We start from the raw sequence: 47,318 nt of genomic DNA on the forward strand, positions 1-47,318 counted from the left end.
ATGCGGCGTGCGCGTCCCTGGCGCGAGTGCCGCCACCCCACAGCGCCGGTGCCGCGGGCTGCAGCAGGCCGTCGCGCATGGCCACGCCGCCGGCGTGGTCGTCTTTCAGCCACAGCGGCCCGTCGAGGTCGACGAATTCGGCGTGGCGCGCGATGTGCCACGCCGGCGCGATCGCAAGCGAGGAGCTGATCATGCAGCCGACCATGATCTCGAAGCCCTGCACGCGCGCCGCGTCCAGGAGTTCCAGCGCGCCGGTGAGGCCGCCGGTCTTGTCGAGCTTGATGTTGACCACCTGGTAGCGCCCGCGCAGGCGCGCCAGGTCGTCGGCGGTGTGGCAGGACTCGTCGGCGCACAGGCGCGTGACCGGTACGAATCCGAGCAGGGCGTCGTCCTCGCCGGCAGGGAGCGGCTGCTCGACCAGGTCGATGCGGGCCTCCGCAAGCACCGCCTGCATCGCCTGCAGCAGTTCGAAGGACCAGCTTTCGTTGGGATCGACGATCAGGCGCGCACCGGGCAGCACGTCGCGCACGGCGCGGATCTGTGCGGCGGGATCGGTGGCATCGACCTTGATCTTCACCAGGTCGAGGTGGGCGAGCGCGCGCGCCGCCTCGGCCATGCGTTCCGGCGTGTCGAGGCCCACGGTCTGCGCGCAGACCAGGGGCGGGACATCGGGCTGGCCCAGCAGCGACGCGACCGCGGCCGCCTGCTGCTGCGACTCGAGGTCCCAGAGCGCGCAGTCCAGGGCATTGCGCGCTGCGCCCGGGGACAGCAGTTCGCACAGTCCGCGCCGGTCCAGGCCGCCGGCGATAGCCGGGGCCAGCAGCGAGGCCTGGTCGATCACCGAGGCCACGCTTTCGCCGTAGCGCGCGTAGGGCATCGACTCCCCGCGGCCGGTGCATCCGCCGCGGCTGACCGTCGCCACCACCACTTCGGCCGAGGTGCGCGTGCCGCGCGAGATCCGGAAGGGCGTTGCCAGCATGTGGCTGGCATGCGCCAGGCTCAGCACGGCACCGATTCCAGCAGCCGGTCGACGATCCGCGCCACGCCGCCGCGCATCGGGTCCTGTGCCGGCAGTCCAAGCAGGTCCTCGGCCTCGCGGCAGGCGCGCTCGGCACCGGCCGGGTCGAGCTTCGAGGTGTTGAGTGCCAGGCCGACCGCGACCACGCCGGGACTGGTCAGCCGCGCCGCGGCGAGGTTTGCTTCCAGCGTGGCGGCCAGGCCGGGCAGCGGGTAGTGGCGGAGGCCGCGCATGTGCGGGCGGCCGGGTTCGTGGCACAGCACCAGTGCGTCGGGCTGGGCGCCGTGCAGGAGGCCCAGCGACACACCCGCGTACGAGGGATGGAACAGCGACCCCTGGCCTTCGATCAGGTCCCAGCCGCCATCGTGGCGCTCGGGCGACAGCCATTCGATGCCACCTGAAATGAAGTCGGCGACCACCGCGTCGATCGGGATCCCGCGCCCGGCCACGAAGATGCCGGTCTGGCCGGTGGCGCGGAAGTCGGCGGCCAGGCCGCGGCCGCGCATCTCGGTTTCCAGCGCCAGCGTGGTGTACATCTTGCCGGTGGAACAGTCGGTGCCGACGGTCAGCAGCCGGCGCCCGGCGCGCTTCGCGCCGTTGCCGACGGGCGTGGCCGGCGGGGTGCGGGCGTCGAACAGGTGGCGCCCGTTGCGGCGCGCGGCCTCGACGATCTCCGGGTGCGAGACCAGCCGTTCGTGCAGGCCCGAGGCGACGTTCATGCCGGCATCCAGCGCCGCGATGATGTCCGCGACCGAGTCCGCGCCCAGCCGCCCGCCGGCATTGGCCACGCCAACGATCATGGTGTTGGCGCCGGCGGCGCGGGCCTGGGCGAAGTCCATGTCCGGCACGTGCACGCTGGTCCTGCATTCCGGCCCGCGGAACTGGCCCACGCACCACTCGGGCCGGAACTGCACCAGCCCGCGCGCGGTTTTGGCGGCAAGGTCGTCCGCCGCGTTGCCCAGGTACAGCAGGAACGGCGGCGGCCAGTGCGATGCGTCCGTGGCGGCGGTGGATGAGGCGGAAACGGTGGCGGGCATGGCCTGGTGCGTCCTGTGCGGCCCGGCTGGGCAGGGGGAGTTCCATCTTCGGTCCTGGGCATATGTCCCGCCATTGAAAAGATGCCGGCCGCGCATAACCCGGGGTTATGGCATCGCCGGGCCGCACCGGCCCGGGGAGCTAGAATGGACGGCCCGCCAGGACCGCAGCCACGCCATGACCGAACAGCCGCCCGCCAGCCCGTCGTCCAGCGAAGAATTCAAGCAGGCGGCGCTCGACTACCACCGGGTCGCTCCGCACGGCAAGATCAAGGTGGTCCCGACCAAGGCCCTGGTGACCCAGCGCGAACTGGCCCTGGCGTATTCGCCGGGCGTGGCCTACGCCTGCGAGGCGATCGTGGCCGAGCCCGACGAGGCCAGCACGCTCACCGCCCGCGGCAACCTGGTGGCGGTGATCACCAACGGCACCGCGGTACTGGGCCTGGGCGACATCGGCCCGCTGGCCAGCAAGCCGGTGATGGAAGGCAAGGGCGTGCTGTTCCAGAAGTTCGCCGGCATCGACGTGTTCGACATTGAAGTCGACGAGCGCGATCCCGACAAGCTGGTCGACATCATCGCCAGCCTCGAGCCGACGTTCGGCGGCATCAACCTCGAGGACATCAAGGCGCCGGAATGCTTCATCGTCGAGCGCAAGCTGCGCGAGCGGATGAAGATCCCGGTGTTCCACGACGACCAGCACGGCACCGCGATCATCGTCGGCGCCGCGCTGATCAACGCGCTGGAGATCGCCGGCAAGCGCATCGACGAAGTGAAGATCGCGCATTCCGGCGCCGGCGCGGCCGGCATCGCCTGCCTGGACATGCTGGTGGCGCTGGGCGCGACGCCCGCGAACATCCTCGCCGCCGACCGCGACGGCGTGATCCACACCGGGCGCGAAGGCATGGACCCGGATCGCGCGCGCTACGCCCGCGACACCGCCAAGCGCAGCCTGGCGGAGATCGTGGCGGGTGCCGACGTGTTCCTGGGCTTGTCCGCCGGCGGCGTGCTGACGCCGGACATGGTCAAGACCATGGCCGCGCGGCCGGTGATCCTGGCGTTGGCCAATCCCCACCCCGAGATCCTGCCCGATGTCGCGCGCGCCGCGCGCCCGGACAGCATCATCGCCACCGGCCGCTCCGACTACCCGAACCAGGTCAACAACGTCCTCTGCTTTCCGTACATTTTCCGCGGCGCGCTCGACGTCGGCGCGACCGAAATCAACGAGCGCATGAAGCTCGCCTGCGTGCACGCGATCGCGGACCTGGCCAAGCGGGAATCGTCCGACCTCGGCGCCGCGTACGGCGGCGACGTGCTGTCCTTCGGCCCGGACTACTTCATCCCCCGGCCCTTCGACCCGCGCCTGCTGATGACGCTGGCGCCCGCGGTCGCGGAGGCGGCCATGGAGTCGGGCGTGGCGCGCCGGCCGCTGGCCGACGTCGATGCCTATCGCGAGAAGCTGGGCCAGTTCGTGCACCGCACCGGCCTGGTCATGAAACCGGTCTACGAGCGCGCGCGCGCCGACGTGAAGCGCATCGTCTACGCGGAGGGCGAAGAGGAAACGGTGCTGCGCGCGGTGCAGTCGGTGGCCGACGAGCAGCTGGCGCGGCCGATCCTGATCGGCCGGCCCGAGGTCATCGCACAGCGCATCGAGCGCCTGGGCCTGCGGCTGGAGGAAGGCCGCGACTTCGACCTCACCAACATCCACGACGACCCGCGCTTCGGCGACTACTGGCGCCAGTACCACGCGCTGACCGAACGCCGCGGCGTGACCCCGGACGCGGCCAAGAACCTGGTGCGCTCGCGCGCCACCCTGATCGCGGCGCTGATGGTCCAGCGCGGCGAGGCCGACGGCATGATCTGCGGCCTGGTGGGCCGCTACCACAAGAAGCTCGGCTACCTGCGCACCGTGTTCGGGCTCGACCGCGGGGTGGCCGGCACCTCGGCCATGACCGGCGTGATCAACGACCGCGGCGTGTGGTTCTTCCTCGACACCCACGTGCAGGTCGATCCCACGGCCGAACAGATCGCCGAGGCCACGCTGCAGGGCGCCTACCGGCTCAAGCTGTTCGGCATCGAGCCGCGGGTGGCGCTGCTGTCGCATTCGAACTTCGGCAGCCACGACAACCCGAGCGCGGCGAAGATGCGTCGGGTGCGCGAGATCCTGGTGAAGCGCGCGCCGCGCCTGGACATGGACGGCGAGATGCAGGGCGACACCGCCTGGGACGCGGTGCTGCGCGAGCGCATGTGTCCGAACACCACCCTCACCGGCCGCGCCAACATGTACGTGCTGCCCAACATCGACTCGGCCAACATCGCCTACAACCTTGTGCGGGTGATGACCGACGGCGTGGCGCTCGGACCGATCCTGATGGGCGTCGACCATCCTGCGCACGTGCTGACCGCGGGCAGCACGCCGCGGCGCGTGGTCAACATGACCGCGATCACCGCGGTGGAAGCGCAGATCCGCGCCGCGCGTCGCAGCAGCAGCGGCGCCGGGTCCGCGGAAGCGGACGGCGTCTAGGCGCGAACGAGTCCGCGCGCCAGTTCGACCAGGCGCGCGGGGTCGTCCTTCAGCACCACCGCGTGGGCGTCGGGCAGGTCGCCGGCGCCCTGCGGCGGCTCGGCACCGGTCAGGATCACGTAGCAGGCCTCCGGCGCATGCCGCCGGGCCGCCGCCAGGGCCTCCGCGCAGGACCAGCCGGGGAGGTTGAGGTCGCAGAGCACCAGATCCGGGACGAAGCCATCGCAGGCCGCGGGCAGCGCGCTTTCGCGCTGGACGCTGCGGCATTCGATCACGATCCGGGCCTCGCGCAGCGCGAATTCCGTCAGCTCGGCGTCGTCGCGCGAATCATCCACGATCAGCACGCGGAGCACGGCGACGTCAGCCTTCGCCCGGGGACTCGTTGAGCACCGCCCAGAACTTGCCCAGCGTGCGCACGGCCTCGAAGAACTGGTCGACATCGACCGGCTTCACCACGTAGGCATTGACGCCGAGGTCCCAGCTGCGCGCAAGGTCGTTCTCTTCGCGCGAGGACGACAGGATCACCACCGGCATGCGCTTGAGGCTCTCGTGCTTGCGCAGCTCGGTGAGGACCTCCAGGCCGTCCATGCGCGGCATCTTGATGTCGAGCAGCAGCACGGCCGGGTCGCCCTCGGGACGGTCGGCGAACTTGCCGCGGCGGAACAGGTAGTCGAGCGCCTCCACGCCGTCCTCGACGTGGACGATCGGGTTGGCGAGGTGGGCGTCCCTCAAAGCGTCGACGGCCATCTCGGCGTCGTGCGGGCTGTCCTCGGCGAGGAGGATCGTGCGGATGGCGGTCATGCGGTCTGACTCCGTTGGCTCAGGTCGAGGTTGGCTGGGAGAGTGAAATGGAAAGTAGCGCCCTTGCCGGGCTCGGCTTCGGCCCAGATGCGGCCATTGTGCCGGGTGACCACGCGCTTTGCGCTGGCCAGGCCGATGCCGGTGCCGCTGAATTCGCTGGGGGCATGCAGGCGCTGGAACACGCCGAACAGCTTTCCGGCGTAGGCCATGTCAAAGCCGGCGCCGTTGTCGCGGACGCTGAAGACGTGCTCGCCGTCGGCGCCCAGGGCGTGCTCGACGGTGACGGTGGCCGGTTCGCTCTGCATGCTGTACTTGACCGCGTTGCCCATCAGGTTGCCCCAGAGCTGGCGCAGCATGTTCTCGTCGGCCACCAGCACCGGCATCGGCCCGATGTGCCACTGCACGTGGTGGTCCGGGGCCTCGGTCGCGACGTTGCTGTCGAGCATCGCCCGGGTTTCCTCGACCAGCGACTGGATGTCCACCGCCTGCAGGCGCAGCGCGCTGCGGCCCAGGCGCGAGTAGACCAGCAGGTCGTCGATCAGCTCCGACATGCGCTTTGCCGAGCCGCCGATCACGCCGAGGTAGTGGGCGCCCTTTTCATCGATGCCTTCGCCCAGGTGGCGGCGCAGCTTGTCGGCAAAGCCGGCGATGTGGCGCAGCGGCGCGCGCAGGTCGTGCGAGACCGAATAACTGAAGGCCTCGAGCTCGCGGTTGACGTCGGACACCTGCTCGACCTTGCCTTCCAGCTGGCGGTTCAGGTCGCGGATGTGCTCTTCGCTGGCCTTCTGCAGGCTGATGTCGCTGGCGGTCACCAGGGCGACGGTGTCGTCAATGTCGGGAAGCTCCATCAGGCGCGCGTTGACCAGCATCACGCGCTGCATGGAATCCGCGGTGCGCTGCGTGAGCTCGTAATCCCAGAGTTCACGGTCGCGGCCGCAGACGTCGCGCAGCCGGCGCAGCGTTTCCTCGTCGTTCCAGGCGCCGGAGCCAACCTCGGACAGCAGCTGCCCGCGGCCATCCTCCTGGAGCCCGAACAGCTCGCTGAAGGCGGCGTTGTGCATCACGATGCGCAGCGACTTGTCGAGCAGCACGATCGGCTCGCGCACGGTGTCCAGCACGGCCGCGGCGCGCAGGTTGGCGCGCTGCGAGGCGATTTCTGCGAGGCCGCGCCGGTCGGAGTCGCGGGCGGCCAGCGTGGCCAGGCCGACCAGCAGCAGGATCTGCGCGAACAGGGTGCCGCCGGACAGCCACGATGCCTGGCTGCGCGCACGTTCCGCGATCGCGGTGCGTTCGGCGAGCAGCATGCGCTCGGCATTCACCATTTCCGCGATCGGCGCCTGCACCGGGAACTGCTCCGCCAGCCGCTGCAGCTCCGCGTGGTCGACTCCTCCGCCGGGCGCGACCAGGCGCTCGATCTGGTCCAGGCGCTGGCTGATGCTCTGGCGCAGACGGCCGATGCGCACCTGCTGCTCGGCCGAGTCGCGGGTGAGCTCCTCGATGGTGTCCAGCGTCGGCCCGATCACCGTGAGGCTGTAGTCCATGCGCTCCTCGAGAATCGGCGCGTCGGCGCCGAGCAGGCGTTCGAGGGTGACCGCCTCGATGTTGCGCACCGCGGCGCTGGCGATCTGCAGGGCGGCCTCGACCTGCAGCGTGTGCGCCACCATGGTCTCGGCGTCGCGGTTGCGCTCCTCGGCCATGCGCAGCAGCAGGAACGGCGCGACCACGATCACGAGCACGGCCAGGACCAGCAGCGGGATGCGCCAGCGGGAGGCGACCAGTGGCGTGGCGGCGGAGGGCATCGGCGACGGGTTCCCCTGGGTGGTTCGGTGCGCTGGCGCGCAGGAGCGCCGGCCAGCCGCAGGATCATCGTCCAAGCGGGTGCCATCAGGCAAACGCGCTGGCCGGCCCCGACGGCGGCGCTGGTAGAATCGGGGGTCCCAAGACCCACGACAGACGCGGCCGGTGTGCCGTTGCGGAGCAGAGCATGAACAGCTGGCTGAACGACGTCCTCGAGAACGATCCGGATCCGACCGAGTCCCGCGAGTGGCTGGAGTCCCTGAAGGCGGTCATCGATGCCGAAGGCACCGGGCGCGCCCACCAGCTGCTGGAAGGCATGGTCGAGCTGACCCGCCGCGCCGGCGCCCACCTGCCGTTCGCACCGACCACCGAGTACATCAACACCATTCCGCCGCACCTGGAGCCGAAGATCCCCGGCGACCAGACCATGGAATGGCGCATCCGCTCGATCATCCGCTGGAACGCGATGGCGATGGTGGTGCGCGCCAACCGCAAGCCCGGCGACCTCGGCGGCCACATCGCGAGCTTCGCCTCCAGCGCGACGCTGTACGACGTCGGCTTCAACCACTTCTGGCGCGCGCCCTCGGAAGACCACCCCGGCGACCTGCTTTATATCCAGGGACATTCCTCGCCGGGCATCTATGCGCGCTCCTTCCTCGAGGGCCGCATCAGCGAGTCGCAGATCGACCACCTTCGCATGGAGGTGGACGGCCGCGGTATCCCGTCCTACCCGCATCCCTGGCTGATGCCGGACTACTGGCAGACGCCCACGGTGTCGATGGGCCTGGGCCCGATCGCCGCCATCTACCAGGCGCGCAACTGGAAGTACCTGGAGGCCCGCGGCCTGATGCCGAAGTCCGACCGCAAGGTCTGGTGCTTCCTCGGCGACGGCGAGACCGACGAGCCGGAGAGCCTGGGCGCGATCTCGATCGCCGGCCGCGAGGGCCTGGACAACCTGGTCTTCGTCATCAACTGCAACCTGCAGCGCCTGGACGGCCCGGTGCGCGGCAACGGCAAGATCATCCAGGAGCTGGAAGGCAACTTCCGCGGCGCCGGCTGGAACGTCCTCAAGACCATCTGGGGCAGCTACTGGGATCCGCTCCTGGCCCGCGACAAGGACGGCATCCTGCGCAAGCTGATGATGGAAACCGTCGACGGCGAGTACCAGAACTGCAAGGCCTTTGGCGGCAAGTACACGCGCGACAATTTCTTCGGCAAGTATCCCGAGACCGCGGCGATGGTCGCCAACCTGTCCGACGACGACATCTGGCGCCTCAACCGAGGCGGCCACGACCCGCACAAGGTGTACGCGGCGTACCGGAGCGCGGTCGAGACCAGGGGCCAGCCCACGGTGATCCTGGCCAAGACGGTCAAGGGCTACGGCATGGGCTCGTCCGGCGAGGCGCTGAACCCGACCCACCAGACCAAGAAGCTCGATGACGAGGCCGTGCGCGCGTTCCGCGACCGCTTCAAGATCCAGCTCGACGACGAGCAGCTGAAGGACGGCGCGGTGCCGTTCTTCCACCCCGGCGAGAAGTCCGAGGAAATCGAGTACATGAAGGAGCGCCGCGCCGCGCTCGGCGGCTACCTGCCGCAGCGGCGCCGCAAGAGCACCGAAACGCTCGCCGCGCCGAAGCTGGAGGTGTACGAACGCCTGCTCAAGGACACCGGCGAGCGAGAGATCAGCACCACGATGGCCTTCGTGCAGTCGCTCGGCATCACCCTGCGCGACAAGAAGGTGGGCCCGCGCGTGGTCCCGATCGTCTGCGACGAAGCGCGCACCTTCGGCATGGAAGGCCTGTTCCGCCAGATCGGCATCTACGCCCCGGACGGCCAGAAGTACAAGCCGGTCGACCGCGACCAGCTGATGTACTACCGCGAGGACGCCACCGGCCAGGTGTTGCAGGAAGGCATCTCCGAGGCCGGCGCGTTCGCCTCCTGGATGGCGGCCGCGACCAGCTACAGCAGCAACGACCTGCCGATGCTGCCGTTTTACATCTACTACTCGATGTTCGGCTTCCAGCGCGTCGGCGACGCCGCCTGGCAGGCAGCCGACATGCGCGCGCGCGGTTTCCTGCTGGGCGCCACCGCCGGTCGCACCACGCTCAACGGCGAGGGCCTGCAGCACGAGGACGGCCACAGCCACCTGCTGGCCGGTGCGATCCCCAACTGCCGCGCCTACGATCCGACCTTCGCCGGCGAGGTGGCGGTGATCCTGCAGGAGGGCATGCGCCGCATGCTTGATGAACAGCAGGACGAGTACTGGTATCTCACGCTGATGAACGAGAACTACGTCCACCCGGCGCTGCCCGAGGGCGCGGCCGAGGGCGTGATCCGCGGCATGTACCTGCTCAAGGACGCCGGCAAGCCGAAGAAGGGCGAGCTGCGCGTGCAGCTGATGGGCTCGGGCACGATCCTGCGCGAGGCGATCGCCGCGGCGGAGCTGCTGGACAAGGACTTCGGCGTCACCGCCGACATCTGGTCCTGCCCCAGCTTCACCGAACTCAGCCGCGACGGCTTCGATGTCGAGCGTTGGAATCGCCACAACCCGGAAGCGAAAAAGCCGCGCAAGGCCTACATCACCGGGCTGCTTGAAGGCCGCCAGGGCCCGGCGATTGCCGCCACCGATTACGTTCGCGCCTTCGCCGACCAGGTCCGCGCCTTCGTGCCGATGCACTACACGGTGCTGGGTACCGACGGCTTCGGCCGTTCGGACACCCGTGCGAACCTGCGCCGCCATTTCGAGGTCGACCGCTTCCACATCGCCCACGCCGCGATCGCCGCGCTGGCGAAGGACGGCACCATGACCGCGAAGGACGCGGCGCGCGCGCTGAAGCTTTACAGGATCGATACGGATCGGCCGAACCCGCTGCACGCGTAAGGGTTCGGATACGCGGCGGCGGAGAGTGTGCAGGCACTCCGCCGGCGTCGCGGTGGAGCTGCTCCTTATTGCCGGCGGAGTACCCACCGCCCGCCGCCTGCGCGCCTTCGAGCGGGATCTTCGGCAGGTTGCTGTTGCAGTTGCAGTTGCAGGGACTAAACGACCTCCACCCGCATGTCCCCGGTCTCGATCAGCCGCTGGTGCCATGACAGCGCCTCGCCCAGCAGGTGCGGCGTGTGCTTGCCGTAACCGTCGCGGCAGGCGCGGTCGAAGTAGTCCTGCAGCATCGGCCGGAAGTCGGGGTGCGCGCAGTGGGCGATGACCTGCTTCGCGCGCTGCGTGGGTGAGAGTCCGCGCAGGTCGGCCAGGCCCTGTTCGGTCACCAGCACCATGGTGTCGTGCTCGGTGTGGTCGACGTGGCTGGCCATCGGCACGATGCCGGAAACCTTGCCGTCCTTGGCCGTGCTGGGGGACATGAACACCGACAGGTAGCCGTTGCGCGCGAAGTCACCCGAGCCGCCGATGCCGTTCATGATCCGGCTGCCGGCGATATGGGTCGAGTTGACGTTGCCGTAGATGTCGGCCTCGATCATGCCGTTCATCGCGATGCAGCCCAGGCGACGGATGATTTCTGGATGGTTGGAGATCTCCTGCGGCCGCAGCAGGATGCGCTTGCTGTAGAAATCCACGTTGGCGGTGAATTCCTCGATGCCCGCGGGGCTCAGCGAGAACGAGGTCGCCGATGCCATGCGCAAGGTACCGTCCTTGAGCAAGCCCAGCATGCCGTCCTGGATCACTTCGGTGTAGGCGGTCAATCCGCGGAAGCCGCTGCTGGCGAGGCCGGCGAGCACGGCGTTGGCGATGTTGCCCACGCCCGATTGCAGCGGGAGCAGCTGCTCCGTCAGGCGGCCACGCCGGATTTCATGGCGCAGGAATTCGATCAGGTGGCCGGCAATCTGCTTCGAGGCCTCGTCAGGCGGATTGAACGGAGAGTTGCGGTCGGGAGCATGGGTTTCGACCACCGCCACGACCTTGTCGGGATCCACGCGCAGCCAGGGTTCGCCGATGCGGTCGTCCGGATGTTCAAGCAGGATCGGCTTGCGGTGCGGCGGCAATGCGGTGCCGTGATACACGTCATGCATGCCATCGAGCGCGGCTGGCTGCCAGCTGTTCACCTCGAGGATGACCTTGTCGGCCTGTTCGAGCCAGGTCTTGTTGTTGCCGACCGACGACGAGGGGATGAGGCTGCCGTCTTCGCGGATCCCGGAGACTTCGACAATCGCGACGTCGATGTCACCGAAGAAGCCGAACCAGGTGTGCTGGGCGACGTGGCTCAGGTGGATGTCGATGTAATCCAGGCTGCCGGCGTTGATGCGTTCGCGCACGGCGGGATCGGACTGATAGGGCAGGCGCAGCTCCATGCCTTCGACGTTGGCCAGCGCGCCATCAAGCTCGGGTGCGGTCGAGGCGCCGGTCAGCACCTTGATGCGAAAGCGCTCGCCAGCCGCGTTGGCCCGCTCCATTCGCGCTGCAAGCGCCTGCGGCACCGCCTTGGGATAGCCCGCGCCGGTGAAACCGCTCATGGCTACCGTCATGCCTGGCTCGATGACGGATGCGGCGGCATCGGCGGAAACCAGGCGGTCACGGAACAGGGGGTGCTTGATGCGTTCGGTCACGAAGGGCTCTGCGGATGATTCGAACGTTGATTTTAAGGCCTGCACAGACGCGCCCGGGCCGCCGACGGGAATGCAGCGTTGCAATGCAGAGGCCCCCGCAAGCGGGGGCCTCGTGGTCATGCTGTACATGGCCGGCTGTCGCAGCCGGCTGTTGCAGCCGGTGGATCAGCGACCGTCGCGGTCGGCATCGCCGGGCATGCGTTCCTCGACGCGGTGCCAGGCGTCCTTGACCGCGGCCTTGGCGTCCTGCCAGCCCAGGCGCGACTCGCCCTTGGCCTGCTCCCAGCCGCGCTCGAGTTCGGACTCGGTCTGCGGAGACCACGACGCCTGCGGACGCGAGGTGCGCGCCTGGGTGCCGTAGCGGTAGGCCGAGCGGTAATCGTCAAAACCGAAGCCGTCGCTGTAGTAGTCGGTCTTGTCGTACTGCTTCGAGTAGTGCTGGTCCGTATCCTCATAGGCGCTGTAGGTGCGGTCCGTGCGGGTATACGCATCCTGCACCGCGGGCCGCGCCGTGTCCCAGTCCAGGCTCGATTCGCCTCGGGCCTCGTTCCAGCGCTGCTGCAGCTGCGGCTCGGCTTCGTTCCATTCGCGCCGGCCGGACTCGTTGCGGTACTCGGTGCCCATGCGGTAGGCGGGCGCGTAATCGCGGTCGAAGTCGCGGTTGGCCTGGTAGTACTCGCGGTTGCCGGCATCCTGTCGCCAGTATTCGACTTCGGCCGTCGGGTCGACGCGTTCTGCAAGCGACTTGCCGCCAGCGGCGCCGCCCACGGCACCGATGCCACCTCCGACCAGGGTGCCGATGGGGCCGAAGAGGCTGCCGACGGCAGCACCGGCCAGCGCGCCGGCCGTGCCTCCGGCGGCCACGCCGACGGGATGCGAACCCGGGGCGCCACTGATCGGATCGCGGTTTGCGTCGCGGGAATCGTCTCGATTGTTCATCTGTGCATTTCCTGCCGTGTCGGGGGAATATCGACTATGGCGCGCGACCGGTTGCGGCGGCGTGGAGGCTGCGCGATGCGCGCATAACATTTGCCTGCATGCAAGCCATTCAGGCAAAGAAGGTTCTTCGCCCACCTGAGGCAGGAGCACGGATGGAGTGCCGCAGCGCCGCCAGGCAGCTTCCCGCCCCCGCTCCTGGCTTCACGACATGCGATTGCGTACTTGGTCGAAGAACCCGAAAAAAAGACACCGGCGCGTGGCCGGTGTCCTTCGGGTGCCGCGGTCGGCCCGGACTTATTCGGTCGGGTCGACCCGCATGCCGGTGGTATCGACATCGGTCACGCCCTCAATCCCGGACGCGATGCGAAGGGCCTCGTCGATCTGCGCCTGGCTGTCGACATCACCGCTCAGGGTGACCACGCCGTTGACCGTCTCGACCTCGACCTGCAACCCGGCGACATCTTCGTCTGCGAGCAGGCTGGCCTTGACCTTGGTGGTGATCCAGGTGTCATCGACAGGCTGGTCCGAATCCCCCTTGTCGCGGTCGGTCTGCGGGTCGTTGTCATTGGCAACGGCGTTGCCGCCGGCAACGAGCAGTGCCAGAGCGGCTGCGATAAGACCGGTGTGCTGGATGCGCGTATTCATGTTCGATGCTCCGCTGTGGTCGTGGGGCGCCGATCTTCCAGCGGCCTGCATCGACGTGGCGTGAGCGGCGAAACCGCGGATGAACGCGTTCATCCGCATTTCGCGCCGGGTCGCAAACACTGCCTCCACCCCCACATGGAGATGCTCGATGAAACACGTAAACAGCCTGGCCATCGGCCTTTCGCTCGCACTGTGCGTCGCCGGCACCGCCGTCGCCCAGGATGCGCGCACGTCCGCCGACGCCATGACCGCCCCCCAGGTCCGGGCGACGCTGGAAGCCGAGGGCTATACGAAGATCAACGACGTCGAATTCGAAGACGGCGTCTGGAAGGCCGATGCGCGCAGCGCCGATGGCCAGCGCGTGGAGCTGCGCATCGATCCGGCCAACGGCACCGTCTATCCCGAAGACAAGGTCGCGGGGTTGAGCGAAGCCGATGTGCGCGCGAAGCTCTCGGCGGCCGGGTACGGCAATGTGCATGACGTCGATTTCGACGATGGCATGTGGACCGCCGAAGCCGAGGATGCCAACGGCAAGGACGTCGAGCTCACGCTCGATCCCGACACCGGCAAGGTGGTCGGCAAGGTCCGCGACTGAGCACGCCGACAGCTGCGGTCAGGCCGTGCATGGGCGGGACGCCTCCGGGCGCCCCGCTTTTTTATCCAGGGTCGCCCGGCCCGGCGGACCGGGCAGGGTCACGCTTCAGTCGGAGTCGACTGCGTCGGGCGCGTCGCGGAAATAGGGTTCGACGCGACCGTTGATCTTCATCGTCATCGGATTGCCGCGACGGTCGAGCGCGCGGCCCACGGCCACGCGGATCCAGCCTTCGCTGATGCAGTATTCCTCGACGTTGGTGCGCTCGTCGCCGTTGAAGCGGATGCCGATGCCGCGCTGCATGGCCTCCTCGTCGTAGTGGGGGCTGCGCGGGTCGTTGCTGAGCCGGTCGGGCGGGGTCGTCTGGGTCATCGTGTATTCCGAGTTGGAGGCGCGATCCGGGCCGGAGGGCGCGCGGCGCAAGAGGATACGCGGCCGCGGCGCGTGCCGTTCAGCCGAGCGGCCGGCCTTCGGGCGCGCCGCGGCCCAGCAGGTCCGGCAGGGGATCGCCGTCGGCGGTGAAGCCCAGGGACACCGAGTTCAGGCAGTGGCGCTCGCCGGTGGGCGGCGGGCCATCGGGGAAGACGTGGCCGAGGTGGCTGCCGCAGCGCGCGCAGACCTCCTCCACGCGCACCATGCCGTGGCTCATATCGCGCACATAGCGGATGTGCGCCGGCTCGAAGGGCGCCGTGAAGCTGGGCCAGCCTGTGCCGGAATCGAACTTCGCGCTGGCGCGGAACAGCGGCAGGCCGCAGAAGCCGCAGGTGTAGGTGCCCTCGCGCTTGTTGTCCAGGAACGCGCCGCAGAACGGGGCTTCGGTGCCGTGCGCGAGCAGCACGCGGCGGGCGTCGTCGTCCAGCGCATCGCTCAGGGCGCGGCGGCTGGCGTCGTCCGGTGGGGTCAGGTCGAAGGCGGACATGCTGGGCTCCTGCAGGCGATCGAGGCCGCCATTATCGCCTGCGGGCGCGTTGCGTCGCCCCTGGCGGCGTGCGTTGGCGATCACGGCGCGCATCTGCGCGCGATCGCGATGCCGCGAGATCGGCACCGCGCCGAGCGCGATCGCACGCACGCGCAGTTCGGCGGTGACGTCGTAATGCGCGCCGCTGGTCCTGTCCTGGAACGCGTGGCGCGGCATGCCCAGGGCACCCGCGAAGGCGTGCAGCTCGTCCAGTGTGTCGGCCATCAGGTGCGCCCAACGGCGGCCGCGCCACAGGGTCACGGCATCATCCACGTAGACCGCCATCGGGCCGTCAGTCGTTCCCGCGCGCGAGGTCGTTGCGGACCCAGTCGTCGACCAGGCGCTTTTCGTGGCGCAGCAGGTCGCCGCTCGCGACCGTGCCCCCGGCGCGATGCAGGAAGCCCAGGTCGGTGAGCTCGCGCGTGCCGCTGTCGACGACCGTGCCCGCGGCGTCGAAGCGCGTGTACGAAAGCGCGATGCTGGGGGGGTAGATGTCGCGGACGATGCGCACGTGGTCGCTGCGGCCGGCGGCGGGTTCGAAGTCGCCGGCGCGCTTGATGTCGGTGATCTCGACGTCCAGGCGTTCGCCGGGCGCCAGCACGCCGGCGGCGCGCTTCGCCAGGTGCCTGGCGATCTGGCGGACCCAGTCGCCCTGCCTGGCCTCGAAGCGGTTGCGGCTGAAGCGGAGTTCGCTGAATCCGGCCGGATCCGACCACGACACGGCAACCGGGCCCTCCTGGTCCAGGCTGCGCGGGTAGTCCGCGTCGGTGACGCTGATGGCGGCGGCCGGCCCCGCCAGCGACAGCGCGGCGGTGAGCACGGCGGCGGCGATGGAGGCTCGAATGCGTCGTGCGCGAATCATGGCGGCGCTCCTTGCGGCGGGAAAATCCAGTCTGCTACCCGGGGCCGCGGGCTGCAATCAATGCGCGACCGCCGGACAAGCAGTGTTCAGAAGCGGCAGCAGCGCCTCCCATGCGTGCGCGGCGATCGCCGGCTGCGCGGCCGCGGTGGGGTGCAGGTTGTCGTCCTGGAAGCTGGCGCGGTCGTGGGCGACGGGTTCCAGCAGGAAGGGCAGCAGCGGGACGTCGAAGAACCGCGCCAGCAGCCGGTAGGTCCGCTCGAAGCCCTGCGCGTATTCGGGACCGAGGTTGGGCGGCATGCGCATGCCGACCAGGAGCACGTCCGCGCCCACGTGCTGCGATGCACCGATCATCCGCGCCAGGTTGCGATGCAGCTCCGGGAGGGGCAGGCCGCGCAGCGCGTCGTTGGCACCCAGCGCGATCACCACCACCGCCGGATGGTGGTGCAGGACCTCCCCGACCACGCGAGCCGAACCGCCGGCGCTGGTCTCGCCGCTGATGCTCGCGTTGGCGATGCGACAGCCCGGATGCTCGCGTGCGATGCGCCCCTCCAGCAGCGAGACCCAGCCTTCCCCGGCCGACAGGCCGTAACCCGCGGAAAGCGAATCGCCCATCACCAGCACGGTGCGCCGGGCGTCGTCGCCGGCAGCGGCCTGGCGCGCGGACGCGGGCGCCGCGGCACCCAGGGCGAACGCGGCCAGGACCGGTAGCAGAAGGGCCGGCAGGCCCGACGCCAGGCGCCGGCGGGCGGGCAGGGTTCGTCGCAACATCAACGTTCTCGCTGTCGTGCGCCGGGTCCCGACGCCAGGACACATGATGCCCGAGTGCCTGTCGGGCTTCCGTCGCGGTCGCCTGCATGCCTGCCGACCAGTGGCGCCCGTGCTTCGGGCCTGAACGCTCCCGGGGCTGGAGAAGGATCTTTCACGTCGCATGGTCCGCGGCTCGCGCAGCATCGCCGGCATCCGCAGCCCGAGGAGTGCCGAATGACGCCTGCCAAGCCGCTTGCCCTGATGCTCTGCGCCATCATCGGGACCGCCCTGCCCGCAGCGCACGCGCGCCAGGAGGCGCCGTCGCCGCCTGAGGCCGAAGCGCCGGCGAGTGCCCCCGGGCACCCCGCGAATGATCCCGCCAACGCCACCGGCGAGCACGCCATGCTGCGCGCTCAGGTGCTGCTGGACCGTGCGCACTTCTCGCCGGGCGAGATCGACGGCCGCGGCGGTGGCAACACGCAGCGTGCGATCGCCGCATTCCAGGAAAGCCACGGGCTTGACGCCAGCGGCGAGCTCGACGATCCCACCCGGAAGGCGCTGGACGCCGACGCGGCACCGGTCCTGGTCGAATACGTGATTGCCGCCGCCGATGTGGCCGGCCCGTTCAACGCCCTGCCCGGCGACATGATGGAACAGTCCCGCCTGGAGTCCCTCGGCTTCGAGAGCGCCGCGGAAGCCCTGGGCGAGAAGTTCCACGCCAGCCCGGGCCTGTTGCAGCGCCTGAACCCCGACAAGGACCTCGCGGCCGCGGGGACGCGCATCCTGGTCCCGGCGGTGGAGTCTGGCGCTCCGCTGCCGGAGGTCGCGAAGGTGGTCGTCGACAGGTCCGACTCCGTGGTGCGGCTGCTGTCCGCGGCGGGCGAAGTCGTCGCCCAGTACCCGGCGTCCACGGGCAGCGAACACGATCCGCTGCCGATCGGCGAATGGACGATCAAGGGCGTCGCCAGCGATCCATCCTTCCACTACAACCCCGAGCTGTTCTGGGACGCCGACCCCGCCCACGCCAAGGCCACGCTGGCGCCGGGGCCCAACAATCCGGTCGGCGTGGCCTGGGTGGACCTGTCCAAGGAGCACTACGGGATTCACGGCACGCCGGCGCCGGCGCACGTCGGCAAGACCGACTCCCATGGCTGCATCCGGCTGACCAACTGGAACGTGCGCGCGCTCGCGGCCGCGGTTGCGCCCGGCATGCCGGCGGTACTGCAGGAATAGCCGGTGAAATACCTGGCCTGGGTGTTCGCCGGACTGCTGCTGGCCGCCGCCGTGCACATCGCGACGATGGCGCCTGCGGAGCGCGCCCGCATCCTGCGGATCGCGCCCGCGTCGCAGGTACCGTCGACCGGCGGCGCGTCGAACGTCGCGAGCGCAGGCGCGGGCGATGCTCGACCTGGTGAGGCCGGGATGGCCGATGCGCCGGACACGGGCACGCACACGCGCTCGCGCGCTGCGTCGCCCGCTGAACCCGGAGGCATGCCGGCGGCTCCAGGCACTGCCGCTCGGGCGCAGCACGATCCAGCGCCGTCCGAGGGACTGTTGCTGCCGGTGCAGGGCGTCGAGCCGTCCGCGCTGTCGCCGACGTACGACGACGCCCGTGGCGAAGGCCGGGTGCACGAGGCGCTGGACATCATGGCGCCGACCGGCACGCCGGTGCTGGCGGTGGCCGACGGCCACGTGGAGAAGCTGTTCGACAGCCGGCAGGGCGGGCTGACCATCTACCAGTTCGATCCCGACGCACGCTTCGCCTACTACTACGCGCACCTGGACAGCTACGCGCCGGGCCTGGCGGAGCAACAGCAGGTCAGCCGCGGCCAGGTGATCGGCCATGTCGGCAGCAGCGGCAATGCCGATCCAGCCGCGCCACACCTGCATTTCGCCATCTTCGTGCTGGGACCCGAAAAGCAGTGGTGGAAGGGCAGGCCGATCGATCCCTACCCGCTGTTCGCGACGCCGCGCTGAGCCTTGCCGACGGCCGGTCGAGCGGCCAGGCGGGTGGCCGCCAACCGATGGCACGCCTGCGCGGGGCCCGGGCCCGATATCCTTGCCGGCCCACGCACCAGGAAGCTTCCATGGCCGGACAGGCATCGTCGGACACCGCATGCATGCCAGCGCCTGCACTCGCCGCGCAGTCACTGGGCAAGCGCGTGCAGCTGCCGGGCGGCGAACTGGTGATCCTGGACGGCGTCGGTTTCAGCATCGCCCGCGGTGAAAGCGTGGCGGTGGTCGGCCCGTCGGGGTCCGGCAAGAGCACGCTGCTGTCGCTGCTCGCGGGCCTGGATGCGCCCAGCTCCGGCACGGTGTCGATCGACGGCGCGGCGCTGTCCACGCTCGACGAGGACGGCCGCGCGAAGGTGCGCGGCGACAAGGTCGGCTTCGTGTTCCAGAACTTCCAGCTGTTGCCCTCGCTGACGGCGCTGGAGAACGTGATGCTGCCGCTGGAGCTGCGCGGCGAAGCCGATGCCGGATCGCCGGCGCGCGCGATCCTGGACCGCGTTGGCCTGGGCGAGCGCCTGGGCCACTACCCGCGGCAGCTCTCTGGCGGCGAGCAGCAGCGCGTGGCGGTGGCGCGCGCCTTCGTCACCGGGCCCTCGCTGCTGTTCGCCGATGAGCCGACCGGCAACCTCGACACCACCACCGGCCAGGCCATCATCGAGCTGCTGTTTGCGCTCAACCAGGACGCCGGCACGACCCTGGTGCTGGTGACGCACGACGAACACCTTGCCGCGCGCTGCGGGCGCACGCTCCGCATCGAGGGCGGGCGCCTGGTGGCCGACAGCGGCCCGGCGGCATGAAGGTCGCCCGTCTTGCCTGGCGCCAGCTGAGGCGGGACCTGGCCTCGGGCGACGTGCGCATCCTGCTGGCGGCGCTGGTGCTGGCGGTGGTGGCGGTGACCGCGGTCGGCTTCGTCACCGACCGCGCCGCGCGTGCCCTGGCGATCGAAGCCAACCGCCTGCTTGGCGGCGACGCGGTGCTGCGCGCTGACGCGCCGATCGAGGGCCCGGTGCGGTTGGCGGCGGAGGCTCCGGGCCTGCGGCACGCCGACACCGTGGAACTCGACACCATGGTGCGCGTAGGGCGCGGCGCCGATGCGCAGCTCAAGCTGGGCGAGCTGCGCGCGCTGGGCGAGGGCTTCCCGCTGCGCGGCGAGTACCGCATCGCCGCGGCCGACGGCGTCGAGCACGTGGCCGACGGCGTGCCCGCCCCGGGCACGCTGTGGATGAGCCGCGGCGGCGCCGAGACTTTGGGCGCCCGCATCGGCGACAGCATCGGCATCGGCACGCTGGAGCTGCGGCTGGAGGCCCTGGTGCTGCAGGAGCCCGATGCCGCGCTCGACTACTTCAACGTCGCGCCCAAGGTCTTCATCCATCCCGGCGATCTCGCCGCCACCGGCCTGGTCCAGGAGGGCAGCCGCATCCGCTACCGCCTGGTGGTCGCGGGCGATGCCGGCGCCGTGGAGCGCTTCACCGCCGTTGCCCGCGACGGCCTTGCGCGCGGCCAGCGCCTGGAAACGGCCGCCGACGCGCGTCCCGAAGTGCGCTCGGCGCTCGACCGCGCCGGGCGCTTCCTGGGCCTGGCGGCCCTGGTCTCGGTGGTCCTGGCCGCGGTGGCGGTGGCCATGGCTGCACGCCGCCACAGCGCGCGCCATCTGCAGGGCGCCGCGGTCATGCGCTGCCTGGGCGCAAGCCAGGCGACGCTCGCGGGGATCCACGTCGGCGAGCTGCTGCTGCTCGGGCTGATGGCCTGCAGCGCGGGGGTGGCCATCGCCTGGGGGCTGCAGTGGGTGATCGGCGGCTGGCTGGCCGGCATGCTCGGCATCGACATCCCGCCCGCCGGCCCGCTGCCGGCCTTGGGCGGCTACGGCGTGGGCATGGTGGTGTTGCTGGCCTTCGCCGTGCCGCCGGTGCTTGCACTGCGCCGGGTGCCTGCGCTGAGCGTGCTGCGCCGCGACCTGGATCCCACCGAGCCCGCGGCGCTTGTCGTGCTGGCCGCCGGCGTGGCCGGCATCGGCGCACTGCTGTGGTGGCAGGCGGGATCGGCGACGCTTGCGATCGCGATGCTGGCCGGCATCGCGGCCACCCTGGGCGCGCTGGCGCTGCTGGCCTGGCTGATGATCCTGGCCGTGCGCCGGCTGCGCACGCGCCTGCGCGGGGCCGCGCGCTACGGCCTGGCCAACGTCAGCCGCCGCGCGGGTACCAGCATCGCCCAGGTTTCGGCGCTGGGCCTCGGCCTGATGGCCCTGCTGCTGCTGATCTTCGTGCGCACGGACCTGGTCGGGCGCTGGCAGCTGGCGCTGGCCGAAGAGGCCCCCAACCGCTTCATCGTCAACGTCCAGCAGGACCAGCTCGACGGCCTCGCCGCGATCGCCACCGCGCAGGGCCTGTCCGAGCCGGTCCTGTATCCGATGGTGCGCGGGCGCCTGGCGACGCACAACGGAGCCGTGGTCAGCGGCAGCGACTTCGCCGGTGACGGTGGCGGCGGGGACTCACGCCGTGCGCAGCGCCGCGCCGACCGCGAATTCAACCTGTCCACGGCCACGGCCCTGCGTGACGACAACCGCGTCACCGCAGGCGCGTTCTGGGGACCGGAAGGCGGCGAGGGGACGGAGCTGTCTGTCGAGGCCGGCTTCGCCGAATCGCTGGGCTGGGCGCTGGGCGACCGGATTGCCTTCGACATCGCCGGGCGCCGCCTCGAAGGCCGGGTCACCAGCCTGCGCGAGGTCGAGTGGGAGAGCTTCCGGCCGAACTTCTTCGTGCTGTTCTCGCCCGGCGCGCTGGATGCCTACCCGGCCAGCTGGATCACGGCGGTCAGCGTGCCGCAGGGCGATACCGCGTTCACCCGCGCGCTGGTGCAGCGCTACCCGAATGTTTCGGTGATCGACATTGACGCCCTGCTGGAGCAGGTGCGCAACACCGCGGACCAGGTGTCGACCGTGGTTGAAGTGGTGTTCTGGTTCGCGCTGGCCGCCGGCCTGCTGGTGCTGCTGGCGGCGATCAGCGCCAGCCAGGACGAGCGCCTGCTGGAAGGCGGGGTGATGCGCGTGCTCGGTGCCAGCCGGCGCCAGCTGCGGCTTGCGCAGGCCTCGGAGTTCGCGGCCATCGGCCTCCTTTCGGGGCTGGTCGCAGCGGTCGCGGCATCCGTGCTGGCCGGCGTGGTGGCCAGGGAAGTGTTCGACCTGCCGTGGAAGCCGGACATCGCGATGGCGGCCCTGGGTAGCCTCGCCGGCATGGGCGCGGCGCTCCTCGCGGGGCTGTGGGCCACGCGCCGCGTGCTGGATGCGCCGCCCGCGGTCACGCTGCGCGAGTTGCAGGGCTGACAGCCGCGAGGCTTGAGATTCAGCCCGTGACGGGCTCGGCCTCGGCCTCGAAGCGCCGCGCGTAACTGCGCTCTTCGGCGACCGCGGCCACCTCGTCATCGGCACTCTCGGGCGCGCCGTAGACCGCATAGGCGATCTCGTCGCCCTTGCGACCGATCTGGCGAAGCCGGTAGCGCGGCTGCCCGCCGCCGGTGTCCGGCGGGTAGTGCGTGGGCGGCGCATCGGCATCGATGTCCAGCTCGCTGTTGTCGATGGGGCCGCCGACGAAAAGTGCGCGCATGCGTGGTTCCTTGGTGTCCTTGGTTGGCCCGATGCTGGCAAAACCCGCATTCGCAGCGGATGAAGCATGTGTTCGCGGACCGTGGAGGGACGCATGCCGCACTACAATCGCGGGCCCCGGAGAAGCGAGCCCCGATTCCCATGACCAGCCACGGCGATGCCGCCCTCGACGCGCTGCTCCTGTCTTTCGCCGATGGCAGCCTGCCCCGCGAGGCGGGTGCGCTGTTCCTGCGCGCCCGCGCCGGCGGCACGCTGGATCCACGGGACTGGCCCGGGCTTGCCTGCGAGACCGTGTTCAAGCCCGACGCCGAAGCCCTGCTGCAGGCCGGGTTCACGGTGACCGACGGACTCGGCGAGGGGTCCGCAGACGGCACCACCGCCGATGACGGCACCCGGCCGCTGGTCCTGCTGCTTCCGCCGCGCCAGCGCGACGAGGCGCGCGCGCTGTTCGCCGAGGCCCTGGCACGGGCCGCTCGCGGCGCATGGGTGGTCGCGAGCGTGGCCAACGATGCCGGCGCGAAGTCCGCCGAGGCCGATTTCGCGCGCATCGCCGGCCCGGTCGGCACGCGCAGCAAGCACAAGTGCCGCGTGTTCCGGGCGCGCGCCGGGCAGGCCGGCGCGGATCCGGCGCTGGCGACGCAGTGGCGCGCGCTCGACGCGCCGCGTCCGGTCGCGGGCGGCCGCTTCCTCAGTCGCCCGGGCGTCTTCGCCTGGGATCGCATCGATCCGGCCTCGGCGCTGCTCGCGCGGCACCTCCCGGCCGGGCTCGCCGGCCGCGCCGCCGACCTGGGCGCGGGCTACGGCTACCTGTCGGCCGAGCTGCTCGAACGCTGCCCCGGCATCACCGTGCTGGACGCCTTCGAAGCCGATGCCCGCGCGCTTGCGCTGGCGCGGCACAACCTCGCCGGCCACGCATCGCGCGCGGCCGTCGGGTTCCACTGGCACGACGTCACCGCGGGCATTCCCGCGGGCTACGACGTGCTGGTCAGCAACCCGCCCTTCCACGTGCCCGACGGGCGCGAGCGCCCCGACGTGGGCCGCGCCTTCATCTCCGCGGCGGCGCGGGCGCTGCGTCCCGGCGGCAGCCTGTGGCTGGTCGCGAACCGCCACTTGCCCTACGAGGAGGCCCTGGGCACCGGCTTTGGGGAAGTCCGCCTGGTGGCGCAGGAGGGCGGCTTCAAGGTGGTGGAGGCGGTGAAATCCACCGACGCGCGCCCGCCGCGTCCGGCGCGCGAGCCACGCGAACCCTGGGATGCGCGCGAAGCGCGGACGCGGCGATGAAACTGGTCAAGACGCTGGCCAACCTGGGCCATGGCAGCCGCAAGCAGGTGGCGATGATGTTCCGCGAAGGCCGGGTAACCGATGCCGCGGGCGAGGTCCTGTACGCGGACGACCAGCCCGACCGGGCCGACGTGCGCGTGGACGGCGAGCCGCTGGACCCGCCGCCCGGCCTGCTGCTGATGCTGCACAAGCCGGCCGGTTACACCTGTTCGACGAAGGACCGCGGCCGTCTGGTCTACGACCTGCTGCCGGAGCGCTTCGCGCTGCGTTCGCCGACGCTGTCGACGGTCGGGCGCCTGGACCGCGAAACCAGCGGCCTGCTGCTGATGACCGACGACGGCCAGCTGCTGCACCGGATCATCTCGCCGAAGTCGCAGCTCGCGAAGGTGTACGAGGCGACGCTGGCGGAGCCGCTGCGCGGCGACGAGGTGGCGGCATTCGCCAGCGGCACGCTGATGCTCGAGTCCGACGACACGCCGCTGCTGCCGGCGGAACTCGAGGTCCTGTCGCCCATCCGCGCGCGACTGACCCTGCACGAGGGCCGCTACCACCAGGTACGGCGGATGTTCGCGGCGGTCGGCAACCATGTCGATGCACTGCATCGCAGCCACGTGGGCGGGCTGTCTCTCGGCGACCTGCCGGAAGGGCAGTGGCGCATGCTCGACGAAGCCGGCCGCGAGAAGATCTTCAGCTCCGGTCGCTGACGGACGGCCGACGGTCCCCGCAGCCTTTCCGCGGAAGTGGCTATCGCCGCGAACAGGGTTCCGGAAGTGCCACGATCATGGCCGTGGCGCATAGCCACGAGTGCGGGCGCGCGCCGCGGGAGCCGGCTGGCGGGGGGAGTGCTCCGCCCCGCCGCCAGCCATCCATGGCTGGAAGCGGGGGCGTGGGCCATCCATGGCCCACTCTCCGAACTCCCCCCGCCATCCGGCTCCTGCACCCACCGAAGCCGCAATTACCGGATTCGCGAAAGCGGGACTCTCCAAGCGGGGACATGGACAACGCACATGGATGTGCGCGGTAGGCGAATCAGCCATGGACGGCTGCTTCGCCGGTCCATGTCCCCGCTTGGAGAGGCACGCTCCCTCCCGAAGCCCGAAGCCCGCAGACCCCAGCTCCTGGCTCCCCGCCTTGATCCTGATCCCGCCTCTCGCCCTGCCGCAGCCCCGATGACCGCCTAGAACAGGTCTCGCCAGCCGGCATGGCCCAGCTTCTGCAGCGTCTCGACGTTGCGCTCGACGATCTCGTCGGGATCGGGAAACGCCTCGACCGCGCGCGACACGCTGTCCTCGCGCAGCAGATGCAGGGTCGGCCAGGGCGAGCGGTTGGTGTAGTTGGCGATGTCGTCGGGTTGGCTGTCGGCGAACTGGTACTGCGGATGGAAGCTCGCGACCTGGAGCACGCCTTCCAGGTCGAGTTCCGACACCAGGGCGTCGGCGGATTCGAGGAAGTCGTTGTAGTCGAGGAAATCGCCCAGCACCTGCGGATGCACGATCAGCGTGGTGTCGATGTCGGCCGCGGGGGTGTCGCGCAGGCGCAGCAGCTCCGCGCCCAGTTCTTCCAGCAGCGCCGCCTCATCGCGCGCCTCGCTCAGGACCATCCGCACCTGGCCCTTGTTCACCACCGCCTTGGCGAAGGGGCAGAGATTGAGGCCGATGACCGCGCGTTCGAGCCAGCGGCGGGTGTCTTCGAGCGGATCCATCAGTCGCGGAAGTTGTCGAACTGCAGCGGCTGCTCGAACTCCTTGCCGCGCAGCAGCGCCATGACCTCCTGCAGGTCGTCGCGCTTCTTTCCGGTCACGCGCAGCTTGTCGCCGTTGATCTGGGTGTCGACCTTGAGCTTGGCGGCCTTGATCTCGGCGCCGATCTTCTTCGCCAGGTCGCGCTCGATGCCCTGCTTGACGGTGACCTTCTGGCGCGCGCCGGCGAGGTTGGTCTCCACGTCGCCGAATTCCAGGCAGCGGGTGTCGATTTTCCGCGCCGCCAGGCGGGCACGCAGGATGTCGGTCATCTGCTGGAGCTGGAACTCGCTGGGCGCGCGCTGGGAGATCACCGCGTCCTCGCGCTCGAAGGCTGCATCCACGCCCTTGAAATCGAAGCGCGTGGTCAGCTCGCGGTTGGCCTGGTCGACGGCGTTGGTCAGCTCGTGGGTGTCGACTTCGGAGATGATGTCGAAGGACGGCATGGCGCGTTAACCACCTTGGAATGAAGGGCCCTCAGGGTACCGCAACGCGATCGGCGCGGGCCTCGTGCATCATGTGCGCCTTGCGCCCCCCGGGGCGTTCCCGGAGCGCCCCGTGCACGACCCCGCCGCCGACGCCGTGGCCGCGCGCGACCACCGCCGCGCCATCGCCGCGATGCTGATCGCGGTCGCCGTGCTGTGCGTGATGGATGCCTGCATGAAGCAACTGGCGGGGGGCTATCCGGCGATGCAGGTCGCCGCGCTGCGCGGGCTGGTGGGCCTGCCGCTGGTGCTGGCCTGGGCCGCCGCGACCACCGGCCTGCGTCCGCTGTTCCGCATCCACTGGCCGCTGCACCTGCTGCGGGGCGTGCTCGGCGTGGCCTTCCTGTCGTGTTTCGTCGCCGGCTTGCGCGACCTGCCGATGTCGACCGCCTACGCGATCACCTTCGTCGGGCCCCTGCTGGTCACCGCGCTGGCCGTGCCGCTGCTGCGGGAACACGTCGGGCCGCGGCGCTGGACGGCGATCGTGGTCGGCATCGTCGGCGTGCTGGTGGTGCTGCGGCCGGGCGGGGAGGGCGTGCTCACGCACGCGGGCCTGCTGGTGCTGTTCGCCACGGTCTGCTACGCAGCATCGGTCGTGATCGTGCGCATGCTGGCGCAGCGTGACAGCGCGCAGTCATTGGTGTTCTGGTTCCTGGCGATGGTCGCGATCGGCGCCGGGCTGCTGGCCTGGCCGCAGTGGGTGCCCTTGCGCATGGCCGATGCCTGGCTGCTGGCCGGCGTCGCGGTGTCCGGCACCCTGGGGCAGGTCGCGCTGACCCACGCGTTCCGCCTCGGCCAGGCCTCGCTGATCGCGCCGCTGGAATACACCGCGCTGCTGTGGGTGGTGTTGCTTGACCTGGTGCTGTGGCAGGCGCTGCCCGACGGCATGACCTGGCTGGGCGCAGCGATCATCGTCGTCAGCGGGCTCTACATGATGCGGCGGGAGCGGGTGGTCAAGGAAGCGGCGCGGCATTGACCACCGGCCGGCAGGCGGCGCCGGAAACGGGAAAGCGGAAAGGAAATGGAAACGGAAACGGGCCCCGCAGGGCCCGCCTCCATCCGTTGCGGGGGGCCAGCGTCAGAAGCGCGCGCCGATGCCCACGCCCACGACCACCGGGTCGAGCTTGGCCTCGCCGGCGTTGACGTCGTTGATCTTCACGTCCGAATCGGACTGGAAATAGCGCGCATCGGCACGTGCGAACCAGGTCGGCGTGATGTTCACGTCCATGCCCACCGTGGCCACGGCGCCCTTGGCCGTCTCCACGCCGACGCGGTCGCCGGTGGGCGTGGCGCTCTCGTTGTCGTAGTTGGTCTCGTGGTAGCCGAGGCCGACGAACGGGCGCACGGTGCTGTCGGGGGTGCCGAAACGGTACTGGCCGCTCAGCGAGTACGGCTGCGCATCGACGCTGCCGACCTTGCCGCCGCCGGCGTTCACGCGCTGGCCGTAGCTGTCGGCGGCCCAGGCTTCAACGCCCCAGTTGTCTGTGATGTGGTACGTCACGCCAAGCGTCGGCGTGCCTTCGCCCTCGAATTCTGTACGGGTACCGGCGATCTCGGGGTTGCGGGTCGGTTCCACCATCGAATAGCCGGCGACGACGGAGACGCGCTTGTCGGCGCTGCTACCGGCATCCTGGGCGAAAGCGGCGGGGGTGGCGGCCATGGCCAGTGCGGCCGGAATCAGGAACTTCATGGGGGACATGGGGGAGTCTCCTCGTTACGAACATATGGTCCCGGGATGGGACGGCGCCACCCTATCGATGCGCGCATGAATCCCGCTTGTCGCGGCGGCGGGATAACGGGAACTTCCACACATGCGGTTCATCCGCTGCACCACGCGTCCACGCCGGTGAATCGCGGATGAGCGCGGGCGCGGGGGCGGCGCGCTTGGCGCGTGCAGCGGGCGGGGCCACAATAGCGACCCGACCGATCGCCCCGTGGAGACCCCGATGGCCAGCCCCCAGGAAGCACGCGTACCGGACATCGGAGGATTCGACGACGTACCGGTGATCGAAGTGCTGGTCGCCGCCGGCGATGTGGTCGAGAAGGACCAGAGCCTCATCACCCTCGAGTCCGACAAGGCCACGATGGAGGTGCCGGCACCCTTCGCGGGCACCGTGCGCGAGGTCAGGGTAAAGGTCGGCGACACGCTGTCCGAAGGTGGCGTGGTAGCACTGATCGAGCCGGCGGAGGCTGGCGTCGACACAGACGCAACGGGGAATGCCGGTTCCGCAGGCGCTGCGACCGCGACCGGTGGCAACGCTGGCGGTGCGGAGCGCGCCCAACCCGAAGCGGACGCGAAGACCGCGCCCGCCGCCGAGACCGGGACCCGGGTCGAACCCGTTGCCGTGCCCGAGGAGGCAGACAACATCGCGCAGGCCTCGATCGACCACCAGGCGGGCGTGGCGTCGGCCGAGGACACGGCGCCGCCGCGGCGCTTCGACGCCGACGCCCTGATGCCGGACAAGGTGCCCTATGCCAGCCCCGCGGTGCGGCTGTTCGCGCGCGAGCTCGGCGTCGACCTGCTGCAGGTCAGGGGCAGCGCGCGCAACGGGCGCATCACGCGCGAGGACGTGCAGAAGTTCGTCAAGGGCGCGCTTCAGGGCGGCGCCCCGGGGGGCGGTGCGGTCGCCGGTGGCGCGGGCCTGTCGCTGCTGCCATGGCCGAAGGTCGACTTCTCGAAGTTCGGCGAGGTCGAGGAGCAGCCACTGACCCGGATCCAGAAGATCAGCGGCGCCAACCTCGCGCGCAACTGGGCAATGATCCCGCACGTCACCCAGCACGACAGTGCCGACGTGACCGATCTCGAAGCGCTGCGCGTTGCGTTGAACAAGGAAAACGAACGGGCCGCCGCCAAGGGCGAAGGCGTCAAGCTGACCATGCTCGCCTTCATCATGAAGGCCAGCGTCGTGGCGCTGCAGAAGTTCCCGGAGTTCAACGCCTCGCTCGATGCCAGCGGTGAAACGCTGACCCTGAAGAAGTATTTCAACATCGGCTTCGCCGCCGACACGCCCAAGGGACTGGTGGTGCCGGTGGTGCGCGACTGCGACCGCAAGGGCATTAACGAGATCGCGCAGGAGACCTCTGCGCTGGCGAAGAAGGCGCGCGACGGCAAGATCGGCCCGGCGGACATGTCCGGCGGCTGCTTCTCGATCAGCTCGCTTGGAGGCATCGGCGGCACGTCGTTCACCCCGATCATCAACGCCCCCGAGGTCGCGATCCTGGGCGTGTCCAGGTCGGCGATGCAGCCGGTCTGGAACGGCGAAAAGTTCAAGCCGCGGTTGATGCTGCCGCTGTCGCTCTCCTACGACCACCGGGTGATCGACGGTGCCGCGGCGGCGCGCTTCACCGCCTATCTCGCACAGCTGCTCGGCGACATGCGCCGGGCGATGCTCTGAGGGCGCGGACATGGCGAACACGATCGAAGTGAAGGTTCCCGACATCGGCGGCCTGGACGGCGTGCCGGTGATCGAAGTGCTGGTGGCGGTCGGCGACACCGTCGCCGTCGACCAGGGGCTGGCAACGCTGGAGTCGGACAAGGCGACGATGGAAGTGCCCTCGTCGTCCGCCGGCGTGGTCCGCGAGGTCAAGGTCAAGGTCGGCGATACCGTGGCCGAGGGCAGCGTGGTGGTGGTGCTGGAAGCCGAGGCGTCCGCGGACGCTGCGGACAAGCCTGGCCACTCCGGTGATGTGACGGACAAGGCAGGAGACAAGGCCGCGGGCGACGCGGCTGGCAAGGCAAAGGGTGAAGACGCCGGCAAGTCCGGCGCAGCGGCAAAAAGGCCCGCTCCCGCCGATGACGCCGGTCCCGGCAAGCCACCGGTGGCCCGCTCGCATCGCGCGCCCGCCGAGCCGGAAGCGCCCGCGCCAGCCACGCCCAGTGGCCGCAAGGCCGACATCGAGTGCGCCCTGGTCGTGCTGGGCGCAGGCCCCGGCGGCTACACCGCCGCCTTCCGCGCCGCCGACCTCGGCATGGACGTGGTCCTGGTCGAGCGTTACGGACAACTCGGCGGCGTCTGCCTCAACGTCGGCTGCATTCCGTCCAAGGCGCTGCTGCACGCCGCCGGGGTGATCGACGAGGCCGCGCACGCCGCCGACTACGGCATCAGCTTCGGCAAGCCGAAGATCGACATCGACGCCCTTCGCGGCCACAAGGAGGGCGTGGTCGGCCAGTTCAACAAGGGCCTCGCCGGGATGGCGAAGCAGCGCAAGGTGCGCGTGGTCACCGGCACCGGCAGCTTCGCATCGACCAACGAGCTCGAGGTCACCGGCAGCGACGGCAAGGTCCAGCTGCTGCGCTTCGAGCAGTGCATCATCGCCGCCGGTTCGCAGGCGCTGGAGCTGCCGGGCTTCCCCTGGGACGACCCGCGGGTGATGGACTCCACCGACGCGCTTGAGCTCGCTGAAGTTCCGAAGAAGATGCTGGTCGTTGGCGGCGGCATCATCGGCCTGGAGATGGCGACGGTGTACCGCGCGCTGGGCAGCGAGATCACCGTGGTCGAACTGGCCGACCAGTTGATGCCGGGCGCCGACAAGGACCTGGTCAAGCCGCTGGCCGACCGGTTGAAGAAGCAGGGCGTGGCGATCCACCTGAAGACGAAGGTGGTCGAGGCCAAGGCGCAGAAGAGCGGCATCAGCTGCAGCTTCGAAGGCGACAGCATCCCCGACGGCAAACTCTACGACCGCGTGCTGGTGGCCGTGGGCCGCGTCCCGAACGGTGGCCGCATCGGCGCCGAAAAGGCCGGAATCACCGTGGGCGAGCGCGGCTTCATCGAGGTCGACGCGCAGATGCGCACCAACGTGCGCCACATTTTCGCCATCGGCGACCTGGTCGGCCAGCCGATGCTGGCCCACAAGGCGACGCACGAGGGCAAGCTCGCGGCCGAAGTGGCCGCCGGCGAGAAGCGTGAGTGGGTCGCGCGCGTGATCCCCTCGGTGGCCTACACCGATCCCGAGATCGCCTGGGTCGGCCTCACCGAGACCGAGGCCAAGGCCAAGGGCATCAAGCCGGGCGTGGCGAAGTTCCCGTGGGCGGCGAGCGCGCGCGCGGTGGGCATCGGCCGCGGCGAGGGCTTCACCAAGCTCCTGTTCGACGAGGGGACGAAGCGGGTCATCGGCGGCGCCATCGTCGGCGTGCACGCCGGCGAGCTGATCGCCGAGGTGGCGCTTGCGATCGAGATGGGCGCCGAAGCCGCCGACTTCGGCCATACCATCCATCCGCACCCGACGCTCTCGGAGTCGGTGGCGATGGCGGCCGAGGCCTTCGAGGGCACCATCACCGACCTGTACATGCCCAAGAAGCGCGGCTGAGGCCGGGCGACCCGCGTGAAATCGTGATCCCGTCCGCGCTTTCCGCGGACGGGTTTCGCCTTTCCGGCCGATCTAGGGCCGGCCCCATCTGTCGCCATCTCCTGCCGGGCCGCCAACTCGCGTGACGGGCCATCGACGCCCGTTCCGGGCGCTTTGGGATGCCTGGATTCCGCGCGCAAGCGCAACCAGGAGGGGTGAGATGACATCTGCAAACAGGAAGTTGTTGGGCGTGGCTGTGGCCGTCGCCTGCATCGGCACGGTGGGCGTGGCGGCGAATGCCTCGGCATCGGAAACCAGAAGCCGGCTGCAGCCCGAGGCGGTGGAGCTCGAGCGCCAGGAGCGCGCCATGGACCAGCGCCTGCGCGATGAGGAGACCCGCCTGCGCGTCGAGCGCGCGGCCTATCCCTCGCTGTTCGCGCGCGCCTATGCGGCGTATCCGCAGATTCCCCGTGGCACGCTCGAGTCCATCGCCTACGTGCAGAGCCGCTGGCACAACGTCCGCGCCGACCAGGCCGGTGACATGGGCGACCATCACCACATGCCCGCCGCGCACGGCGTGATGGGTCTTTACGCCGGCAACGGCTTCGCCGACCAGGTGGGCGAGGCCGCAGCGCTCCTGGGCGTGCCCGCGGAGCGCGTGAAGCACGACCCTGCCGTCAACATCATGGCCGCGGCCGCGCTGCTTGGCCGCCAACTGCGTGGCAAGGACGTGCGCGACCTCGAATCGCTGGCGCCGGAGCTCGCGCGCTATGCCGGCTACTCCGCCGCGCCCGGTGGCGGCGCGATCGACGACTACGCGCGCGCCAGCTTCGCCTTCGACGTGCTGCTGGCCCAGGACCGCGGCGTCGACGAGAAGGGCATGGTCGTGCCGCAGACGGCGGTGGCCTGGGAGCGCGCCTTCGACGTGCCGACGCTGGTGAAGCTGCAGGCTCCGTTCGTGCGCCTGGACGTGGAGGGCGACCGCATCGAAGTGGACGGCTTCGCCATCGACCCGGTGAGCGAGCAGCTGGTGCGCAAGGCCTCGAAGAAGGACCGCGACGGCAGCCTGCGCGCGCAGAGCACCGATTACGGCCCGGCGATCTGGAACCCGGCGCATTCGAGCAACTACAACGCCTCGCGCAGCGCAGCGGTCAGCGCGGTCACCCTGCACACGGCGCAGGGCAGCTACGCCGGCACCATCAGCTGGTTCAAGAACTCCACGTCCAACGTCAGCGCGCACTACGTGATCCGAAGCTCCGACGGCCAGGTCACGCAGATGGTGCGCAACGCCCACACCGCCTGGCACGTGCGCAACCAGAACAGCTACACCCTGGGTATCGAGCACGAGGGCTACGTCAACAACAGCAGCTGGTACACCACCGCGATGTACAACGCATCGGCGGCGCTGGTGCGCAGCTTCTGCTCGAAGTACAGCGCCATCAGCTGCGCCAGCGCCTACAAGGGCGCGCCCAGCAGCGGCATCAACGTCCTGCCGACCAGCGTCAAGATCAAGGGCCACCAGCACTTCAGCGGGCAGACGCACACCGACCCCGGCATCAACTGGAACTGGGCCAGCTACTACACGCGGCTGAATCCGGGCTCCGGCGGCGGCACCCGCATCTTGGATTCGTTCGAGGGCAGCGTCGGCCACTTCAACACCAGCCCGGCGTATTCGGGCAGTACGACGGGCATCTCCACCGCATCCACGGCCACCCGCACCTGCACCACGCGCAGGAACGGCAGCTGCTCGCTGCGCGTGCTGCTCAAGGACAATCCCAACACGTCGGCCGGCTGGGCGGTGCGCCTGCTGTCGGGCTCGGGCAGCCCGGGCAGCAACACGGCGCTGTCCCGCGCCAACGGCAGCGTCGGCTTCTGGGTGTACGCCGGTGGCAGCGGCATGAGCGTGGCGATGGGCATCGACGACAGCGACGGCACCGAGCGCTCGGTCAGCCGCAGCCTCGCGGCCAACGCCTGGACCTATGTCTCCTGGAGCCTCACCGATGCCGCGCAGTGGAACGCCTGGGTCGGCGGAAACGGCGCGATCACCGCAAGCAGCGTGAAGCTGGATGCGATCTGGCTGTACCACGCCAATACCAGCTATGACATCAACGTCTACATCGACGACGTGCAAGTCAGGAACTGAGCAGGCGCCGCGGGGTCCGGGAATACCCGGCCCCGCGGCGGCTTCGCATCACTGTCGCAGCATCAGAACCGGAAGGTCACGCCCGCCATCGGGCCATGCACCTTGAGCTCGGCGCTGCCGGTGCCGGCGTAGTCGATGTCGGCCAGGCCGGCTTCGGCCGGCGGCACGATGGTGCCGGCGAACCGGTCGCGCAGCTTCAGGCGGAACCAGTCGTAGCCTACGTGCACGCCGAAGCGTTCGGTGACCAGGTATTCGACCACCACGCCGGCCCGTTCGAAGTGACCGTCCTCGTCGACGAAGTCGCCCCAGCCGGCGTCCAGGTACTGGCCTTCGAAGTCCACGCGCCAGCGGTCTGCCGGACGCCAAGTCAGCCGCGTGTGGATGGCGGGACTCCAGCCCGTGACTTCGTCGCGCAGGCGCGCCGAGCCGGCATCGAGCTCCTCGGTCCCGGTCCAGCTGGCGTCGGCCACGGCCTCCAGGTCGACGTGGGTGGCGCCCAGGCCCAGGCCCCACTCCAAGGCCGGCGTGGCCACGATCGCGTACTCGTAGTGCAGCGAGGCCATCGCGAACTTGATCCGGCCCGAAGCGTCCACGGCCGGCAGGGTGAGGGATTCGCCGGGCGTGGGGTTGACGACGCCGCCGCCGAAGCTCCAGGCATCGTCGTTCTCGTAGTCGTAGTAGCTGGCGCCGATCGACTGGCGGTCGGAGATGCGCACGTTGAGGGCGCCACGCGGGCGCCAGTCGTCTCCGGTGTCGAGGGTGGCGGCATCGGAGAAGGCCGCGGTGTCGGTGCCGTCACTGGCTTCGCCGTCCACGCCGACGCGCAGGTCGGCGCCGGGATTGAAGGCGCTCAGGCGCAGCGTGAAGCGGTCGTCGCGGTCGTTGCCGTCCTGGGCCAGCGCCGGGGACGCGATGGCCACCAGGGCAAGGGCGAGGGCGGTGCGGCGGAGGGTGGTGCTGGAGGTGCGGTGATGCGCGCGGATCATGGAGGGGCCTTCGACGTGGGGGGCGTGCAGTGTCAAACGCCACCCGGTGGCCGAGGCGTGAACGCGCTTGTGGCGCGCGGCCGCGCGGCGCGGGCTTCCAGCGGCATGACGCCGCCTCACGCCAGCCGTGCCTATGCTGTCGCCCGCATTCGATGGAAGGGCGGGGGTTGTCCATGGTGTTCCGCATTTCGCTGCTGCTGGTCGTCGCGCTGGCCGTGATCGCGGGCATGGCGCCCGGTCCGTTCGGCACGCTGACATCGGCGGCACTCGCGGCAGTCATCACTCATGCCGGCTGGCTGTACCTGCTGATCGTGTTCCTGACGCTGCTGTTCCTGGCGTATCTCGCGTTCGGGCCCTTCGCGCGCCTGCGTATCGGCGGGCGGGACGCGGAGCCCGAGTTTTCCAGCTTGGCCTGGCTGTCGATGCTGTTCGCCGCGGGCATGGGCATCGGCCTGGTGTTCTGGGGTGCCGCGGAGCCGGTCTCGCACCTGGTGAACCCGCCGGAAGGCCTGCCGCCGGGCAGCCCGCAGGCGGCGCGCGCAGCCATGCGCTACACCTTCTTCCATTGGGGCCTGCACCCGTGGGCGATCTACGCGCTGATGGGCCTGGCGATCGCCTGGTTCCAGTACAACCGCGGCGGGCGCGGCCTGATCAGCGACCTGCTGCAGCCGCTGATCGGGGACCGCCACCTGGGCTGGATCGGCACGCTGGTCAACATCGTCGCGGTGGTGGGCACCGCCACCGGCGTGGACACCACGCTGGGCTTCGGCACCATGCAGATCAGCGCTGGCATGGCGCGCGTGTTCGGCCTGCCCACCGGCCTGGGCATGCAGCTGGCGGTGATCGGCGCGTGCTTCGTGCTGTACATGGCCTCCAGCGCCAGCGGCGTGGACCGCGGCATCAAATGGCTGTCGACCTTCAACCTGATCCTTGCCGGCGTGCTGCTGCTGGCGGTGGCCCTGCTCGGTCCCACGGGCTTCATCTTCGAGATCTTCACCACCTCGCTGGGCAGCTACTTCGACCACCTCATCGAGATGAGCCTGCGCATGGCGCCGTTCTCCGAAAGCACCTGGGTGGCCGACTGGACGATTTTCTACTGGGCCTGGTGGATCTCGTGGTCGCCCTTCGTGGGCTCCTTCATCGCCCGCGTCTCCTACGGCCGCAGCGTGCGCGAGTTCGTACTCGGCGTGGTCGCGGTGCCGAGCCTGCTCGGCTTCGCCTGGTTCGCCACGTTCGGCGGCGCCGCGCTGTGGGGTGAAATGTTGGGAGGCGGAGACATGGCGGGAGCGCTGGCGCAGGGCTACGAGACCGTGCTGTTCAGCATGTACGCCAGCCTGCCGTTCGCGCAGCTGCTGTCCGGCGTGACCATCCTGCTGCTGGTGATCTTCTTCATCACCTCGGCGGATTCCGCGGTGCTGGTGCTTGGATTGATGTCCGGCGAAACCGCTGGCGATCCCCCCCTGTCGCGCAAGTTCGCCTGGGGCATCGCCATCGCCCTGATCGCTGCCGCCATGCTCATGGCTGGCGGGCTGGAGGCGCTGCAGACGCTCATCACCGTTGCCGCGCTGCCGTTCGCGCTGCTGATGATCGGCGTGATGGTGGGCCTGCAGCGCGTGCTGGGCATCGAGGCACTGCGCGAAAAGGCGGAAGAGCGCCGCGCCCGTCGTGCGATCGAGGAGTGGATCGCGCGCGACCGCGAGCGGGAGCCCGGCGCCTGACAAGTCGAAGCCCCGGGGAGTCCGGGGCTTCTGCAGGGCCTGCGCGGATCGACGAGGGGAGAGCGCACGCAGGCCGCGCACAGGGTCAGACAGCGGGATCGCGAAAAGGTTTCGCCCGGCCGCCGTCGCATTCATCCGCTCCGGGCCAGAGCGTGGACCTGCCGTCCCGGGACTCGGTGGCACCTCGTTCAGGCGCCCGACTTCTCCCATTGGCCCCCGACCTGATTCGACTGCTATAATTCCGGGGCTAGACGGGGCCAGTTTGTTTGGCCGGCTCCCGCACCACACCCAAGGACGCCATGTTGAATCCCCTTGCCGCAGGTTCGCGGCTGGTGCGGCGCACGATCACCTGGCAGGTGGTCGCGGTCGCCGCGCTGGCGCTTGCGCTGCTCGCGAAGGGATCCGCGTGGTCGCTGGGCGCGGTGGCAGGAGGCGCGGCCATCGCCGCGGGCGGCGCGCTGTACGGCGTGCTGGCGCTCGGTGGAGGTATTGCACCGGCCACCGGCGCGCTTGCGCGCATGGTGCTGGGGCTGCTGGCGAAGTGGGTGGTGGTGATCGCGGTGCTGGTGGTCGCGATCGGCCTGGTGCGGCTGCCGCCCCTCGCAGTGATCGGGGGCGTGATCGTCGCCCTGGTGGCACAGGTGCTGGCCATGGCCAGCGGACATCGAAACGGGAATCCTTGAAATGGCGGCTGCGGCGGACCTTACCCCCACCAGCTACATCCAGCACCACCTGCAGAACCTGACCGCGTCGGTCGGCGAGGGGTCGTTCATGACCCTGCACGTCGACACCCTGGTCAGCTCGGTGGCGATGGGCCTGCTGATCACCTTCCTGTTCTGGATCGCCACCCGCCGCGCCACCGCGGGCGTGCCCGGAAAGTGGCAGGCCTTCGTCGAGATCATGCTCGAGTTCGTCGACCGCCAGGCGCGGGACACGTACCACGGGACCAGCAAGCTGGTGACGCCGATCGCGATCACCCTGTTCTTCTGGATCCTGCTGATGAACATGCTGAAGTTCATCCCGGCGGACTTCTTCGCCATCCCGCTTGCATGGGTGGGCGTGGAGTACTGGAAGCCGGTGCCGACGGCCGACGTCAACGCCACGCTCGGCATGTCGATCAGCGTGTTCTTCCTGATGCTGTTCTTCGCCCTGCGCTCCAAGGGCCTGGGCGGCTTCACAAAGGAATTCCTGACCGCGCCCTTCGGCAAGTGGATGATGCCGTTCAACCTCATCCTCAACATCGTCGAATGGATCTCGAAGCCGGTTTCGCTGGCGATGCGACTGTTCGGCAACATGTTCGGCGGCGAGATCGTGTTCCTGCTGATCTGGGTGCTTGGCGGCGCCAGCATCATCGGCATGCTCGGCGGCGCGGTGTTCGGCTTGGGCTGGATGATCTTCCACATCCTGGTGGTCCCGCTGCAGGCCTTCATCTTCATGATGCTGTCGATCGTCTACCTGAGCCTGTCGGAAGACAGCCACTGACGTCCCGGCTCCAGTTCCCGGCTCCAGTTCAAGTTCAAGTTTTTCAGCTCCAACTCCAGCTCCACCCCAACCCTTTCGTCCAACCCTCAAAGCATCACGCCCGGAGATAACCATGGAAACCATCCTCACCACGCTTGCCCAGGTCCAGGCCTTCACTGCCCTCGGTATCGGCATCATGGTCGGCCTCGCCGCGCTCGGCGCCGGTCTCGGCCTCGCCATCATGTCCGGCAAGTTCCTCGAGTCGGCCGCGCGCCAGCCCGAGCTGATCCCGGTGCTGCAGGTCCGCATGTTCATCACCGCCGGCCTGATCGACGCCGCGTTCATCATCTCGGTCGCCGTCGGCCTGCTGTTCGCGTTCGCCAGCCCGTTCATCGGCCCGTGGACCGACGCCCTGGCGCAGCTGGCCGGCTGATCGCCTCGCCGCGCACGGCACGGGCGGCACCCGCCGCCCGCGCCCCGCAGCAAGGCCGGCATGCGCCCCGCATGCCCCGACCAACACGACAGGCACTGCCATGAACATCAATCTCACCCTGATCGCCCAAGCGCTTTCGTTCGCGGCGCTGATCTGGCTGATCGCCACCTTCGTCTGGCCGCCGCTGCTCAAGGCCATCGAAGAGCGCCAGCAGAAGATCGCCGAGGGCCTCGCCGCCGCCGACAACAGCCAGCGCGCGCTTGCGCAGGCCCAGGACAAGGCGGGCGAGGAGCTCAAGGTCGCGCGCACCAAGGCCAACGAGATCATCGACCAGGCGCACCAGCGCGCCAACCAGATCGTCGAGGCGGCGCGCGTGGAAGCGCAGACCGAGTCGATCCGGCAGAAGGCGCTGTTCGACGCTGAAATCGAAGCTTCGGCCAACCGGGCCCGCGAGGACCTGCGTCGCCAGGTGTCGATGCTCGCCGTGGCCGGCGCCGAGAAGCTCCTGAAGCGTGAGATCGACGCCAGCGCCCACAAGGCGCTGCTCGACGAACTCGCCGCGGAGATCTGAGCCCCATGAGCCAGGAGATCACCCTCGCCCGTCCCTACGCCCGCGCCGCCTTCGGGATCGCGCGCGACCGTGGCGATTTCGCGGGCTGGTCGCAGGCGCTGGCGTTCTCCGCCCGCGTCGCGGCCGATCCGCAGGTCGCGCCGCTGCTTGGGCACCCGTCGCTGGCCGACGCCGACGCGGTCGCGCTGCTGGCACCCGAGGCCGCGTCAGCGGAACAGCGCGCCTTCCTCGCGCTCCTGGCCGGCAACGGCCGCCTGGCCCAGCTGCCGGAGATCGCGGGCCTGTACGAGGACCTGCGCGCCGAGGCCGAGCGCGTCGTACGCGCCACGGTGACGTCGGCGGCCGAGCTGTCCGAGGCCGAGATGGCCGGCATCCGCGCCGCGCTCGAGCGTCGTTTCGGCACTGCGGTCGAAGTCGAGACCACGATCGACGCCGCGCTCATCGGCGGCGCGGTGATCAGCGCCGGGGACGTCGTCATCGACGGTTCGCTGCGCGGCAAGCTCGGCCGCCTGCAGACGGCACTGAACCAGTAAACAGGGCCGTTGCGGTCCGGCGATGGCCGGCGCGACGCCACCACAAGATCCACTTACCGCGCACCACCCGCTGGCGCGCACCGAGGAACCGGAAATGGCAAGCACCCAGCTCAACCCCTCTGAAATCAGCGAACTGATCAAGAGCCGCATCGAGACGGTCAAGCTGGCCGCCGAAGCGCGCAACGAGGGCACGGTCACCTCCGTGTCCGACGGCATCGTGCGCATCTACGGCCTGGCCGACGTGATGCAGGGCGAAATGATCGAGCTGCCCAACGACACCTTCGCGCTCGCGCTGAACCTCGAGCGCGACTCGGTCGGCGCAGTGGTGCTTGGCGACTACGAGCACCTGCGCGAGGGCGACGTGGCCAAGACCACCGGCCGCATCCTCGAAGTGCCCGTGGGCCCGGAGATGCTGGGCCGGGTGGTCAACGCGCTCGGCGAGCCGATCGACGGCAAGGGTCCGATCGGCGCCAAGCTGTCGGCGCCGGTTGAGCGCGTGGCGCCGGGCGTGATCTGGCGCAAGTCGGTCGACCAGCCGGTGCAGACCGGCTACAAGTCGGTCGACGCGATGATCCCGATCGGCCGCGGCCAGCGCGAGCTGATCATCGGCGACCGCCAGACCGGCAAGACCGCGCTGGCCATCGACGCGGTGATCAACCAGAAGGACACGGGCATCAAGTGCGTGTACGTCGCCATCGGCCAGAAGGCCTCGACGGTCGCGAACATCGTGCGCAAGCTCGAAGAGAACGGCGCCCTGGCGCACACCGTGGTCGTCGCCGCGACCGCCTCCGAGTCGGCCGCGATGCAGTACATCAGCGCCTACTCCGGCTGCACCATGGGCGAGTACTTCATGGACCGCGGCCAGGACGCCCTGATCGTGTACGACGACCTGTCCAAGCAGGCCGTGGCCTATCGCCAGATCTCGCTGCTGCTGCGCCGCCCGCCGGGCCGCGAAGCCTACCCGGGTGACGTCTTCTACCTGCACTCCCGCCTGCTGGAGCGCGCGGCGCGCGTGTCCGAAGACTACGTCGAGAAGTTCACCGACGGCGAAGTGAAGGGCCAGACCGGCTCGCTGACCGCGCTGCCGATCATCGAGACGCAGGCCGGCGACGTCTCCGCGTTCGTGCCGACCAACGTGATCTCGATCACCGACGGCCAGATCTTCCTCGAGACCGACCTGTTCAACGCCGGCATCCGCCCGGCCGTGAACGCCGGTATCTCGGTGTCGCGCGTGGGTGGCGCGGCGCAGACCAAGATCATCAAGAAGCTGTCCGGCGGCATCCGCATCTCGCTGGCGCAGTACCGCGAGCTGGCTGCGTTCGCGCAGTTCGCGTCCGACCTCGACGACGCCACCCGCAAGCAGCTCGAGCGCGGCCAGCGCGTCACCGAACTGATGAAGCAGAAGCAGTACCAGCCGATGTCGATCGCCCACCAGGCGCTGTCGATCTACGCGGTGAACGAGGGCTTCCTCGACGACGTGGCGGTCAACAAGATCGGCGCGTTCGAGGAAGGCCTGCACGCGCACTTCGACAACACCGCGGGCGAGCTGGTCTCGAAGGTCAACGCCAGCGGCGGTTGGAACGACGAGATCGAAGCCGCGTTCCGGAAGGGCATCGAAGACTTCAAGGCGACCGGATCCTGGTGATGCCGGCCGGAGGACCCGGGGTCGCCTGACCCCGGCCCGACGACCCCAGTACCAGAACCCCGTAGCGAGCAGAGCGAGCGAAGACATGGCCGGCGGCAGAGAAATCAAAACCAAGATCAAGAGCGTGCAGAACACCCGCAAGGTGACGCGCGCGCTCGAAATGGTCTCGGCCTCGAAGATCCGCAAGGCGCAGGAGCGGATGAAGGCCTCGCGCCCGTACGCGCGCGCGATGAAGCAGATGATCGGCCACCTTGCGCAGGCCAACACCGACTACCGGCATCCGTTCCTGGTGGAGCGGCCGGAGGTCAAGCGCGTCGGCTACGTCATCGTGTCGTCCGACCGCGGCCTGGCCGGCGGCCTCAACAACAACCTGTTCCGCAAGCTGCTGGGCGAGATCCGCCAGTGGCAGGAGAAGGGGGTCGAGGTCGACGTGGTCACCATCGGCCAGAAGGCGACGGTGTTCTTCCGCCGCCTGAAGGTGGACATGCTGGCCAGCGTCACCCACCTGGGCGACAACCCGGAAGTCGAGCAGCTTATCGGCATCGTCAAGGTGATGATCGACGGCTTCATCGAAGGCCGCCAGGACCGCGTGTTCGTGGTCTACAACGACTTCGTCAACACGATGACCCAGCGCGCGGCCTTCGACCAGCTGCTGCCGCTGCCGCCGTCGGACGAGAAGCTGGTGACCCACGACTGGGACTACCTGTACGAACCCGACGCCGAGTCCGTGCTCGAGCACGTGTTGACGCGCTACATCGAGTCGCTGGTGTACCAGGCTGTGATGGAGAACATCGCCTCCGAGCACGCCGCGCGCATGGTGGCCATGAAGGCTGCGAGCGACAACGCCAACAAGCTGATCGACACGCTGAACCTGGTCTACAACAAGGCCCGGCAGGCGGCGATCACCCAGGAAATCTCCGAGATCGTCGGCGGCGCGGCGGCGGTCTGATCCAGACAGCATGTGGGAGGGGCCCGACGGCCCGGTCCCGAACAATCGCGGCCATGGCCGCTCCCACAACCAAAGAACACAGCAAGTTTCAGAGGACCAGGCAATGAGCAACCAGGGCAAGATCGTTCAGATCATCGGCGCCGTCGTCGACGTGGAATTCCCGCGCAGCGAAGTGCCGAAGGTGTACGACGCACTGAAGGTCGAAGGCACCGAAATCACGCTTGAAGTGCAGCAGCAGCTCGGCGACGGCATCGTGCGCGCGATCGCGCTCGGCTCCACCGACGGCCTGAAGCGGAACCTGATAGCCACCAACACCGGCACCGGCATCGTGGTTCCGGTCGGCGAAGGCACGCTGGGCCGCATCATGGACGTGCTCGGCCGCCCGATCGACGAGGCCGGCCCGGTCGACGCGTCCGCGCACTGGGAAATCCACCGTGCCGCGCCGTCGTACGAGGACCAGTCCTCGTCCACCGAGCTGCTGGAAACCGGCATCAAGGTCATCGACCTGATGTGCCCGTTCGCCAAGGGCGGCAAGGTCGGCCTGTTCGGCGGCGCCGGCGTGGGCAAGACCGTCAACATGATGGAACTGATCAACAACATCGCCAAGGCGCACGAAGGCCTGTCGGTGTTCGCCGGCGTGGGCGAGCGTACCCGCGAGGGCAACGACTTCTACCACGAGATGAAGGATTCCAACGTCCTCGACAAGGTGGCGATGGTCTACGGCCAGATGAACGAGCCGCCGGGCAACCGCCTGCGCGTGGCGCTGACCGGCCTGACCATGGCCGAGTACTTCCGCGACGAGAAGGACGAGTCGGGCCGCGGCAAGGACGTGCTGCTGTTCGTCGACAACATCTACCGCTACACCCTGGCCGGTACCGAAGTGTCGGCCCTGCTGGGCCGCATGCCGTCGGCGGTGGGCTACCAGCCCACGCTGGCCGAGGAAATGGGCGTGCTGCAGGAACGCATCACCTCCACCAAGTCCGGTTCGATCACCTCGATCCAGGCCGTGTACGTGCCCGCGGACGACCTGACCGACCCGTCGCCGGCCACCACCTTCGCGCATCTCGACGCCACCGTGGTGCTGTCGCGCAACATCGCCTCGCTGGGCATCTACCCGGCGGTCGACCCGCTCGACTCGACTTCGCGCCAGCTCGACCCGAACGTGATCGGCAGCGAGCACTACGACACCGCGCGCCGCGTGCAGTCGACGTTGCAGAAGTACAAGGAGCTCAAGGACATCATCGCGATCCTGGGCATGGACGAGCTGTCGGAAGAAGACAAGCAGGCCGTGTCGCGGGCGCGCAAGATCGAGCGCTTCTTCTCGCAGCCCTTCCACGTGGCCGAAGTGTTCACCGGCTCGCCGGGCAAGTACGTGCCGCTTAAGGAAACCATCCGCGGCTTCAAGGGCATCGTGGACGGCGAGTACGACCACCTGCCGGAGCAGGCGTTCTACATGGTCGGTTCGATCGACGAAGCCGTCGAGAAGGCCGCGAAGATGGCCGAAAAGGCCTGAGGCAGGTAAGCACCCATGACCACCATCCGTTGCGACATCGTCAGCGCCGAGGCGGAGATCTTCCGCGGCGAGGCCACCATGGTGGTGGTCACCGGTGAGGTGGGCGAGCTCGGCATCGCGCCGCGCCACGCGCCGCTCATCACCCGCCTGAAGCCGGGCAAGGTCGTGGTCACCCAGGCCAACGGCGAGAAGCTGGACTTCGCCATCAGCGGCGGCATCCTCGAGGTGCAACCGCAGGTGGTGACGATCCTGGCCGACACCGCGATCCGCGCCGACGAGATCGACGAGGCCGCGGTGCGCAAGGTCAAGGAAGAAGCCGAGCGCGTGCTCGCCGGCCGCGGCGAGGCGATGGACATCGCCGAGGCGCAGCAGAAGATGGCCGAGGTCGCGGCCCAGCTGCAGGCGCTGGAGCGCCTGCGCAAGAACCTGAAGCACTGACGGCAGAACCGCGCCGCGCCCCGGGGCGTGGCTCCTTGAAAGAACCCCGCCGCCGTGCGGGGTTTTTTCTTTCCGAACCTTCGCGCGGGCTAGCGGCGGTAGACCCAGTGCCTGGAGCCGAGGAAGCCGATCACGCCCAGGCAGGCCTCCACCAGGGGCTTCGCAAGCCACGCCCACTTGCGTCCCAGCACGTCGTCGATCGCCTCGATCGCGACCGTGCTGAGCAGGGTCATCAGCAGCCACATCGCGATGAAGCGCACCAGCTGGCGCCGGCCGAGCACGTGCTCGTCGCCGGTGAAGGTGATCTTGCCGTTGAGCCAGAAGCCCAGCATCGCGCCGGTGACGCGCCCGGCCACGTTGGCCAGCCCGATGCGCAGGCCGAAGTGGCTGAGCAGCACCATGACGCCCCAGTCGAGCAGCCACTGGATGCCGCCCACCACCAGGAAGCGAGGACCCTGCCTGCGCAGCGTCATCGCGCCGGTTCCGCGGGCGGCGCGTCCCCGGCACCGGTCGGATCCGGCGGCAACCGCCACCATTCCACGTCCTGCACGCCGCCCATGCGGCGAGCGCCGGACAGCCGCAGCGCGGCGGCCCGCGCGGGTGGAAGCCGGTCCGCGCGCAGCACCAGGTCGACGATGCCCTCGCGCCGCCAGAGCGTCAGCCAGGTGGCGCCGCCGGCGTCCGCGTCCGCGCGCCGCGCCTCCGTCTCGAGCGAGGGGTCGTACCAGGACACGGTGCGCGCGGCGGATCCGAATTCCGCCAGCACCGGCACGTCCAGCGCAAGCGCGAGCACGGCACCCGGTGGGCCGTCATCGACCTCGTGCTGGGCGCGGACGAGTGCGGCCACCATGCGTTCCGGGGCGTATTCGCTGAATGTGGCGGCGTCGCGGCCCGCGGCCACCACGCTGTCCTTCACGATGCCGGTGCGGAGCATCCAATGGCCGTTGGCCTGGAACAGCAGGTTGGCGATGCAGGTGGCGGCCAGCAGCACGTGGGCGCTCCGCGGCGCCGCCCCGCGCGCCGCCACCACGAGGGCCGGCAGGGCGAGCACCAGCGCCGGGTACACGTAGCGCAGGTACTGGGTGGCCAGCAGCGGTGCCGCCACCATGGCCAGCGCGAGCGCGGCCAGCGCGCGCGTGCGCCGCTGCCACAGCGCGACCAGCCAGGCGCCCGCGAGCGCCACTAGCACGAAGCCGCCGCCGCCCGGGAAGGCCTCGAGGTAGCGCCCGGTGTCGAAGGTCATCCGCCACGGCAGCAGCGGTCCGAAGCCCGCGTGCCAGCGTGCGTCCCTGAAGGCGCCGCCGAAATGGGGCGAGCCGAAGACATCGTTCATCAGCGGCAGCACCGGATTGCCGGCGATGACCCAAGCGTAGGCATAGCTGCCGCCGCCCAGCGCGGCCAGCAGTGCAAGCCCGCCCAGCGCGGTGCGCGCGTCCAGCACGCTGCGGTGCCGCCATGCGAGCCAGGGCAGCAGCAGGGCGGCAAAGCCGGCCGCGGCAAGCTTGGTCGCCAGCAGCAGGCCAAGCAGCGCGCACGCCGCGAGGAGCGCCCTTCGCGAGGGGGGGTTCAGGCCCAGCCAGGCGGCCCACGCAAGCGCCGCCGCGCTGGGAAGCTCGGTCTGCATGCCCAGGGCCAGCGCTGCCGTCGGCGGCAGGCTCGCGTACAGCGCGACCGTCCACGCGCGCGCGCGCAGGTCGCCGCCAAGGCCGGCCGCGAGGCGCCACAGCGCGGTCGCGGTAAGTGCCAGCCACAGGGCGTTCACCGCCCCGCGGGCCTCGGCGCCGGCCAGCAGCTGCGGTATCGCCTGCACCACGTCGGCGGCCCAGGGAGCGAGCGCCCACGCATGGACATCGGGATCCATCGCCAGCCGGCCTTCCAGCTGCAGCGACCAGGGCAACAGCAGGTGGTAGCCGACGTCGTCGTGCTGCGTGGTCGGCGGCCAGCAGGCCGTGGAGGCAAGCCCCAGGACGAGCACCGTCAGCGCCAGCGCCCGCGGGTCGGCGGCCACCGTGCGGCGCCAGCCACCGGCGGCCGCCTGCAGCGAGGCCAGGAGCTCGCGCCGTCGCCAGGCGACGAGCGCCGCCAGCACCGCCAGGTAGGTCCAGCGCGCATGCAGCGGCAGCGGCATCAGCCAGCCCAGCACGCCCGCAGCCAGCGCCAGGCCGGTGATGCACTGTGCGGCCGCGGGGGCGTTCGGCAGCAGCAGGCCGCCAAGCGCGACCGTGGCGCCCGCCATGAGCAGCATCGCGAGCAGGGGCAGCGGATCGCCGAACCAGGCCAGCGCGAGCAGCCAGGCCAGCGCCAGTCCGTGTGCGAGGGCAAGGCCGGTGGTGCGCCGCAGGCCCCATGCGAATCCCAGCGCCAGCAGCGCGATCACCGCCAGCGCGGTGGTGCGTGCCGGCACCCAGTGCTCGAACATCCCGTGCGACAGCATGCCGCCGATCCAGGCCATGGCGCCGGCCCACAGCAGGCCCGCCGCCACGCGGCGCGCCGCCATCCGCTGGGGCGCGGCGGTGCCGGCCGTGGCGGTGCCTGTGGATCGTCCGGGTGGCACGGCTCGCGACATCGCGCGCATGCTAGCAGCCGGCACCTTAGAATGGCCGCCGGAACACCCAGGCCAGGACGAGCATGCCCGCACAGGACCCCCCCGCAAACGAACTCCACGTCGTGATCCTCGCCGCCGGCGAGGGCAAGCGCATGAAGTCCGCGCTCCCCAAGGTGCTGCAGAAGATCGCCGGCAGGCCGATGCTCGCGCACGTCATCGATGCGGCGCGCGCGCTGGAGCCCGCTGCGATCCATGTCGTCCACGGCCATGGCGGCGACCAGGTGCGCGAGGCATTCGCCGGCCAGTCCGACCTGGAGTGGGTGGAGCAGGCGCGCCAGCTCGGCACCGGGCACGCCGTCCGCGAAGCCATGCCCGGCGTGCCCGACGGCGCGCAGGTGCTGGTGCTGTACGGCGACGTGCCGCTGATCACCGCGGCCACGCTGCGCCGCCTGCTCGAGGCCGGCGACCGGCTGGCGGTGCTGGTGGCCGAACTCGACAATCCGCGTGGCTACGGCCGCATCGTGCGCGATTCGGAAGGCAACGTCGGCGCCATCGTCGAGGAAAAAGACGCCGACGCCGAGCAGCGCCGCATCACCACGGTCAACACCGGCGTGCTCGCCGCCGAGGCCACCGCGCTCAAGAACTGGCTTGGCAGACTGTCCAGCGACAACGCCCAGGGCGAGTACTACCTGACCGACGTCTTCGAAATGGCCGCCGCCGAATACAGCGCCGCGGAGATGGTGTTCGTGGACGAAGCCATCGAGACCGAGGGCGCGAACGACCCCTGGCAGCTGGCCCAGCTGGAGCGCGCGATGCAGGCGCGCCTGGTGCGCGCGCTGTGCGTCGAGGGCGTGCGCTTCGCCGATCCGGGGCGGGTCGACATCCGCGGCGAGGTCATCGTGGGCCGCGACGTCGAAATCGATGCCAGCGTGGTCTTCGAAGGCCGGGTGGTGCTCGGCGACGGCGTGCGCATCGGCCCCTTCTGCCGCATCCGCGACGCCGAACTCGGGCCGGGCACCGAGGTTCGCGCCCACTGCGACATCCACGGCGCGCGCACCGAGGGCGCGGTGCAGATCGGTCCGTTCGCGCGCCTGCGCCCGGGCACGGTGCTGGCCGACGGCGTGCACATCGGCAACTTCGTCGAGGCCAAGAACGCGGTGCTGGGCGTGGGCAGCAAGGCCAACCACCTCAGCTACCTGGGCGATGCCGCGATCGGCGCCGGGGTGAACGTCGGCGCGGGCACCATCACCTGCAACTACGACGGCGCCAACAAGTCCACGACCACCATCGAGGATGGCGCCTTCATCGGCTCGAACACATCGCTGGTGGCGCCGGTGACCGTCGGCCGCGATGCGACGATTGCCGCCGGTTCGGTGATCACCGGCAACGCCCCCGAAGGCAAGCTGACCATCGCCCGCGGCCGCCAGCAGACGATCGAAGGCTGGCAGCGCCCGAAGAAGCAGCCCAAATAGCCGGGCTGACTGTAAGGTCCGAGAATACTGTGGGAGCGG

44 protein-coding genes and 1 pseudogene (2 of these 45 only partly in view) are annotated in these 47,318 nt (G+C 69.9%); 24 read left to right on the plus strand and 21 right to left on the minus strand.

The annotated features are described in order from the left end of the window. Positions 1 to 2: a 2-nt sliver of an N-acyl-D-amino-acid deacylase family protein gene (locus tag WCE39_RS13775; RefSeq protein ID WP_343277253.1), read on the minus strand. 1,630 nt of this gene lie to the left of the window's left edge; a 2-nt sliver of its 1,632-nt coding sequence is all that appears in the window; only part of the start codon is in view: it crosses the left edge, with 2 bases visible at positions 1 to 2; its stop codon lies beyond the left edge, outside the window. Continuing rightward, positions 1 to 1,006, minus strand: partial view of an N-acetyl-D-Glu racemase DgcA gene (gene dgcA / locus WCE39_RS13780; protein ID WP_343277254.1) — the 5' portion only. Its footprint begins 2 nt before the window's first position; only the first 1,006 of its 1,008 coding nucleotides appear in the window; its start codon is at positions 1,004 to 1,006; only part of the stop codon is in view: it crosses the left edge, with 1 base visible at position 1. The genes WCE39_RS13775 and dgcA overlap by 4 nt, the downstream gene beginning before the upstream one ends. Next, positions 1,000 to 2,055, minus strand: coding sequence for an N-acetyltransferase DgcN (dgcN, locus tag WCE39_RS13785; protein ID WP_343255904.1), 1,056 nt, complete (start codon positions 2,053 to 2,055; stop codon positions 1,000 to 1,002). Before dgcN ends, dgcA begins: the two co-directional genes overlap by 7 nt. A gap of 175 nt (positions 2,056 to 2,230) precedes the next feature. Between dgcN and WCE39_RS13790 the strand changes: the two genes are divergently transcribed. Continuing rightward, positions 2,231 to 4,573, plus strand: a complete 2,343-nt coding sequence (locus WCE39_RS13790; protein WP_343277255.1) for an NADP-dependent malic enzyme — start codon at positions 2,231 to 2,233, stop codon at positions 4,571 to 4,573. Here the strand turns inward: WCE39_RS13790 and WCE39_RS13795 are convergent. Genes WCE39_RS13795 through WCE39_RS13805 form a run of 3 tightly spaced genes read right to left on the minus strand, consistent with a single transcriptional unit; the run spans position 4,570 to position 7,173 of the window. Next, on the minus strand, positions 4,570 to 4,926 hold the full coding sequence (locus WCE39_RS13795; RefSeq protein ID WP_343277256.1) for a response regulator: 357 nt from the start codon (positions 4,924 to 4,926) through the stop codon (positions 4,570 to 4,572). The genes WCE39_RS13790 and WCE39_RS13795 overlap by 4 nt on opposite strands. Positions 4,927 to 4,933: 7 nt before the next feature. After that, a complete protein-coding gene (locus WCE39_RS13800; protein WP_343255901.1) occupies positions 4,934 to 5,374 on the minus strand; it encodes a response regulator in 441 nt (146 codons plus the stop codon). After that, on the minus strand, positions 5,371 to 7,173 hold the full coding sequence (locus WCE39_RS13805) for an ATP-binding protein (RefSeq protein ID WP_343277257.1): 1,803 nt from the start codon (positions 7,171 to 7,173) through the stop codon (positions 5,371 to 5,373). Before WCE39_RS13805 ends, WCE39_RS13800 begins: the two co-directional genes overlap by 4 nt. A gap of 185 nt (positions 7,174 to 7,358) precedes the next feature. On the opposite strand from WCE39_RS13805, the gene aceE reads away from it, so the two are divergent. Continuing rightward, the gene (aceE, locus tag WCE39_RS13810) at positions 7,359 to 10,052 is read left to right on the plus strand and encodes a pyruvate dehydrogenase (acetyl-transferring), homodimeric type (protein WP_343277258.1); all 2,694 of its coding nucleotides are present in this window, start codon (positions 7,359 to 7,361) and stop codon (positions 10,050 to 10,052) included. 155 nt (positions 10,053 to 10,207) lie between these two features. Here the strand turns inward: aceE and WCE39_RS13815 are convergent, their stop codons facing one another. The 3 genes from WCE39_RS13815 to WCE39_RS13825 all read right to left on the minus strand — a co-directional run bounded on the left by WCE39_RS13815 (position 10,208) and on the right by WCE39_RS13825 (position 13,405). Next, the gene (locus WCE39_RS13815; protein WP_343277259.1) at positions 10,208 to 11,728 is read right to left on the minus strand and encodes an acetyl-CoA hydrolase/transferase family protein; all 1,521 of its coding nucleotides are present in this window, start codon (positions 11,726 to 11,728) and stop codon (positions 10,208 to 10,210) included. A gap of 165 nt (positions 11,729 to 11,893) precedes the next feature. After that, complete coding sequence (locus WCE39_RS13820) at positions 11,894 to 12,667, minus strand: hypothetical protein (protein ID WP_343277260.1); 774 nt, start codon at positions 12,665 to 12,667, stop codon at positions 11,894 to 11,896. 294 nt (positions 12,668 to 12,961) lie between these two features. Further along, the gene (locus tag WCE39_RS13825; protein ID WP_343277261.1) at positions 12,962 to 13,405 is read right to left on the minus strand and encodes a BON domain-containing protein; all 444 of its coding nucleotides are present in this window, start codon (positions 13,403 to 13,405) and stop codon (positions 12,962 to 12,964) included. Between the two features lie 55 nt (positions 13,406 to 13,460). On the opposite strand from WCE39_RS13825, the gene WCE39_RS13830 reads away from it, so the two are divergent. Beyond that, positions 13,461 to 13,907 carry a PepSY domain-containing protein gene (locus tag WCE39_RS13830; RefSeq protein ID WP_343277262.1) on the plus strand — a complete coding sequence of 149 codons (447 nt, stop codon included), beginning with the start codon at positions 13,461 to 13,463 and terminating at the stop codon, positions 13,905 to 13,907. A 105-nt stretch (positions 13,908 to 14,012) separates the two neighbouring features. On the opposite strand, the gene WCE39_RS13835 is transcribed toward WCE39_RS13830, so the two are convergent. The 5 genes and pseudogenes from WCE39_RS13835 to WCE39_RS13855 form a co-directional block, all read right to left on the minus strand. Further along, the gene (locus WCE39_RS13835; protein WP_343277263.1) at positions 14,013 to 14,276 is read right to left on the minus strand and encodes a DUF3297 family protein; all 264 of its coding nucleotides are present in this window, start codon (positions 14,274 to 14,276) and stop codon (positions 14,013 to 14,015) included. 79 nt (positions 14,277 to 14,355) lie between these two features. Continuing rightward, entirely contained in the window at positions 14,356 to 14,823 is a 468-nt protein-coding gene (msrB, locus tag WCE39_RS13840) for a peptide-methionine (R)-S-oxide reductase MsrB (RefSeq protein ID WP_343277294.1), read from the minus strand. A gap of 42 nt (positions 14,824 to 14,865) precedes the next feature. Beyond that, positions 14,866 to 15,147: pseudogene (locus tag WCE39_RS13845) on the minus strand (DUF4031 domain-containing protein); the annotation flags it as partial. Between the two features lie 7 nt (positions 15,148 to 15,154). After that, entirely contained in the window at positions 15,155 to 15,724 is a 570-nt protein-coding gene (locus WCE39_RS13850) for a DUF3016 domain-containing protein (protein WP_343277264.1), read from the minus strand. Positions 15,725 to 15,781: 57 nt separating this feature from the next. Further along, positions 15,782 to 16,492 carry an arylesterase gene (locus tag WCE39_RS13855; protein ID WP_343277265.1) on the minus strand — a complete coding sequence of 237 codons (711 nt, stop codon included), beginning with the start codon at positions 16,490 to 16,492 and terminating at the stop codon, positions 15,782 to 15,784. A gap of 213 nt (positions 16,493 to 16,705) precedes the next feature. On the opposite strand from WCE39_RS13855, the gene WCE39_RS13860 reads away from it, so the two are divergent. The 4 genes from WCE39_RS13860 (at position 16,706) to WCE39_RS13875 (ending at position 21,803) form a co-directional block, all read left to right on the plus strand. Beyond that, a complete protein-coding gene (locus WCE39_RS13860) occupies positions 16,706 to 17,704 on the plus strand; it encodes a L,D-transpeptidase family protein (RefSeq protein ID WP_343277266.1) in 999 nt (332 codons plus the stop codon). 3 nt (positions 17,705 to 17,707) lie between these two features. Next, positions 17,708 to 18,448, plus strand: a complete 741-nt coding sequence (locus WCE39_RS13865; protein ID WP_449284052.1) for a M23 family metallopeptidase — start codon at positions 17,708 to 17,710, stop codon at positions 18,446 to 18,448. Positions 18,449 to 18,591: 143 nt separating this feature from the next. Then, the gene (locus WCE39_RS13870) at positions 18,592 to 19,281 is read left to right on the plus strand and encodes an ABC transporter ATP-binding protein (RefSeq protein ID WP_343277267.1); all 690 of its coding nucleotides are present in this window, start codon (positions 18,592 to 18,594) and stop codon (positions 19,279 to 19,281) included. After that, the gene (locus WCE39_RS13875) at positions 19,278 to 21,803 is read left to right on the plus strand and encodes an ABC transporter permease (protein ID WP_343277268.1); all 2,526 of its coding nucleotides are present in this window, start codon (positions 19,278 to 19,280) and stop codon (positions 21,801 to 21,803) included. Before WCE39_RS13870 ends, WCE39_RS13875 begins: the two co-directional genes overlap by 4 nt. A 19-nt stretch (positions 21,804 to 21,822) precedes the next feature. Here the strand turns inward: WCE39_RS13875 and WCE39_RS13880 are convergent, their stop codons facing one another. Continuing rightward, on the minus strand, positions 21,823 to 22,083 hold the full coding sequence (locus WCE39_RS13880) for a hypothetical protein (RefSeq protein ID WP_343277269.1): 261 nt from the start codon (positions 22,081 to 22,083) through the stop codon (positions 21,823 to 21,825). A 140-nt stretch (positions 22,084 to 22,223) separates the two neighbouring features. Here WCE39_RS13880 and WCE39_RS13885 point away from each other — a divergent pair, with 140 nt between their 5' ends. Continuing rightward, on the plus strand, positions 22,224 to 23,363 hold the full coding sequence (locus WCE39_RS13885; protein WP_343277270.1) for a class I SAM-dependent methyltransferase: 1,140 nt from the start codon (positions 22,224 to 22,226) through the stop codon (positions 23,361 to 23,363). Continuing rightward, positions 23,360 to 24,067, plus strand: coding sequence for a 16S rRNA pseudouridine(516) synthase (locus WCE39_RS13890; protein ID WP_343277271.1), 708 nt, complete (start codon positions 23,360 to 23,362; stop codon positions 24,065 to 24,067). Before WCE39_RS13885 ends, WCE39_RS13890 begins: the two co-directional genes overlap by 4 nt. 473 nt (positions 24,068 to 24,540) lie before the next feature. On the opposite strand, the gene WCE39_RS13895 is transcribed toward WCE39_RS13890, so the two are convergent. Beyond that, a complete protein-coding gene (locus WCE39_RS13895; protein WP_343277272.1) occupies positions 24,541 to 25,065 on the minus strand; it encodes a DUF1415 domain-containing protein in 525 nt (174 codons plus the stop codon). Further along, positions 25,065 to 25,547, minus strand: a complete 483-nt coding sequence (locus WCE39_RS13900) for a YajQ family cyclic di-GMP-binding protein (protein ID WP_343277273.1) — start codon at positions 25,545 to 25,547, stop codon at positions 25,065 to 25,067. The genes WCE39_RS13895 and WCE39_RS13900 overlap by 1 nt, the downstream gene beginning before the upstream one ends. A gap of 172 nt (positions 25,548 to 25,719) precedes the next feature. Here WCE39_RS13900 and WCE39_RS13905 point away from each other — a divergent pair, with 172 nt between their 5' ends. After that, positions 25,720 to 26,562 carry a DMT family transporter gene (locus WCE39_RS13905; protein WP_343277296.1) on the plus strand — a complete coding sequence of 281 codons (843 nt, stop codon included), beginning with the start codon at positions 25,720 to 25,722 and terminating at the stop codon, positions 26,560 to 26,562. 102 nt (positions 26,563 to 26,664) lie between these two features. Here the strand turns inward: WCE39_RS13905 and WCE39_RS13910 are convergent, their stop codons facing one another. Further along, positions 26,665 to 27,285: an OmpW/AlkL family protein gene (locus WCE39_RS13910; RefSeq protein ID WP_343277274.1), complete on the minus strand. Its 621-nt coding sequence runs from the start codon at positions 27,283 to 27,285 to the stop codon at positions 26,665 to 26,667. Between the two features lie 247 nt (positions 27,286 to 27,532). Between WCE39_RS13910 and WCE39_RS13915 the strand changes: the two genes are divergently transcribed. The 3 genes from WCE39_RS13915 to WCE39_RS13925 all read left to right on the plus strand — a co-directional run bounded on the left by WCE39_RS13915 (position 27,533) and on the right by WCE39_RS13925 (position 33,015). Beyond that, positions 27,533 to 28,981 carry a dihydrolipoyllysine-residue acetyltransferase gene (locus WCE39_RS13915; protein ID WP_343277275.1) on the plus strand — a complete coding sequence of 483 codons (1,449 nt, stop codon included), beginning with the start codon at positions 27,533 to 27,535 and terminating at the stop codon, positions 28,979 to 28,981. 10 nt (positions 28,982 to 28,991) lie between these two features. Then, complete coding sequence (gene lpdA / locus WCE39_RS13920; protein ID WP_343277276.1) at positions 28,992 to 30,893, plus strand: dihydrolipoyl dehydrogenase; 1,902 nt, start codon at positions 28,992 to 28,994, stop codon at positions 30,891 to 30,893. A gap of 199 nt (positions 30,894 to 31,092) precedes the next feature. Next, positions 31,093 to 33,015 carry an N-acetylmuramoyl-L-alanine amidase gene (locus WCE39_RS13925; RefSeq protein WP_343277277.1) on the plus strand — a complete coding sequence of 641 codons (1,923 nt, stop codon included), beginning with the start codon at positions 31,093 to 31,095 and terminating at the stop codon, positions 33,013 to 33,015. A gap of 62 nt (positions 33,016 to 33,077) precedes the next feature. Here WCE39_RS13925 and WCE39_RS13930 read toward each other — a convergent pair whose 3' ends face one another. Continuing rightward, the gene (locus WCE39_RS13930; RefSeq protein WP_343277278.1) at positions 33,078 to 34,001 is read right to left on the minus strand and encodes a TonB-dependent receptor; all 924 of its coding nucleotides are present in this window, start codon (positions 33,999 to 34,001) and stop codon (positions 33,078 to 33,080) included. A 173-nt stretch (positions 34,002 to 34,174) separates the two neighbouring features. Here WCE39_RS13930 and WCE39_RS13935 point away from each other — a divergent pair, with 173 nt between their 5' ends. The 10 genes from WCE39_RS13935 to WCE39_RS13980 all read left to right on the plus strand — a co-directional run bounded on the left by WCE39_RS13935 (position 34,175) and on the right by WCE39_RS13980 (position 43,262). Then, a complete protein-coding gene (locus tag WCE39_RS13935; RefSeq protein WP_343277279.1) occupies positions 34,175 to 35,719 on the plus strand; it encodes a BCCT family transporter in 1,545 nt (514 codons plus the stop codon). A 299-nt stretch (positions 35,720 to 36,018) separates the two neighbouring features. Then, positions 36,019 to 36,402 (plus strand): hypothetical protein, encoded by a 384-nt coding sequence (locus tag WCE39_RS13940; RefSeq protein WP_343277280.1) that lies wholly within the window; start codon positions 36,019 to 36,021, stop codon positions 36,400 to 36,402. 1 nt (position 36,403) lies between these two features. Further along, complete coding sequence (gene atpB / locus WCE39_RS13945; RefSeq protein WP_343277281.1) at positions 36,404 to 37,201, plus strand: F0F1 ATP synthase subunit A; 798 nt, start codon at positions 36,404 to 36,406, stop codon at positions 37,199 to 37,201. Positions 37,202 to 37,313: 112 nt separating this feature from the next. Beyond that, complete coding sequence (gene atpE, locus WCE39_RS13950) at positions 37,314 to 37,613, plus strand: F0F1 ATP synthase subunit C (protein WP_343256079.1); 300 nt, start codon at positions 37,314 to 37,316, stop codon at positions 37,611 to 37,613. A 100-nt stretch (positions 37,614 to 37,713) separates the two neighbouring features. Continuing rightward, positions 37,714 to 38,184, plus strand: coding sequence for a F0F1 ATP synthase subunit B (locus WCE39_RS13955; protein ID WP_343277282.1), 471 nt, complete (start codon positions 37,714 to 37,716; stop codon positions 38,182 to 38,184). Between the two features lie 5 nt (positions 38,185 to 38,189). Further along, positions 38,190 to 38,717 carry a F0F1 ATP synthase subunit delta gene (locus tag WCE39_RS13960; RefSeq protein ID WP_343277283.1) on the plus strand — a complete coding sequence of 176 codons (528 nt, stop codon included), beginning with the start codon at positions 38,190 to 38,192 and terminating at the stop codon, positions 38,715 to 38,717. Between the two features lie 94 nt (positions 38,718 to 38,811). Continuing rightward, the gene (gene atpA / locus WCE39_RS13965) at positions 38,812 to 40,362 is read left to right on the plus strand and encodes a F0F1 ATP synthase subunit alpha (protein WP_343277284.1); all 1,551 of its coding nucleotides are present in this window, start codon (positions 38,812 to 38,814) and stop codon (positions 40,360 to 40,362) included. 85 nt (positions 40,363 to 40,447) lie between these two features. Further along, complete coding sequence (gene atpG / locus WCE39_RS13970; protein ID WP_343277285.1) at positions 40,448 to 41,311, plus strand: F0F1 ATP synthase subunit gamma; 864 nt, start codon at positions 40,448 to 40,450, stop codon at positions 41,309 to 41,311. Positions 41,312 to 41,414: 103 nt separating this feature from the next. Beyond that, a complete protein-coding gene (gene atpD, locus WCE39_RS13975) occupies positions 41,415 to 42,824 on the plus strand; it encodes a F0F1 ATP synthase subunit beta (protein ID WP_343277286.1) in 1,410 nt (469 codons plus the stop codon). Between the two features lie 15 nt (positions 42,825 to 42,839). Then, the gene (locus tag WCE39_RS13980) at positions 42,840 to 43,262 is read left to right on the plus strand and encodes a F0F1 ATP synthase subunit epsilon (RefSeq protein ID WP_343277287.1); all 423 of its coding nucleotides are present in this window, start codon (positions 42,840 to 42,842) and stop codon (positions 43,260 to 43,262) included. Positions 43,263 to 43,351: 89 nt separating this feature from the next. On the opposite strand, the gene WCE39_RS13985 is transcribed toward WCE39_RS13980, so the two are convergent. Together WCE39_RS13985 and WCE39_RS13990 are read right to left on the minus strand one after the other, a co-directional pair. After that, positions 43,352 to 43,735 carry a GtrA family protein gene (locus WCE39_RS13985; protein ID WP_343277288.1) on the minus strand — a complete coding sequence of 128 codons (384 nt, stop codon included), beginning with the start codon at positions 43,733 to 43,735 and terminating at the stop codon, positions 43,352 to 43,354. Further along, the gene (locus WCE39_RS13990) at positions 43,732 to 45,828 is read right to left on the minus strand and encodes a hypothetical protein (RefSeq protein WP_343277289.1); all 2,097 of its coding nucleotides are present in this window, start codon (positions 45,826 to 45,828) and stop codon (positions 43,732 to 43,734) included. The genes WCE39_RS13985 and WCE39_RS13990 overlap by 4 nt, the downstream gene beginning before the upstream one ends. A 62-nt stretch (positions 45,829 to 45,890) precedes the next feature. Between WCE39_RS13990 and glmU the strand changes: the two genes are divergently transcribed. Next, complete coding sequence (gene glmU, locus WCE39_RS13995) at positions 45,891 to 47,279, plus strand: bifunctional UDP-N-acetylglucosamine diphosphorylase/glucosamine-1-phosphate N-acetyltransferase GlmU (protein ID WP_343277290.1); 1,389 nt, start codon at positions 45,891 to 45,893, stop codon at positions 47,277 to 47,279. Positions 47,280 to 47,318: the final 39 nt, after the last annotated feature.

The organism is Luteimonas yanweni (assembly GCF_039548475.1).
In the GTDB taxonomy this organism is placed as follows: domain Bacteria; phylum Pseudomonadota; class Gammaproteobacteria; order Xanthomonadales; family Xanthomonadaceae; genus Luteimonas.

Coding starts and splice junctions, on each gene's coding strand:
- WCE39_RS13805 (WP_343277257.1), bottom strand. CDS start 7,173: ATGCCCTCCGCCGCCACGCCACTGGTCGCCTCCCGCTGGCGCATCCCG.
- WCE39_RS13790 (WP_343277255.1), top strand. CDS start 2,231: ATGACCGAACAGCCGCCCGCCAGCCCGTCGTCCAGCGAAGAATTCAAG.
- WCE39_RS13850 (WP_343277264.1), bottom strand. CDS start 15,724: ATGATTCGCGCACGACGCATTCGAGCCTCCATCGCCGCCGCCGTGCTC.
- WCE39_RS13990 (WP_343277289.1), bottom strand. CDS start 45,828: ATGTCGCGAGCCGTGCCACCCGGACGATCCACAGGCACCGCCACGGCC.
- WCE39_RS13880 (WP_343277269.1), bottom strand. CDS start 22,083: ATGCGCGCACTTTTCGTCGGCGGCCCCATCGACAACAGCGAGCTGGAC.
- WCE39_RS13885 (WP_343277270.1), top strand. CDS start 22,224: ATGACCAGCCACGGCGATGCCGCCCTCGACGCGCTGCTCCTGTCTTTC.
- WCE39_RS13820 (WP_343277260.1), bottom strand. CDS start 12,667: ATGAACAATCGAGACGATTCCCGCGACGCAAACCGCGATCCGATCAGT.
- WCE39_RS13830 (WP_343277262.1), top strand. CDS start 13,461: ATGAAACACGTAAACAGCCTGGCCATCGGCCTTTCGCTCGCACTGTGC.
- msrB (WP_343277294.1), bottom strand. CDS start 14,823: ATGTCCGCCTTCGACCTGACCCCACCGGACGACGCCAGCCGCCGCGCC.
- atpE (WP_343256079.1), top strand. CDS start 37,314: ATGGAAACCATCCTCACCACGCTTGCCCAGGTCCAGGCCTTCACTGCC.
- WCE39_RS13905 (WP_343277296.1), top strand. CDS start 25,720: ATGCTGATCGCGGTCGCCGTGCTGTGCGTGATGGATGCCTGCATGAAG.
- WCE39_RS13800 (WP_343255901.1), bottom strand. CDS start 5,374: ATGACCGCCATCCGCACGATCCTCCTCGCCGAGGACAGCCCGCACGAC.
- WCE39_RS13875 (WP_343277268.1), top strand. CDS start 19,278: ATGAAGGTCGCCCGTCTTGCCTGGCGCCAGCTGAGGCGGGACCTGGCC.
- WCE39_RS13935 (WP_343277279.1), top strand. CDS start 34,175: ATGGTGTTCCGCATTTCGCTGCTGCTGGTCGTCGCGCTGGCCGTGATC.
- WCE39_RS13825 (WP_343277261.1), bottom strand. CDS start 13,405: ATGAACGCGTTCATCCGCGGTTTCGCCGCTCACGCCACGTCGATGCAG.
- WCE39_RS13895 (WP_343277272.1), bottom strand. CDS start 25,065: ATGGATCCGCTCGAAGACACCCGCCGCTGGCTCGAACGCGCGGTCATC.
- WCE39_RS13910 (WP_343277274.1), bottom strand. CDS start 27,285: ATGTCCCCCATGAAGTTCCTGATTCCGGCCGCACTGGCCATGGCCGCC.
- WCE39_RS13900 (WP_343277273.1), bottom strand. CDS start 25,547: ATGCCGTCCTTCGACATCATCTCCGAAGTCGACACCCACGAGCTGACC.
- lpdA (WP_343277276.1), top strand. CDS start 28,992: ATGGCGAACACGATCGAAGTGAAGGTTCCCGACATCGGCGGCCTGGAC.
- WCE39_RS13835 (WP_343277263.1), bottom strand. CDS start 14,276: ATGACCCAGACGACCCCGCCCGACCGGCTCAGCAACGACCCGCGCAGC.
- WCE39_RS13955 (WP_343277282.1), top strand. CDS start 37,714: ATGAACATCAATCTCACCCTGATCGCCCAAGCGCTTTCGTTCGCGGCG.
- WCE39_RS13925 (WP_343277277.1), top strand. CDS start 31,093: ATGACATCTGCAAACAGGAAGTTGTTGGGCGTGGCTGTGGCCGTCGCC.
- WCE39_RS13930 (WP_343277278.1), bottom strand. CDS start 34,001: ATGATCCGCGCGCATCACCGCACCTCCAGCACCACCCTCCGCCGCACC.
- WCE39_RS13860 (WP_343277266.1), top strand. CDS start 16,706: ATGACGCCTGCCAAGCCGCTTGCCCTGATGCTCTGCGCCATCATCGGG.
- atpG (WP_343277285.1), top strand. CDS start 40,448: ATGGCCGGCGGCAGAGAAATCAAAACCAAGATCAAGAGCGTGCAGAAC.
- WCE39_RS13855 (WP_343277265.1), bottom strand. CDS start 16,492: ATGTTGCGACGAACCCTGCCCGCCCGCCGGCGCCTGGCGTCGGGCCTG.
- WCE39_RS13985 (WP_343277288.1), bottom strand. CDS start 43,735: ATGACGCTGCGCAGGCAGGGTCCTCGCTTCCTGGTGGTGGGCGGCATC.
- WCE39_RS13870 (WP_343277267.1), top strand. CDS start 18,592: ATGCCAGCGCCTGCACTCGCCGCGCAGTCACTGGGCAAGCGCGTGCAG.
- WCE39_RS13940 (WP_343277280.1), top strand. CDS start 36,019: ATGTTGAATCCCCTTGCCGCAGGTTCGCGGCTGGTGCGGCGCACGATC.
- atpB (WP_343277281.1), top strand. CDS start 36,404: ATGGCGGCTGCGGCGGACCTTACCCCCACCAGCTACATCCAGCACCAC.
- WCE39_RS13960 (WP_343277283.1), top strand. CDS start 38,190: ATGAGCCAGGAGATCACCCTCGCCCGTCCCTACGCCCGCGCCGCCTTC.
- dgcN (WP_343255904.1), bottom strand. CDS start 2,055: ATGCCCGCCACCGTTTCCGCCTCATCCACCGCCGCCACGGACGCATCG.
- WCE39_RS13980 (WP_343277287.1), top strand. CDS start 42,840: ATGACCACCATCCGTTGCGACATCGTCAGCGCCGAGGCGGAGATCTTC.
- WCE39_RS13890 (WP_343277271.1), top strand. CDS start 23,360: ATGAAACTGGTCAAGACGCTGGCCAACCTGGGCCATGGCAGCCGCAAG.
- glmU (WP_343277290.1), top strand. CDS start 45,891: ATGCCCGCACAGGACCCCCCCGCAAACGAACTCCACGTCGTGATCCTC.
- WCE39_RS13915 (WP_343277275.1), top strand. CDS start 27,533: ATGGCCAGCCCCCAGGAAGCACGCGTACCGGACATCGGAGGATTCGAC.
- atpD (WP_343277286.1), top strand. CDS start 41,415: ATGAGCAACCAGGGCAAGATCGTTCAGATCATCGGCGCCGTCGTCGAC.
- atpA (WP_343277284.1), top strand. CDS start 38,812: ATGGCAAGCACCCAGCTCAACCCCTCTGAAATCAGCGAACTGATCAAG.
- aceE (WP_343277258.1), top strand. CDS start 7,359: ATGAACAGCTGGCTGAACGACGTCCTCGAGAACGATCCGGATCCGACC.